We start from the raw sequence: 57,671 nt of genomic DNA on the forward strand, positions 1-57,671 counted from the left end.
CTCTGCGGCTTGAGGACGGCGACCCGGTCGGCCAGCGCCTCCACCACGGTGCGGGTGAAGCGCTCCAGGCCGGCGACGTCGTCCTGCAGGCCCCAGGCGGAGAGCAGGGAGGAGTGCGGGTCGATGCCGACGCAGAGCGGTCCGCGGGTGTCCATGGCGCGGCGCAGCCTGGCGCCGAAGGGCTCGGGGTTCATCGCGGGGTGGCTGCCTTCCGGGTCTCGGCGCCGACGGCGTCGGCGAGGGTGGCGTACGGGCTGGCCTGCAGCAACGCCGCGAGGTCACGGTGGACATTGCGGCACCAGAAGGGGCCCCGGTACACGAAGGCGCTGTAGCCCTGCACCAGGGTGGCGCCGGCCAGGATGCGCTGCCAGACGTCCTCGGCGGTCTCGACCCCGCCCACCCCGACGAGGGTGATGCGGTCGCCGGTGCGGGCGTACAGGCGGCGCAGCACCTCCAGGGAGCGGTCCTTGAGGGGGGCGCCGGACAGGCCGCCGGTCTCCTTGACCAGGGCGGCGTCCGAGCGCAGGCCGAGACCGTCGCGGGCGACGGTGGTGTTGGTGGCGATGATGCCGTCCAGCCCGAGTTCGAGGGCGAGGTCGGCGACGGCGTCCACGTCCTCGTCCGCGAGGTCGGGGGCGATCTTGACCAGCAGGGGGACGCGGCGGCCGGTGACGGTGCGGTCGGCCGCCTCGCGCACGGCGCCGAGCAGGGGGCGGAGGTGCTCGACGGCCTGCAGGTTCCGCAGTCCGGGGGTGTTCGGCGACGAGACGTTGACGACGAGGTAGTCGGCGTGCCGGGCGAGCCGCTCGGTGGAGGTCACGTAGTCCGCGACCGCCTCCTCCTCCGGGACGACCTTGGTCTTGCCGATGTTGACGCCGACCGTGGCCGGGAAGACCGCCTCGCGGGCGGCCAGGCGGGCGGCGACCGCGGCCGAGCCCTCGTTGTTGAAGCCCATGCGGTTGATCAGGGCGCGGTCGGCGACCAGGCGGAAGAGCCGCTGCCGGGGGTTGCCGGGCTGCGGCTGGGCGGTGACGGTGCCGATCTCGACGTGGTCGAAGCCGAGCATGGTGAGCCCGTCAATGCCGACGGCGTTCTTGTCGAAACCGGCGGCGAGCCCGAAGGGACCGTGCATCCGGCGGCCCAGCGCCTCGGTGCGCAGGGCCGGGTGCCGGGGCGCGAGCAGCGCGGCGGCGAGGGTGCGCAGGACCGGGATCCGGGCGGCGAGGCGGATCCATCCGAAGGCGAGGTGGTGCGCCCGCTCGGGGTCGAGGCGCTTGAAGAACAGGGTGAACAGCAGGGAGTACATGCGGGGCCTTCCACGGCGGACGACGGGGCGGGGGCTCGTGAAGAGGGGGACACCGGTCCGGTGTCCCCCTCCTCGGCCTACGCCTCGCGGGCGGCGGTCAGGTGTTCCGCGTGTTCCTGCAGGGAGCGGACCCCGACGTCGCCGCGGTTCAGCGCGTCGACGCCCTGGACGGCGGCGGCGAGCGCCTGCACCGTCGTCAGGCACGGCACGCCGCGGGCGACGGCCGCGGTGCGGATGTCGTAGCCGTCGAGGCGGCCGCCGGTACCGAAGGGGGTGTTGACGATCAGGTCGATGGCGCCCTCGTGGATGAGCTCGATGATGGTCGGCTCGCCGTTGGGGCCGGTGCCCTCGCTCTTCTTGCGCACCACGGTGGCCTCGATGCCGTTGCGCTTGAGCACCTCGGCGGTGCCGGAGGTGGCCAGCAGCTCGAAGCCGTGCTCGACCAGCGCGCGGGCCGGGAAGATCAGCGCGCGCTTGTCGCGGTTGGCGACGGAGACGAAGGCGCGTCCCTTGGTCGGCAGCGCGCCGTAGGCGGCGGCCTGCGACTTGGCGTACGCCGTGCCGAAGACCGAGTCGATGCCCATGACCTCGCCGGTGGAGCGCATCTCCGGGCCGAGGACGGTGTCGACGCCCCGGCCGTGCACGTCGCGGAAGCGGCTCCAGGGCAGCACGGCCTCCTTGACGGAGATCGGCGCGTCCAGGGGCAGGGTGCCGCCGTCGCCGTGCGCCGGGAGCAGTCCCTCGGCGCGCAGCTCGGCGATGGTGGCGCCGAGCGAGATGCGCGCGGCCGCCTTGGCCAGCGGGACCGCCGTCGCCTTGGAGGTGAAGGGGACGGTGCGGGAGGCGCGCGGGTTGGCCTCCAGCACGTAGAGGATGTCCCCGGCCAGGGCGAACTGGATGTTGATCAGGCCCTGGACGCCGACGCCCCTGGCGATCGCCTCGGTGGAGGCGCGCAGCCGCTTGACGTCGTGGCCGCCGAGGGTGATCGGGGGCAGGGCGCACGCGGAGTCGCCGGAGTGGATGCCGGCCTCCTCGATGTGCTCCATGACGCCGCCCAGGTAGAGCTCGTGGCCGTCGTAGAGCGCGTCGACGTCGATCTCGATGGCGTCGTCGAGGAAGCGGTCGACCAGCACCGGGCGGTCCGGGCCGATCTCGGTGGACTCGGCGATGTAGGAGGCGAGGCGGGTCTCGTCGTAGACGATCTCCATGCCGCGGCCGCCGAGCACGTACGAGGGGCGCACCAGGACCGGGTAGCCGATCTCGTCGGCGATGGCCTTGGCCTCCTCGAAGGTGGTGGCCGTGCCGTGCTTGGGGGCGGGCAGGCCCGCCCGGTCCAGGACGCGGCCGAAGGCGCCGCGGTCCTCGGCGAGGTGGATCGCCTCGGGCGAGGTGCCGACGACCGGCACGCCGTTGTCCTTCAGCGCCTGCGCGAGGCCCAGCGGGGTCTGGCCGCCGAGCTGGACGACGACGCCCGCGACCGGGCCGGCCTGCTGCTCGGCGTGGACGATCTCCAGGACGTCCTCCAGGGTGAGCGGCTCGAAGTAGAGCCGGTCGGAAGTGTCGTAGTCGGTGGAGACGGTCTCGGGGTTGCAGTTGACCATGACGGTCTCGTAGCCGGCGTCGCTCAGCGCGAAGGAGGCGTGCACGCACGAGTAGTCGAACTCGATGCCCTGGCCGATGCGGTTCGGGCCCGAGCCCAGGATGATGACCGCTGGCTTCTCGCGCGGGGCGACCTCGCTCTCCTCGTCGTAGGACGAGTAGAAGTACGGGGTGCGGGCGGCGAACTCGGCGGCGCAGGTGTCGACCGTCTTGTAGACCGGCCGTACGCCCAGCGCGTGCCGGACCTCGCGGACGACGTCCTCGCGCAGGCCGCGGATCGCGGCGAGCTGGGCGTCGGAGAAGCCGTAGCGCTTGGCCTCGGCGAGCAGCTCGGGGTCGAGCTTGTCGGCGGCCGCCAGCTCGTCGGCGGTCTCCTTGATCAGGAAGAGCTGGTCGACGAACCAGGGGTCGATCTTCGTGGCGTCGAAGACCTCCTGCGGGGTGGCGCCCGCCCGGATCGCCTGCATGACGGTGTTGATCCGGCCGTCGGTGGGGCGTACGGCGGCGAGCAGCAGCTCGCCCTTGTGGCCGGGGTCGCCGGTGAAGGCGAACTGGCTGCCCTTCTTCTCCAGGGAACGCAGCGCCTTCTGCAGCGCCTCGGGGAAGTTGCGGCCGATCGCCATGGCCTCGCCGACCGACTTCATGGTGGTGGTGAGGGTGGCGTCGGCGGCCGGGAACTTCTCGAAGGCGAAGCGCGGCACCTTCACGACGACGTAGTCGAGCGTCGGCTCGAAGGAGGCCGGGGTCTGCTCGGTGATGTCGTTGGGGATCTCGTCGAGGGTGTAGCCGACGGCGAGCTTGGCGGCGATCTTGGCGATCGGGAAGCCCGTCGCCTTGGAGGCGAGCGCCGAGGAGCGGGAGACGCGCGGGTTCATCTCGATGACGATGACCCGGCCGTCCTCGGGATCGACCGCGAACTGGATGTTGCAGCCACCGGTGTCCACGCCGACCTCGCGGATGACGGCGATGCCGATGTCGCGCAGGATCTGGTACTCGCGGTCGGTCAGCGTCATGGCGGGCGCGACGGTGATGGAGTCGCCGGTGTGCACGCCCATGGGGTCGAAGTTCTCGATGGAGCAGACGACCACGACGTTGTCGTGCTTGTCGCGCATCAGCTCCAGCTCGTACTCCTTCCAGCCGAGGATGGACTCCTCCAGGAGCACCTCGGTGGTCGGGGAGAGCGTGAGTCCCTGGCCGGCGATGCGGCGCAGTTCCTCCTCGTCGTGGGCGAAGCCGGAGCCGGCGCCGCCCATGGTGAACGACGGGCGGACGACGACCGGGTAGCCGCCGAGGGTGCCGACGCCGGCGATCACCTCGTCCATGGTGTGGCAGATGACCGAGCGGGCGGACTCGCCGTGGCCGATCTTGGCGTTGACGGCCGCGACGACGTCCTTGAACAGGTCGCGGTCCTCGCCCTTGTTGATGGCCTCGACGTTGGCGCCGATCAGCTCGACGCCGTACTTGTCGAGGACGCCCGCGGTGTGGAGCGAGATCGCGGTGTTGAGCGCGGTCTGGCCGCCGAGGGTGGGCAGGAGCGCGTCGGGGCGCTCCTTGGCGATGATCTTCTCGACGAACTCCGGGGTGATCGGCTCCACATAGGTGGCGTCGGCGATCTCCGGATCGGTCATGATCGTGGCCGGGTTGGAGTTGACCAGGATCACCCGCAGGCCCTCGGCGCGCAGGACGCGGCAGGCCTGGGTGCCGGAGTAGTCGAACTCGGCGGCCTGGCCGATGACGATCGGGCCGGAGCCGATGACCAGGACGGACTGGATATCGGTGCGCTTAGGCACGCTGGCCCTCCATGAGCTTCACGAAGCGGTCGAACAGGTACGCGGCGTCGTGCGGACCTGCGGCGGCCTCGGGGTGGTACTGGACGCTGAAGGCGGGGGTGTCGAGCAGCCGCAGGCCCTCGACCACGTTGTCGTTGAGGCAGACGTGGGAGACCTCGACCCGCCCGTACGGGGTGTCGGTGACCTGGTCGAGCGGCGCGTCCACGGCGAAGCCGTGGTTGTGGGCGGTGACCTCGACCTTGCCGGTGGAACGGTCCTGCACCGGCTGGTTGATGCCGCGGTGGCCGTACTTCAGCTTGTACGTGCCGAAGCCGACGGCGCGGCCGAGCAGCTGGTTGCCGAAGCAGATGCCGAACAGCGGGGTCTTCCGCTCCAGGACGCCCTGGATGACGGTCAGGTCCGCGGTGGCCGGGTCGCCGGGCCCGTTGGAGAGGAAGACGCCGTCGGGGCCGACCGCGTAGACCTCGTCGAGGGTGGTGCCGGCGGGCAGCACGTGCACCTCGATGCCGCGCTCGGCCATGCGCTGCGGGGTCATCCCCTTGATGCCGAGGTCGATCGCGGCGACGGTGAACTTCTTCTCGCCGATCGCCGGGACGACGTACGGCTCGTCGGTGGCGACCTCGGCGGACAGGTCGGCGCCCTTCATCTGAGGGCTGTCCTGCACCGCGGCCAGGAGCGCGGCCTCGTCGGCCAGCGCCTTGTCGCCGGAGAAGATGCCGACCCGCATGGCGCCGCGCTCGCGCAGGTGACGGGTGAGCGCCCGGGTGTCGATGCCGCTGATGCCGACGACGCCCTGGCGGGTCAGCTCCTCGTCCAGGGTGCGGCGCGAGCGCCAGTTGGACGGCACGCGCGCGGGGTCGCGGACGACGTAGCCGGCCACCCAGATGCGGGAGGACTCGGGGTCCTCGTCGTTGACGCCGGTGTTGCCGACGTGGGGGGCGGTCATGACGACCACCTGGCGGTGGTACGAGGGGTCGGTCAGGGTCTCCTGGTAGCCGGTCATGCCGGTGGAGAAGACGGCCTCGCCGAAGGTCTCCCCCACGGCCCCGTAGGCGCGGCCGCGGAAGGTGCGGCCGTCCTCCAGGACGAGTACGGCAGGGACCCTCGCGGGCCGCTGGGTGGAGGTCGTCATCGTGCGCCTTCCTGGTCGTGCGTAAGGGTGTTCAGGGCCTCGACCCACGCGGCGTGCTCGGCTGCGTGGTCCGAGCGGAAGCCGGAGTCGATCAGCCGGTCGCCGTGCGCCCAGGTGACCACCAGCAGGCCGCCCTCGGTCAGGACCTTGCCGGCGATCCCCTTGTCGAGGCGGGCGCCGCGCAGGACGGCGGCCGGGACGAAGAAGCTCGGCGCGCCCGTGCGCCGGACGTCCAGCCCCCGGTCGGTGAGGGTGAGCTCGGCCCGGCTGCGCACGCCCAGCCCGTGGGCGACGATCCGGTCCAGCCATTGACCGGCGGTGGTGCTGCCGTGGTAGCGGCCGCTCATCGTCAGCAGGGCGGGCCGGGGCTCGCCGGGCTCCTCGGGTGCGGTGGGGAGGCCGGGCAGGTCGCTCTGGAGGGTGCCGCGCCACTTCCAGCCCTGGCGCATCAGCCAGTAGACGAGGGCGATGAGGAGCAGCAGCCCGACGACCCAGCCGATGCGGGCCGACCAGTCGGTGACCTCGGCGGAGTGCTTCCCCTCCGCCGCGATGAGTACCAGAGGTGTCACGAGAGCTTCCCGTCCATGACCGTCGCCTTGCCCCGCAGGAACGTGGCGAACACCTGGCCCGGCAGCTCCAGACCCTCGTAGGGGGTGTTGCGGCTGCGGGAGGCGAAGCCCGCGGGATTCACCTCACCACGGTATGCCGGATCGACCAGCGTGAGGTTCGCGGGCTCACCAGCCGAGACGGGCCGTCCGTGGCCGGCGAGGCGGCCGATCGCCGCGGGGCGGAACGACATCCGGTCGGCGACGCCGGCCCAGTCGAGCAGCCCGGTGTCCACCATCGCGTGCTGGACGACCGACAGCGCCGTCTCCAGGCCGATCATGCCCATGGCCGCCGCGCCCCACTCGCAGTCCTTGTCCTCGTGCGGGTGCGGGGCGTGGTCGGTGGCGACGCAGTCGATGGTGCCGTCGGCGAGCGCCTCGCGCAGCGCCATGACGTCGGCCTCGGTGCGCAGCGGCGGGTTCACCTTGTAGACCGGGTTGTAGGTGCGCACCAGCTCGTCGGTGAGGAGCAGGTGGTGCGGGGTGACCTCGGCGGTGACGTCCCAGCCCTTGGACTTGGCCCAGCGGACGATCTCCACGGAGCCGGCCGTGGACAGGTGGCAGATGTGCACGCGGGAGCCGACGTGCGCCGCGAGCAGCACGTCGCGGGCGATGATCGACTCCTCGGCGACGGCCGGCCAGCCGGTCAGACCCAGCTCGCCGGAGACGACGCCCTCGTTCATCTGCGCGCCCTCGGTCAGCCGGGGCTCCTGGGCGTGCTGGGCGACGACCCCGTCGAAGGCCTTCACGTACTCCAGGGCGCGGCGCATGATCACGGCGTCGTCGACGCACTTGCCGTCGTCGGAGAAGACCCGCACACCGGCGGCGGAGTCGGCCATCGCGCCCAGCTCGGCGAGCTTCTTGCCCTCCAGGCCCACGGTGACGGCGCCGACCGGCTGGACGTCGCAGTAGCCGTGCTCGCGGCCGAGCCGCCAGACCTGCTCGACGACGCCGGCGGTGTCGGCGACGGGGAAGGTGTTGGCCATCGCGTGGACGGCGGTGTAGCCGCCGGCGGCGGCGGAGCGGGTGCCGGTGAGGACGGTCTCGGAGTCCTCGCGGCCGGGCTCGCGCAGGTGGGTGTGGAGGTCGACCAGGCCCGGCAGGAGGACCTTGCCCGCGGCCTCGACCACGGTGGCGCCCTCGGGAGCGGTCAGGCCCGTGCCGGTCTCGGCGATGGTCTCGCCGTCGATCAGGACGTCCTGCGGCTCGCCGCCGAGGATCCTCGCGCCGCGGATCAGCGTCTTCGGGGTCGCGCTCATGCTTGGTTGTTCTCCTCGGTGCGGGCGGGGGCGGGGGCGGAGACGGCGGGCTCGGCGCCGCCGAGCAGCAGGTACAGGACGGCCATGCGGATGCTGACGCCGTTCTTCACCTGCTCGACGGCGGTGCAGCGCGGCGAGTCGGCGACCTCGGCGGTGATCTCCATGCCGCGGTTCATCGGGCCGGGGTGCATCACGACGGCGTGCTCGGGCAGCGCGGCCATGCGCAGGCCGTCGAGGCCGTAGCGGCGGGAGTACTCGCGCTCGGTGGGGAAGAAGGCGGCGTTCATGCGCTCGCGCTGGACGCGCAGCATCATCACGGCGTCGGACTTGGCGAGCACCGCGTCCAGGTCGTAGGAGACCTCGCAGGGCCAGTCCTCGACGCCGATCGGCAGCAGGGTGGGCGGCGCCACCAGGGTGACCTCGGCGCCGAGCGTGGTGAGCAGCAGCACGTTGGAGCGGGCCACCCGGCTGTGCAGCACGTCGCCGACGATCGTGATGCGGCGGCCGGCCAGGTCGCGGCCGGGGGCGGAGAGGTGGCGGCGCATGGTGAAGGCGTCCAGCAGCGCCTGCGTGGGGTGCTCGTGGGTGCCGTCGCCGGCGTTGACGACGCTGCCGCCGATCCAGTCGGAGTACGCCAGCCGGTGCGGGGCGCCGGACATGTGGTGGCGGATGACGACGGCGTCGGCGCCCATGGCCTCCAGGGTGAGAGCGGTGTCCTTCAGTGACTCGCCCTTGGACACCGAGGAGCCCTTGGCGGAGAAGTTGATGACGTCGGCCGACAGCCGCTTGGCGGCGGCCTCGAAGGAGATGCGGGTGCGGGTCGAGTCCTCGAAGAAGAGGTTGACGACCGTGCGGCCGCGCAGGGTGGGCAGCTTCTTGATGGGCCGGTCGGCGACGCGGGCCATCTCCTCGGCGGTGTCGAGCACGAGGAGGGCGTCGTCGCGGGTGAGGTCGGCGGCCGAGATCAGGTGGCGCTTCATCGGTTTCACTCCGGAGGATGCGTGCGGGGGCGGACTGGGCGGCGGCACGCCACGTCTCCCGGGCAGGCCGGGGGCGGGGACGGGCGGGCAGGGCGCTGCCCCGGGAGCCGGGGCGGCGCGGGCGCTACTCGTCCGCCGGGGAGCCGTCGCGTACGCCGAGCAGGACGCAGTCGCGCCCGTCCTCCTCGGTCAGGTGGACCTTGACGGTCTCGCGCAGCGAGGTGGGGATGTTCTTGCCGACGTAGTCGGCCCTGATGGGCAGCTCGCGGTGGCCGCGGTCGACGAGGACGGCCAGCTGCACGGCGCGGGGGCGGCCGATGTCGCCGAGCGCGTCGAGGGCGGCGCGGATGGTGCGGCCGGAGAAGAGCACGTCGTCGACGAGGACGACCAGCCGGCCGTCCACCCCGTCGGCCGGGATGTCGGTGCGGGCGAGGGCGCGCGCCGGACGCAGCCGCAGGTCGTCGCGGTACATGGTGATGTCGAGCGAACCGACCGGGAGCTTGCCGCCGGTGATCTCGTCCAGCTTGTCGCCGAGCCTGCGGGCCAGGTGGACCCCGCGGGTCGGGATGCCGAGCAGCACCACGTCGTCGGCGCCCTTGGCGCGTTCGACGATCTCGTGGGCGATGCGGGTGAGGACCCGCGCGATGTCCGGGGCCTCGAGGACGGACCGGGCCGGATCGGAACCGATGGTGGTCATGGAGAAAGGACCTCCTTCCCCGCCTCACGGGACGGGCCTTAAAGGACGCCAAAACGTACGGCTCCACCGTATCAGGCACCCTGGCGCGCTCCGTGGCGGGGCCTGGCGGCCGCCTGGCGCGGCTCTCGGGGCGGGACGGCCGCCCGTACCACGATCGACCGCGGATCCCGGCTGAAAGGCCGGTGACCGGCCATTCCTCGCTCTTCCGGGGGACCGGTGTGGACCATTCGGCTTGACGGATTCCAATTACGCTGCGTAACCTCACAGTGAGTTACTGAGTTTCCGTCCGGGGAGCCATATGTCCAGCGATTACGCCAAGCAGCTCGGAGCAAAGCTCCGCGCCATCCGCACGCAGCAGGGACTCTCCCTCCACGGCGTCGAGGAGAAGTCCCAGGGCCGCTGGAAGGCCGTGGTGGTCGGTTCCTACGAGCGCGGCGACCGCGCCGTGACCGTGCAGCGCCTCGCCGAGCTCGCCGACTTCTACGGCGTTCCGGTCCAGGAGCTGCTGCCCGGTTCCGCGCCCGGCGGCGCCGCCGAGCCGCCGCCGAAGCTCGTCCTCGACCTCGAGCGGCTGAGCCAGGTGCCCTCCGACAAGGCCGGTCCGCTGCAGCGCTACGCCGCCACCATCCAGAGCCAGCGTGGCGACTACAACGGCAAGGTGCTGTCGATCCGCCAGGACGACCTGCGCACCCTCGCCGTCATCTACGACCAGTCGCCCTCGGTCCTGACCGAGCAGCTGATCAGCTGGGGCGTCCTCGACGCGGACGCACGGCGCGCGGTGCAGCACGAGGAGGGCTGACGCCCTCGGGAAGCAGAAACGTCCCGCCCCTTGGGCGCGGCCGCCAGGCCGCGTCCGAGGGGCGGTTGTGTTTCCGGCCCCGGAACGGGCTGCGCCACCCCCGGCGGGGCCGGGGAAACGCCACGGGCCCGGAACGCGGTGCGTTCCGGGCCCGGTGAGCGTGATGCGGCCTACTCCTCCCGGAGGGAGGGCTTCAGCTCCTTGAGGCGGGCCAGCAGACCGTTGACGAACGAGGGCGACTCGTCCGTGGAGAACTCCTTGGCCAGCTGCACGGCCTCGTCCAGGACGACGGCGTCGGGGACGTCGTCCTCCCAGATCAGCTCGTAGGCGCCGAGCCGCAGGATGTTCCGGTCGGTCACCGGCATGCGGTCGAGGGTCCAGCCCACGGCGTGCTTCGACAGCAGTTCGTCGATGCGCCGCGCCCGTTCGGCGTAGCCCTCGACGAGCTGCATCGTGTATTCGCTGACCGGCGGCTGCCGGTCGTCGGTCCGGGCGAGCCTGATCCAGTCCGCCATGGCGGTCTTGGGGCTGACACCCCGCTGCTCCGCCTCGAAGAGGATCTGGAAGGCGCGCTTGCGGGCCTTGTTACGAGCGGCCACGGTTAGCTGGTCACCCGGCCGAGGTACTCACCCGAGCGGGTGTCGACCTTGATCTTCTCACCGGTGGTGATGAAGAGCGGGACGCCGATCTCGTAGCCGGTCTCCAGCTTGGCGGGCTTGGTGCCACCGGTGGAGCGGTCGCCCTGGACGCCGGGCTCGGTGTACTGGATGACCAGCTCGACGGCGGCCGGGAGCTCGATGTAGAGCGGCGCGCCCTCGTACATGGCGACGACGGCCTCGAAGCCCTCCAGGAGGAAGTGGGCGGCGTCGCCGACGACCTCGGGGGTGATGTAGACCTGGTCGAACGTGTCCATGTCCATGAACACGAAGCTCTCGCCGTCCTTGTAGGAGAACTGCATCCCGCGCTTGTCGACGTTGGCCGTCTCGACCTTCACGCCGGCGTTGAAGGTCTTGTCGACGACCTTTCCGGAGAGCACGTTCTTGAGCTTCGTACGGACGAAGGCGGGGCCCTTGCCGGGCTTGACGTGCTGGAACTCGACGACGGACCAGAGCTGGCCGCCGTCGAGCTTGAGCACGAGGCCGTTCTTGAGGTCGTTCGTGGTGGCCACGGTTGCGGAATCTCCTGCACTGCTGCTTCGGGGACCCGGAGCCGCGGACCGCCCTCTTACAGGGCGAGCAGCTCCTTGGTCGTGATGGTGAGTAGCTCGGGCCCGCCGTCCGTCGGTGGACGCACGACGAGTGTGTCGTCGATGCGGACACCGCCGCGGCCCGGGATGTGGACTCCCGGTTCGACGGTGACCGGCACGCAAGCGTCCAGTTTACCCATGGCCGAGGGGGACAACCGAGGGTCCTCGCCGATCTCCAGTCCGACCCCGTGTCCGGTGGTCTCCCCCAGCGCCTCGCCGTGGCCGCCGGACTCCAGCACGTGGCGCGCCGCGTGGTCCACGTCGCGGCAGGCCGCGCCGGGTGCGAGGGCCTCCCGGCCGGCCCGCTGGGCGGTGAAGACCAGGTCGTACAGCTCGATCTGCCAGTCCGCCGGCGTGGTGCCGATGACGAAGGTGCGCCCCACCTCGCAGCGGTAGCCGCGGTAGCAGGCGCCCAGGCAGACGGTGAGGAAGTCGCCCTCCTCGACGCGCCGGTCGGTGGGCAGGTGGCGCGCGGCACCCGAATGGGGGCCGGTGCCCACGCAGGTGGGGAAGGCCGGGCCGTCGGCCCCGTGGTCGATGAGACGTCGCTCCAGCTCCAGGGCGAGGTGCCGTTCGGTGCGGCCCACCAGGATCGACTCCAGGAGTTCGCTGAGCGCCTGGTCGGCGATCTCGGCGGCGATCCGCAGCGCGGAGATCTCCTGCTCGTCCTTGACCAGCCGGAGCTGTTCCACGGCCGAGCCGAGGTCGGACAGCCGCACCCCGGGGGCCGCGCCGCCCACGGCGCGGTGCCGCGCCACGGTGAGGTGGTGCTCCTCCAGCGCCAGGGCCTCCGCCTTGCGGTCCGCGGCCAGCGCGGCGGCCGTGACCGCCGGATCGCCCTCGGGGCCGGACAGGACGACACCCCGCACGTCGTCGGGGAGCCGGCCCTCGGCCAGGTCTCCGGAGGGATGGCGGTGGTGGACCAGTACGTCCTCGGGACCCGGCCCCACCAGCAGCACCGTCCCCGGCGGGGCGCAGCCCGTCAGGTAGCGGACGTTGGCGGGACGGGAGACGAGCGCCGCCGCCGATCCGGCCGCCGCGCACCGGTCCCGGAGGCGTTCCCTGCGGGCAGCGTGCACCTCGGACATGTGGCGAGCGTACGTCGCGTGCCGCCGCTCGGCCTGTCGAGAGCTGCCGGGTGGCGGCTACCAGGCGGGCGCGCCCTGGAGGCTGCGGGTGACGACGCTGTCGAGCGCGGCGGCCGCGGCGGCCACGTCGAGGTGGGAGTTGTCGATGATGGGCAGCCCGGAGCCGTACCAGCCGGCCATGCGGCCGTGGATGCGGGCGACCTCCTCGTCCGTGAGCCGCCGGTTCCCGCTGCGCTGGGCGTTGCGGGCCAGCACGATGTCGAGGCCGGGGAGGAGGACGACGGGCAGCAGACCGGGGCCCACGTGGCGCTTCCAGCCGCCGAGGCCGACGACCGGGCGGTCGGGGAAGACCGCGTCGTCGATGATGCAGGAGATGCCGTTCGCCAGGAAGTTGCGGGCCGCGAAACCGCAGGTGCGGCGGGCGAGACGGTACTGCGCCTCGGAGTTGTCGTTCCAGCCGGACTGCGGGTCGGCGAAGCCGGAGCGGACCCATTCGCGGACGTCGTCCAGGCTGACGTGGGCGGTCGGCACACCCCGGTGGTCGGCCCAGTGCCGGGCGATGGTCGTCTTGCCGGCGCCCGCCGCGCCGATCAGCAGGACCGCGACGGGGCCGTGCGTGGTGCGCGGGAGCGGGGCGCCGCCGCTGCCGGCGGACTGCGGGGGCGGCTGGACGGGGTGCTGTACGGGGGCTCCCTGGGCCATCGGGAAGTGGCCGGTGGTGCCCGGGGGCTGCGGCGGCGGCCCTGGCTGCCCGGCCTGCTGCCCACCGTGCGGCGGTGGCAGCGGCGCACCCACGGCATGCTGCATCGAGGCCACTCCGTCCGTACAAGAGCTTTCAGGTTCGACCGAACGGTACCGTCAACGGCCGCAGTTGTGTGAACGGCCGGGCAGCCCCAGGGGTGCCCGGCCGTTCGGAATCGGTGAACGCGTACGAGGCCGGCTACTTGGAGATCTCCGCGTACGCGGCGAGCAGCACCCCGGGGTCGGGGGCCTCCAGCACGGTCGGCTTGGCGAGGCCGTCCAGGACGATGAAGCGCAGCCGGTCGGCGCGGGACTTCTTGTCCACCTTCATCGTCTCCAGCAGCCGGGGCCACTGGTCGCCGCGGTAGGTCAGCGGGAGTCCGACGGACTCCAGGACGGAGCGGTGGCGGTCGGCGGTGGCGTCGTCCAGCCGCCCCGCGAGGCGGCCGAGTTCGGCGGCGAAGACCATGCCGATGGAGACGGCCGCGCCGTGCCGCCAGTTGTAGCGCTCGTTCTTCTCGATGGCGTGGCCGAGGGTGTGGCCGTAGTTGAGGATCTCGCGCAGGCCCGACTCCTTGAGGTCGGCGGAGACCACCTCGGCCTTGACGCGGACGGCGCGCTCGATGAGCTCGGCGGTGTGCGGCCCGCCGGGGCCGCGGGCGGCGGCCGGGTCCTGCTCGATCAGGTCGAGGATGACGGGGTCGGCGATGAAGCCGGCCTTGATGATCTCGGCGAGACCGCTGACGTAGTCGTTGACCGCCAGCGACTCCAGCGCCGCGAGGTCGCAGAGCACCCCGGCGGGCGGGTGGAAGGCGCCGACGAGGTTCTTGCCCTCGGCGGTGTTGATGCCGGTCTTGCCGCCGACCGCGGCGTCCACCATGCCGAGCACGGTGGTCGGCACGGCGACCCAGCGGACCCCGCGCAGCCAGGTCGCGGCGACGAACCCGGCGAGGTCGGTGGTGGCACCGCCGCCGACTCCGACGATGACATCCGTACGGGTGAATCCCGACTGGCCGAGCGCCCGCCAGCAATAGGCCGCGACCTCGGTGGTCTTGGCCTCCTCGGCGTTGGGCACCTGGATGGCGACGGCCTCGTAGCCCTGTTCCGCCAGGTCCTCGCGGAGCGCCTGGCCGGTGGCCTCCAGCGCCTCGGGGTGGATGACGGCGACCCGTGCCGCCTTGTCGCCGATCAGGCCGGGCAGTTCGCCGAGCAGCTGCCGGCCGACCAGCACCTCGTACGGCTCGGTGCCCTCACTGCCCCCGACCCGGATGCGGATGGGGGCGTGTGCGGCGTGCTCCGTCATGCGTTCTTCAGCTCCAGTGCGTCCAGGACGGCGTCCGCGACGTCCTCGGGGGTCCGGCCCTCCGTGCCGACCACGGCGCGGGCGACCTCGGTGTACAGCGGGCGGCGGGCGTCCATCAGCTCGCGCCACTGCCGCCGCGGGTTGACGGCGAGCAGCGGGCGGGCGGTGTCGAGCCCGACGCGCTTGACGGCCTCGGCGACGTCCATGTCGAGGAAGACCACGGGCAGCCCGGCGAGCAGCCCGCGGGTGTCCGCGTCGAGGATCGCCCCGCCGCCGAGCGCGAGCACGCCCGGGTGCTCGGCGAGCGCGGAGCGGACGGCCGCCGCCTCCAGCGCGCGGAAGTGCTCCTCGCCGTCCTCGACGAAGATGTCCGCGATCGGCCGGCCCTCGGCCTCGACGATGTCGGCGTCGGTGTCCCGGCAGGTGGTGCCGAGCCGCTGGGCGAGCAGCTCGCCGACGGTGGTCTTGCCGACCCCCATGGGGCCTACCAGGACGACGACCGGGCCGCTCATCGGATCACCAGGTTGTCGAGGTAGCCGCGCACGTTGCGGCGGGTCTCGGTGACGCTGTCGCCGCCGAACTTCTCGGCGACCGCGTCGGCCAGCACCAGGGCCACCATCGCCTCGGCGACGATGCCCGCGGCCGGGACGGCGCAGACGTCGGAGCGCTGGTGGTGGGCCGCGGTGGCCTCGCCGGTGGTCACGTCCACGGTGGCCAGGGCGCGCGGCACGGTGGCGATGGGCTTCATCGCGGCCCGCACCCGCAGCAGCTCTCCGGTGCTCAGGCCGCCCTCGGTGCCGCCGGAGCGGCCGGTGGAGCGGCGGATGCCGTCCTCGGTGGAGACGATCTCGTCGTGCGCCTTGGAGCCGGGCACGCGGGCGAGCTCGAAGCCGTCGCCGACCTCGACGCCCTTGATGGCCTGGATGCTCATGAGGGCGGCGGCCAGCCGGGCGTCCAGCCGGCGGTCCCAGTGCACGTGGCTGCCGAGGCCGACGGGCACGCCGTAGGCGAGCACCTCGACGACCCCGCCGAGGGTGTCGCCGTCCTTGTGGGCCTGGTCGATCTCGGCGACCATCCGCTTGCTCGCGTCGGCGTCCAGGCAGCGCACGGGGTCGGCGTCGAGCCGCTCGACGTCGGCCGGGGTGGGGTACACGCCGTACGGGGCCTTGGCCGCGGCGAGCTCCACGACGTGGGAGACGATCTCGATGCCGGCCGTCTCCTTGAGGTAGGAGCGGGCCACGGCGCCGAGCGCGACCCGCGCGGCGGTCTCACGGGCGGACGCCCGCTCCAGGACCGGCCGGGCCTCGTCGAAGCCGTACTTCTGCATGCCGGCGAGGTCGGCGTGGCCGGGGCGCGGCCGGGTCAGCGGGGCGTTGCGGGCGAGCCCGGCGAGGATCTCGGGGTCCACCGGGTCGGCCGCCATGACCTGCTCCCACTTGGGCCACTCGGTGTTCCCGACCATGACCGCGACCGGGGAGCCGAGGGTGAGCCCGTGGCGCACCCCGCCGAGGAAGGTGACCTGGTCCTGCTCGAACTTCATCCGGGCACCGCGGCCGTAGCCGAGCCGCCGCCGGGCGAGGTGGTCCGCCACCATCTCGGTGGTGATCGGCACGCCGGAGGGCAGACCCTCCAGCGTCGCGACGAGTGCGGGGCCGTGCGACTCCCCCGCTGTCAGCCAGCGCAACCTGCTCAACGGTGCTCGCTCCTTCATCATCGCCCGGGCCGCGGCGAGGCGGACCGGACCATCCGTGCGTAAACCGATCCTTTCACGTCCGGCGGCGGAGCCGGGGCGCGGTCCGCTGGGCGGACAGCTCCGTGGACACCTCCGGCCCGGTCAGGAGCGGTGCAGCGCCGCCTCGCCGGCCGCCCGCATGGCCGCCAGCGGGGCCGGTCCGCGGCCGGTCATCAGCTCCACCTGCAGCACCGCCTGGTGCACCAGCAGGTCCAGCCCCCCGACGACGGACCCGCCGCGGCCCGCCCAGGCGGACGCCAGGGCGGTGGGCCAGGGGTCGTACAGCACGTCGAAGAGGGTGCCGGGCCGCTCCGGGACGGCGGCGGCCAGCCCGTCGGCGGTGCCGGCCGGCGTCGTGGAGATCACCAGGGGCGCCGAAAGCGCCTCGGCGGCGTCCTCCCAGGCGGCCGTCCGCACCGCCACGCCGAGCCGCTCGCCCCACTGCCGCATCTCGCCGGCGCGGGTGTCGCTGCGCACGTACGCGGTGACCTCGCCGTCGCAGATCTGCGCCAGCGCGGCCAGCGCGGAGGAGGCGGTCGCCCCGGCACCGAGGACGGCGGCGGAGCCGACGCGTCCGACGCCGCGCTCGCGCAGCGCCGCCACCATCCCGGGGATGTCGGTGTTGTCGCCCACGCGGCGTCCGTCCGCGGTGAGGACCAGCGTGTTGACGGCCTCGACGGCGGAGGCGGTGTCGCTGACCTCGTCCAGCAGCGGGATGACCGCCCGCTTGAGCGGCATGGTCAGCGACAGCCCGGCCCAGCGTCCGCCGCCCGGCAGGCCGGCCAGCCCGTCCAGGAAGCCGGGCAGCGCGGCCTCGTCGACCTCGTAGCGGTCGTACGTCCAGTCGGCCAGGCCCAGACCCGCGTAGGCGGCGCGGTGCAGCACCGGAGAGAGGGAGTGGGCGATCGGCGATCCGAGGACCGCGGCCCTAGGCACGCGCGTCCCCCCGCGGGCTGTTCGTCATGGGCTGGTCCCCTCGGCTCCGTGTCGTCCGGCGGTCTCGTGGGCCGGTGTCGGCCGGCGGTCGAGTCTACGGCCTCAAGATCGGCCGGGGGCCGGACAGCACGGGGCGCCGCACGGGTGGTTCTCCGTGCGGCGCCCCGGTGGCGGCGTCTCAGTGGTGGCGTCTCAGCCGTTGTGCTTCCTGTCGAACTCCCTGGCGAGCTTGTCGTGCTCGGCGAGCGTCTCCGTGAACTCGGTCTTGTGCCCGTCGAGGGAGATGAAGTAGTACCACTTGCCCGGTTCGGGGTCCATGGCCGCGGCCAGCGCCTTCGCGCCGGGGTTGCCGATCGGTCCCGGCGGGAGCCCCCGGTAGTAGTACGTGTTGTAGGGGTCGTCGTAGGTGCGGAGCTCCTTGAGCGAGAGGTTGATCTCGCTCTGGTTCTTCAGGTAGTTGTACGTCGAGTCGAACTCGAGCTTGCCGTTGGTCTCGGTGTTGGTCGGCTTGAGGCGGTTGTAGACGACCCGCGACATCTTCCTGAAGTCCTCGGAGGACTTGCCCTCGGCCTGCACCAGGCTGGCCAGGGTGACGACCTGCAGCGGCGACTCCAACCCCAGCTTCTCGGCCTTCGCCTCGACGTCGTACTTGGCGTACTGCTTCTTGGAGTTGGCGACCATGCTGCGCAGCAGGTCGACGGGCTTGGTGTCCTTGCCGACGCTGTACCGGGTCGGCCAGAGGAAGCCCTCCAGCGGATCCTTGATGTCGTCGCTGTCGTTCGCCCAGTCGGGCAGCCCGAGCTTGCCGGCCTGGTCCTTGGCGACCTTGGCGGTGGTGCCCTTGTCGAGCCCCAGCTTGGCGTCGACGATCGCGTAGATCTGCACGTCGCGCAGGCCCTCGGCGATGACCAGGACGTTCTGCGACTTCGGGTCGAGCATCATCGTGACGGCGCTGGACGCGGCCATCTCCTTGTGCAGGACGTAGACGCCCGCCTGGATGGAGTTGCCCTCCGGGTCCTTGCTGACGGCGGCCGTGAAGGCGTCGACGCTCTTGACCACGCCGGCCTTCTTGAGGATGTTGCCGATCTGGATGCCGGTCGCGCCCTGCGGGATCTCGACCTGGACCTCGCCGCTGCCCTTGCCCGCGAAGTCCGGCGGCGGGCCGAAGTTGCTCTGGTAGTAGCGGTAGCCGAACCAGCCGATGCCGGCGACGCCACCGCCGAGGACGACCAGCACGACCAGGCACGCCATGCCCGAGCGGCGCTTCTTGCCGCCCTTCCCGGCGCTGCCGCCCTTGCCCGAGCGGCCGCGCCGCTCGCTGCGGGCCGGCTGCGGCTCGTCGTCCTCGTCGTCGTCCGCGCCGGAGAAGAAGGAGTGGTCGTCGGCGGCACCCGCCTCGTCGTCCCAGAGCGGGGCGTCCTGCTCTGCGGGACGGGAGCGCTGGGGGCGCTGCTGCGGCTGCTGCAACTGCTGTGGCTGTTGTTGCTGCGGCGGCTGTTGTTGCGGCGGCTGCTGCTGGTACTGGGGCTGCTGCTCCGGGTAGCGCTGGTCGGGCCGCTGCGGGGGCGGGTAACCGCCCTGCCCGTAGTAGTCGGGCTGCTGCTGGCCGCCGTAGCCGTCGTGGCCGTAGCCCGCCGGGGCGCCCCAGGAGTCGTACTGCTGCTGTTGGGGGTCGTACGGGTACTGCTGCTGCTGACCGGTGTTGCCGTAGGGGTCCCAGCCGGCCTGCTGCTGGTACTGCGGGTTCTGCTGGTGCTGTTGGTGCTGGGCTTGCTGCTGATGCTGGGGTTGCTGCTGCTGGTACTGGGAATACTGCTGTTGCTGCTGGTGCTGTTGTTGCCCGGAATGCTGCTGCTGTGCCCACTGGTCGCCGAAGAGAGGGTCTTCGGGGTGCCATGCTTCGGAGCCAGGGCTCCGGCCATAGTCAGTCATCGATCCCCTACGGTTCGGTTCGCGAGGCGGCAGCAGGCCGGCGCTGATGGCGCGGGCGGGACGGTCCCGGTCCGTCGGCACCACGGATTCAGCAGTGGAGCCGCCGTGCTGCGCGGAACGTTACCGTACCGCGATCAGATAAACGGTTCGACGCTCTCGCCCGGCTCTTTACCAGACACCCGTTCGGTCTCGAGCGCGCTCTGCAGGATGACCACGGCCGCCGCCTGGTCGACGACGGAACGTCCCTTCTTCGCCTTGACGCCCGATGCGCGCAGGCCCTGCGTCGCCGTGACGGTCGTCATCCGCTCGTCCACCAGGCGCACCGGGACGGGGGAGATGATCTTCGCCACATCCTCGGCGAAGCCGCGGGCCTTGGCCGCGGCCTGCCCCTCCCGCCCGTTGAGCGAGCGGGGCAGGCCGACCAGCACCTCGATCGGCTCGTACTCCTCGACGATCTCCGCGATGCGGCGGCGCGCGGCCGGGACGTCCCGGCCGGGCACCGTCTCGACGGGTGTGGCGATCAGCCCGTCGGGGTCGCACGAGGCGACCCCGATGCGGGCGTCCCCGACGTCGATCGCGATCCTGCGACCCCTGCGCATCGCCGGCCTCAGACCGTCTCGGCGACCAGTCGCTGCACGGCGGCGACGGCCTCGCCGACCGCGTCCGCGTTCTGGCCTCCGCCCTGGGCGACGTCCGGCTTGCCGCCACCGCCGCCACCGAGGGTCTTGGCGGCGGCACGGACCAGCTCGCCGGCCTTCAGGCCGCGCTCACGCGCCGCCTCGTTGGTGGCGATGACGGTCAGCGGGCGGTCGCCCGCGACGGCGAACAGGGCCACGACGGCCGCGCGGCCGCCGCCGATCCGCTGGCGGACGTCCAGCACGAGCTTGCGCAGGTCGTCGGCGCCGGTTCCGTCCGGGACCTGGCCGGTGACCAGGGCCACGCCCTTGACGTCCTGGGCGGAGTCGGCGAGCCCGGCAGCGGCCTGCAGGACCTTCTCGGCGCGGAAGCGCTCGATCTCCTTCTCGGCCTCCTTGAGCTTGGCGAGCATGCCGGAGATCTTCTCCGGGAGCTCCTCCGGACGGCCCTTGACCAGCTGCTGGAGCTGGGCGACGACCGTGTGCTCGCGGGCGAGGAAGTTGTACGCGTCCACGCCGACCAGGGCCTCGACCCGGCGCACGCCGGAACCGATCGAGGACTCGCCGAGCAGCTTCACCAGACCCAGCTGGGCGGTGTTGTGGACGTGCGTGCCGCCGCAGAGCTCCTTGGAGTAGTCGCCGATCGTCACGACGCGCACCCGCTCGCCGTACTTCTCGCCGAACTCGGCGATGGCGCCCGCCTTCTTGGCCTCGTCGATGCTCATGATCTCGGCCGTGACGTCCAGCTCACGGGCGAGCACGGCGTTGATCTTCTGCTCGACGTCCGTCAGGACGCTGCCCGGCACGGCGGCCGGCGAGCCGAAGTCGAAGCGGAAGCGGCCCGGGGAGTTCTCGGAACCGGCCTGGGCGGCCGTGGGGCCGAGGGCGTCGCGCAGCGCCTGGTGGGTGAGGTGGGTGGCGCTGTGGGCGCGGGCGATGGCCCGGCGGCGGCCGAGGTCGATCCTGGCGAGGACGCCGGAGCCGACCGTCACCTCGCCGACCTGGACGCTGCCCTTGTGCACGGTCACGCCCGGCACGGGCTGCTGCACGTCGCGGACCTCGATGACGGCGCCGGAGTCGGTGCGGATGCGGCCGGTGTCGGCGAGCTGGCCGCCGCCCTCGGCGTAGAAGGGGGTGCGGTCGAGGATGACCTCGACCTCGTCGCCCTCGTTGGCGGCCGGCGACGGCACGCCGTCGACCAGCAGGCCGACGACGCTGGCCTCGCCCTCGTTGTCGGTGTAGCCGGTGAAGACGGTGCTGCCGGCCGCGTCGGCGATGGAGCGGTACGCCGACATGTCGACATGGCCGCTCTTCTTCACCAGGGCGTCCGCCTTGGCGCGGTCCCGCTGCTCCTTCATCAGGCGGCGGAAGCCGTCCTCGTCCACCGAGAGGCCCTGCTCCGCGGCCATTTCGAGGGTGAGGTCGATCGGGAAGCCCCAGGTGTCGTGGAGCAGGAAGGCCTTGTCGCCGGAGAGCACGCCGGAACCGGCGGACTTGGCCTCGGTGACGGCGGTGTCCAGCACATTGGTGCCGGCCTTCAGCGTCTTGAGGAAGCGGGACTCCTCGGCGAGGGCGACCGTCTCGATGCGCTTGCGGTCCTCGACGAGCTCCGGGTACTGCTGGCCCATCGTCTTGATGACGGTGTCCACGAGGTCGCCGACCACCGCGTCCGTGGCGCCGAGCAGCCGCATGTTGCGGATGGCGCGGCGCATGATGCGGCGCAGCACGTAGCCGCGGCCCTCGTTGCCGGGGGTGACGCCGTCGCCGATGAGCATGACGGAGGTGCGCATGTGGTCGGCGACGACGCGCAGCGAGACGTCGGACTCGTGGGCGGCACCGTAGGCGACGCCGGTGAGTTCGGTGGCCTTGTCGATGACGGCCCGCAGGGTGTCGGTCTCGTACATGTTCTGCACGTCCTGCAGGATCATGGCGAGACGCTCGAGACCGAGGCCGGTGTCGATGTTCTTGGCGGGCAGGTCGCCGAGGATCGGGAACTCCTCCTTGCCGCTGCCCTCCCCGCGCTCGTACTGCATGAAGACCAGGTTCCAGATCTCCACGTACCGCTCGTCGTTGACGGCCGGGCCGCCCTCGACGCCGAACTCGGGGCCGCGGTCGTAGTTGATCTCGGAGCAGGGGCCGCAGGGGCCGGGGACGCCCATGGACCAGAAGTTGTCCTTCATGCCCAGGCGCTGGATGCGCTCGGCGGGCACGCCCACGACGTCGCGCCAGATCTGCTCGGCCTCGTCGTCGTCCTTGTAGACCGTGATCCACAGCCGCTCGGGGTCGAGGCCGTAACCGCCGTCCGCCACGGAGCTGGTGAGCAGCTCCCAGGCGAACTTGATGGCGCCTTCCTTGAAGTAGTCGCCGAAGGAGAAGTTGCCGCACATCTGGAAGAAGGTGCCGTGGCGCGTGGTCTTGCCGACCTCTTCGATGTCGGGCGTGCGGACGCACTTCTGCACGCTGGTGGCGCGCGGGAAGGGCGGCTTGACCTCGCCCAGGAAGTAGGGCTTGAACGGGACCATGCCCGCGGGCACCAGAAGGAGCGTCGGGTCGTCGGCGATGAGCGACGCCGAGGGCACGACGGTGTGCCCGCGCTCCTCGAAGAAACGCAGCCAGCGGCGGCGGATTTCTGCCGACTCCATCAGTGTTCGTCCTTCCGGTGGTGGTACGAGATCGCCGGCCGCGGGGCCGGCATGTCGAGGTCGGGGGCCGTGCGGCCCAGTGCGTCGTTGAGCTGGCCCTCGCGCTCGGCCATGCCGGCGCGGACGTCCTGCGCGAAGGTGCGCAGCCGGTCCCCGGCCTCCAGGGCCTTGTCGGCCGCCTTCGCCGCGAGGCTCTCGGGAGTCAGGCTGCGGATCTTGCGATGGACCTTGTTGGTGGCCCACACCCCGGCGGCGGCACCGGCGGTGAACCAGAAGGCACGACGGAACATGCGGGTCAGCCCCTTGGTTTACGGCTGCGGGCGGATGGGAGCGTCCGGCCGACGACCACGGTGCGCTTCTTGCCGGCGCCCTTGGTCTGGAGGGTGACCGCACGCCGCACGCCGTAGCCGAAGGCCGCGACCTTCACGAGGGGGCCTCCGAAGGTGGAGGCGACGGTCGTGGACAGGGCGGAGGCGTTGGCGGTCACCTCGGCGACGTCGGAGGTGATGGTGTCCACGCGGGCCAGCTGGGCGTGCGCCTCGCGGACCGCCGCGGAAGCGTCGCCGAGCAGCGGGACGGCCTGGTCGGTCACCTCCGCCACCAGGCGGGTGGCCTGACGGAGCGCCTGGGCGAGCCGTACGAGTGCCACGGCGAGGAACGACACCAGGATCGCCCAGAAGACGGCCACGATGAGGCCGGCCACCTCTCCACCGGACACGTTGCCACTCCCTCGGATCCACCGCGCCAACCAGGTACCGATACAGATACCGACCTTATCGCGACGGGCAGCACGCTCCGTACCGCGTTGCGGGCCGGTGCCGCCCGCGACCGCCCCCTGGCCACGGGCCTGGATTGTACGTTCCGCTTATTTGACGATACCCTCCGTGACCCATGCGCCATGAGACGACGCCCGGCGAGCTGCCGTGCGAGCTGAACCACTTCGTCGGCCGGCGGCGCGAGCTCGACGACGTGGCCCGCCTGCTGGAACGGGCCCGGATGGTGACGGTGACCGGCGTGGGCGGGGTCGGCAAGACCCGGCTCGCGCTGCGCGCGGCGGCCGGTCTGCGCGCCGGGTTCGCCGACGGGGTCCGGCTGGCCGGGCTCGGGGCCGTACGGGACCCGGGGCTGGTGGACCTCGCCGTGGCACACGCGCTCGGCCTCACCGACCACACCACGCGCAGTCCGCGGGCCGTACTCGGCGCCTTCCTGGCCCGCCGCGAACTGCTGCTCGTCCTGGACTGCTGCGAGGGACAGGTCGAGGCGGCGGCCGAACTGGCCGACGCGCTGCTGCGCACGGCACCGGACCTGCGGGTGCTGGCCACCAGCCGGCAGCCGCTGGGGGTGCCCGGCGAGCACATCGTGGCGCTGGAACCGCTGGCCGACGCCGACGAGGCGGTGGAGCTGTTCGCCGACCGGGCGGCCGCGGCGCTGCCGGGCTTCACCGTGGACGCGGGGAACCGGGCCGAGGTCGAGGAACTGTGCCGCCGCCTGGACGGCATCCCGCTGGCACTGGAACTGGCGGCGGGCCGTGTGCGGGCGCTGTCGGTGCGGCAGATGACCGGACGGCTGGACGACCGCTTCCGGTTGCTCACTCGGCGCGGCGGCACCGGCGGTCCCGAGCGGCACCGCGCGCTGCGAACGACGATCGGGTGGAGCCACGAGTTGTGCACCCCGCACGAACGGCTGCTGTGGGCACGGCTGTCGGTGTTCGCCGGGGACTTCGACCTCGAAGCGGCGGAGTACGTGTGCGCGGGCGGCGAGGTGTCCGCCGAGGCCGTGGTGGACCTGCTGGCGGACCTCGTGGACAAGTCGGTGGTGCTGCGCCGCGAGGTCGCGGGCGTGGTGCGCTACCTGCTGCTGGACACCGTGCGCGAGTACGGGTTGGGCTGGCTGCGCGGGCTGGGCGAGGAGCGGCGGCTGCGGACCCGGCACCGCGACTGGTACCTGGGCTTCGCCACCTGGGGCGAGATGGAGTGGTTCGGCGCGCGGCAGGATGAGATCTCGGCCGGCACCGAGCGCGAACTGCCCAACCTGCGGGCCGCGCTGGAGTTCTCCCTCGAGGTCCCCGAGGAACTGCGGACCGGGCAGTACCTGGCGGCGAGCCTGTGGTTCTTCTGGGTCGGCTGCGGCCGGCTCGCCGAGGGCCGCTACTGGCTGGAGCGCGCGCTGGCGGCCGACCACGAGCCCACCGGGCAGCGGGCCAAGGCACTGTGGGTGTGCGGTTACGTCTCGATCCTCCAGGGCGACGGCACCGCGGCGCTCGGCATGCTCTACGAGTGCCGCGAGCAGGCGCTGGCCACCGGAGACGCGACGGCGGTGGCGTACGCGGTGCACCGCATGGGGTGCGGCGCGCTGCTCAGCGACGACCTGCCGCGGGCCAGGGCGCTGTTCGAGGAGGCGCTGGGCCACTACCGGACGCTGGGCGAGCTCAACAGCAACGTGATCATGGCCGAGGTCGAGCTGGCGATGGCCGTGGCCTTCGACGGCGACCTGGAGGGCGGGATCGAGCTGTGCGACCACATCCGCGAGGTCTGCGAGGACCACGGGGAGCGCTGGGCGCTGGCGTACGCGCTCTACACGCGGGCGGTCATCGCCTGGTGGCAGGAGGACCCCGTGCTCGCCGCCGAGCTCGCGGCCGAGTGCGTGCGGATCAACCACACCTTCCGCGACATGGTGGGCATCGTGCTCGGCATCGAACTGCTCGCCCTGCTGCGGGTCCCTGGGGACGCCCGGGAGGCGGCGGTGCTGCAGGGCGCGGCGGGCGGCATCTGGCGGCTGGTCGGGCTCCCGGTCTTCGGCTCACGCCACTTCGGCATCCCCCACCAGCGCTGCGAGGAACTGGCCCGCGCCGAGCTGGGCCGGGCCGGCTACGAGGCGGCGTACGCCGAGGGCGGTGCGCTGGACCTCGACGCCGCGGTCGCCAGGGCCCTGGCCGGACTGCCCCCGACGCGCCCCGGGCGACGGACGCCGCACGGCCCGGTCCCGCCCGCCGGCCCGCTGCACGCCGGCGCGCCGCTCGGCCGGTCCGCCCAGGACTGAGCGCCGCGGGCCGGGGAGCCCCCGGGTACGCGAAAGCCCCGGTGCCCCGCCGCGAGGGCGGGAGACCGGGGCTGACGTGCGTGCGCGTGCCGGGTGCGGCAGGCGTCAGCGAGCGTAGTACTCGACGACGAGCTGCTCGTCGCAGATCACGGGGACCTCACGACGGTTCGGCAGACGGTCCAGGCGGAAGGCCAGCGCCTGCAGGTTGACCTGCAGGTACTTCGGGGTCTCGCCCTCGCCGGCCCAGCCGCCCTCACGGGCGACCTGGAACGGGGTCTTGGCGCGGGAGCGCTCGCGGACCATCACGACGTCGTCGGGGGTGACGCGGAAGGACGGCTTGTCGACCTTGTGGCCGTTGACCTCGATGTGGCCGTGGACGACCATCTGGCGGGCCTGGTAGATGGTGCGGGCCAGGCCGGCGCGCAGGACGAGGGCGTCCAGGCGGCGCTCGAGCTCGACGATCAGGGCCTCGCCGGTCTTGCCGCTGACCTTGCGGGCGCGGTCGTAGGCGCGGGCCATCTGGCGCTCGGAGATGTCGTACTGCGCGCGCAGACGCTGCTTCTCCAGCAGTCGGACCTTGTAGTCACTGTTCTGCTTGCGGCCACGGCCGTGCTCGCCCGGCGGGTAGGGACGGGCCTCGAAGTACTTGACGGCCTTCGGCGTCAGGGCGATGCCGAGGGCGCGCGACTTCTTGACCTTGGGACGCGACTGGTTCACGTTTCCCAGACCTCCATGTAAGTTAGGTAAGCCTTACCTTAGCGAAGGAGATCGCATGTCTCGCCCAGGGAACACCACGCGCATCACGGACGTAACGGACGCCGCACAGGGCGCCGCCGACGCCATCGCGGGCGCCGACTTGACGGGGGTCCGATCAGCTCATGGTCAGCCGCGTCCCAGCGGGCATGAAATCGCCCGACTGCCGTCAGCAGCCGAGCGCACACGAACTCTCGTACAGAGTACCGCCTCCGCCATCCTGGTGATTCCCGGCCTGGTCCCCGACCTCCCCGAGCTCATGGTCCCCGAGGAACGGATCGTGGGCACCGACGGCGACCTCTTCCTGCTGTTCCCCGCGGAATCGCCCGCCGTGAGGGCCGCGACCCACGCCGAGGACGACGACCTCACCGCTGTGCTCGACATCACTGACGTCGCCCCGGTCGCGGTGCCCGGACGCATCCGCGGCCGCGCCTGGATCGCGGGCTGGATCACCGTCGCGGGCGACCTGCCGGCCCCGGCCGGGAAGGTGCGGCTGCGGCTGGAGGTCGGGGAGGCGTCGCTGGACGACCTGTGGGGCGCGGAGCAGGTGGAGCCGGACGAGTTCGCCGCCGCCCGCCCCGACCCGCTCGTCGACCACGAGGCCGAGCTGCTGCAGCACCTGGCGGCCGCCCACGCCGACCAGGTGGGCTGGCTGTGCGCGCTCGCCGGTGACGCCGGTGCCTGCCGCACGCCGGCCACCGCGGTGCCGCTCGCCCTGGACCGCTTCGGGCTGCGGGTGCGCTTCAGCGGCGCGGACGGCGTCTTCGACGCCCGCTTCGAGTTCCCCGAGCCCGTACGGGGCCACGCCGACCTGCACCGGGCGATGCACGCGCTCTTCGACGCCGCCGAGGAGGCGGCGGCCGGGCAGGGGCGCTGACCGGTCGCGCGGGAGCGCCGCGAGGCCGTACGCGGGCCGCGCGCTACTCCCCCGCCAGACGTTCCCTGACGCGCTCCAGCACGTCGGCGTAGCGGGCCTCGGCCCCGTAGCGGGTCGGCTCGTAGTAGCGCCGGCCGTGGATCTCGTCCGGTGCGTACTGCTGGGCGGCGATGGCACCCGGCAGGTCGTGCGGGTACTGGTAGCCCTTGCCGTGGCCGAGCTTGGCCGCGCCCTTGTAGTGGCTGTCGCGCAGGTGGGCGGGGACCGGGCCGGCCTTGCCCGCGCGCACGTCGGCGAGGGCGGCCCCGATGGCCGTCGTCGCCGCGTTGGACTTGGGGGCCAGGGCGAGCGCGATCGTGGCGTGGCTGAGGGTCAGCGCGGCCTCGGGGAAGCCGATCATCGCCACCGCCTGGGCCGCGGCGACCGCCGTGGGCAGCGCGGTCGGGTCGGCCAGGCCGATGTCCTCGCTGGCGGAGATCATCAGCCGGCGGGCGATGAACCGCGGGTCCTCCCCGGCCTCGATCATGCGGGCCAGGTAGTGCAGGGCGGCGTCGACGTCCGAGCCGCGGATGGACTTGATCAGCGCGCTGGCCACGTCGTAGTGCTGGTCGCCGTCGCGGTCGTACTTCACGGCGGCACGGTCGACGGTCTCCTCGAGGGTGCCCAGGGAGATCTCCGGCTCGCCCTTCGCCAGGGCCGCGCCCGCGCCCGCCTCCAGCGCCGTCAGCGCCCGGCGGGCGTCCCCGCCCGCGATCCGCAGCAGGTGCTCCTCGGTGTCCTCGGGCAGCGTGACCGCGCCCTTCAGGCCGCGCTCGTCGGTGAGCGCGCGGCGCAGCAGGCCGCGCAGGTCGTCGTCGGTCAGCGGCTCCAGGGTGAGCAGCAGGGACCGGGACAGCAGCGGGGAGATGATCGAGAAGTACGGGTTCTCGGTGGTGGCGGCGATCAGGGTGACCCAGCGGTTCTCGACGGCGGGCAGCAGCGAGTCCTGCTGGGCCTTGCTGAACCGGTGGATCTCGTCCAGGAAGAGCACGGTGTCGCGGCCGTACCCGCCGGACTCGCGCTTGGCGCTCTCGATGACCGCGCGGACCTCCTTGACGCCCGCGGTGATCGCCGACAGCTCGACGAAGCGCTTGTTGGTGGCGTGGCTGACGACGTAGGCGAGGGTCGTCTTGCCGATGCCGGGCGGGCCCCAGAGGATCACCGAGGACGGCCCGGCCGGCCCGCCGCCGCCCTCACCGACCAGGCGCCGCAACGGCGACCCGGGGCGGAGCAGATGGCCCTGCCCCACGACCTCGTCGAGGGTGCGCGGGCGCATCCGTACGGCCAGCGGGCTCCCTCCGGGCTCCCTCGACTGGCGTTCCTCTGCGGCGGCGGTGAACAGGTCGGGCTCCACGGCCAGAAAGCCTATGTCACCGCACCGACAGTCGGCGCCGCCGTCAGATCAGGGTGCTCCAGTACGTCCACCAGCGGGCCAGGATCGCCACCGCGATCACGCCGTACCAGAGCACCGGGACGACCCAGTGGAACTCCAGGACCAGGGCGCGGACCCGGGCCGGGGCCGGGATGACCTCGTGCTTGAGGTTGTGGACGAGGGTGTACCAGAACAGCGCGATGGTGACGACCCAGGCCAGCGAGCACCACAGGCACAGCGAGCCGATGCTGTACAGCGACTGGTACTGCAGCCACGTCACGAAGCCGACGCCGAAGAGCGTGCCGGCCTGCAGCCCGAGCCAGAACCAGCGGCGGTAGCGGGCCCCGGCGAACATCCCCACGGCGAGGGCGATGACGACGGGGTAGGCGACCATGCCGATCATCGGGTTGGGGAAGCCGAAGGCGTGCGCCTGCTCGCTCTTCATGATGTTGCCGCAGGAGATGATCGGGTTCAGGCTGCAGCCGGGGACGAAGTTCGGGTCCTCCAGCAGCTTGAACTTGTCGATCGTGATGACCCACGAGGCGAGCAGACCGAGCGCACCGCAGACGACGAGCAGCCAGCTGAAGGCCTTGCCCGCGCCGATGAGTCCGTCCGCGGACTCCTGGCTCCCGCTCTCGGTGCGAGCCGTGTCAACCGCCGTAGTCACCATGTCGCCGTTTCCGTGGGTCGGGGATGTGCCGCACTGCCCAACGCGTCGGACCCGCCGGAAGTGCCGGGTCCCATGGTGCCGTGTCACCCGCGCGAGCGACAACGGCCGGGTGGGAGGGCTGAATTCCACTGCGTTGTGTACGTCCCCGATCACTCTGTGTTATCGCCCCGCGGTCCGCAGTCCGGGAACCATCTCCAGCGAAAATGCGTACACATGAGACATATAGGATTCTCAGTGGACCCGTACTTCCGAGGATCCGCTCAGACGGGGAGAGGTGCCGCATGCGTCGACCCGAGTGGGTGCCCGCAGGGACGGACGTCGAGACCCCCAACGCCGCCCGGGTCTACGACTACTACCTGGGCGGGTCCCACAACTTCGAGGCCGACCGCGACATGGCGCGCCAGGCCATGGCGCTCTGGCCCGACCTGCCGGTGATCATGCGCGCCAACCGTGCCTTCCTGCGCCGCACGGTCCAGCACCTCGCCGCCCTGGGCATCACCCGCTTCCTGGACATCGGTTCCGGGATCCCGACCTTCGGCGCCGTGCACGATTTGGCGCGGGCCGTCCGGCCGCAGGCGCGCGTGGTGTACGTGGACCTGGACCCGATCGCGGTGGCGCACAGCCGGCTGCTGCTCCAGGACGACCCGCTGAGCGCCATGGTGATGGCCGACATGACCGACACCGGCGACCTGCTCTCCCGGCCCGAGGTCACCGGCCTCCTCGCGCCCGGGGAACCGGTGGCCGTGCTGCTGGTCGCGATGCTCCACTTCGTCACCGACGCCGAGGACCCCGGCAAGATCGTGGGCGCGCTGCGCGACGCCGTGCCGCCCGGCAGCCACCTGGTGCTCACCCACGCCTCCCGGGAGAGCCGCCCCGAGCAGGCGGACTCCCTGGCCGAGCTCTACGCCCGGCGCACCACGACACCCCTGGTCATGCGGACCAGGGAAGAGGTGACGGCGTTCTTCGACGGCTGGGAGCTGCTGCCGCCCGGGGTGGTCTGGCTGCCCGAGTGGCGGCCGGAGGACCCGGAGTCCGTGGGGCCCCATCCCGAACGGATGTCGGGCCTGGCCGGTGTGGGGCGGCGGTCGTGAGGGAGTCGCCGTCGGCCGTCGCGGGGCCCGCCCCGGACTTCGCGGAGGCCTGGGCCCGCCTGCTGCGCTCCGGGCCGGGGCTCGCGCTGCCCCCGCTGACGCTGCGCCGGGTGGCGGACACGACGGCGGGTCTGCTGGGGCGGGCGCTGGGCGAGCCCGCGTGCGACACCGCGCTCGCGGAACAGGCCGGCACGCTGCTGGTGGAGGCCCACTTCACCGACCCGGAGATCCTGGCGGCCGCCGTGGCGCTGCTGCAGGTCCAGCCGGCCGGACCCGGGCGGGTGCCGGCCGTGGCGGGCGCCTTCGCCTCCGGCTGGGCGGCCGCGCTGCGCGAGCGGACCCTGCGCGAGCAGGGGGCGATCCAGCGCGCCGCGTTCCGGGCCCGGGAGGACGCCGAGCGGGCCAGGAACGCCTCGGAGGCCCGCTTCCGCGCGCTGTTCGAGCACGCCGCGATCGGCATCGGCATCGCCGACGTGGACGGCACGATCGTGCAGTTCAACCAGGCGCTGCGGGAACTGCTCGGGGCCCGCCCGGAGGAGTTGCGGGGCCGCCGGGTCACGGAACTGGTGCACCCCGAGGACGCCCCGGGCGTGTGGGAGGCGTACGAGGACCTGGTCAGGGGGCGCCGCGAGCGGTTCCAGTGCGACAAGCCGTACTACCGGCGCGACGGCGAGGTGGTGTGGACGCACCTGACGGTCTCGCTGATCCGCGACGAGCACGGGGAGCCCCGCTACCAGGTGGCGATGGTCGAGGACATCACCGACCGCTACCGCCTGCAGGAACGACTGCGCCACCAGGCCACCCACGACCCGCTGACCGGGCTGCCCAACCGCACCGCCTTCTTCGAGCGGCTGGAGGGCCTCTTCGAACAGCCGCCGCCCGGTGCGCGCTTCGGCCTGTGCTACGTCGACCTCGACGGCTTCAAGGTCGTCAACGACAGCCTCGGTCACGAGACCGGTGACCGGCTGCTGACGGCCGTCGCGGAACGGCTGGACGCTGCGCTCGCCCCGCTGGGGCACCTGGTGGCCCGGCTCGGCGGGGACGAGTTCGTGGTGCTGCTGGAGGAGTGCCGCGGCGACCAGGAGGCGGTGGCCGTCGCCAAGCTCGTCCTGAGCACGTTCTCGCGGCCCTTCCTCGTGGGCGACCACCAGCTGACGATCGGCGCCAGCGTCGGGGTGCTGGCGCAGCGGGTCGCCGCCACGACCCCGGGGGCGGCGGTACGGGCGGCGGACCTGACGCTGTACCGCTCCAAGGAGGCGGGCCGGGGCCGCTGGACGCTCTTCGACCCCACGCACAACGCGCGCGCCGTCAGCCGCTACGCCATCTCGGTTCGGCTGCCGGTGGCCCTGGACCGCGGGGAGTTCTTCGTCGACTACCAGCCGCTGTGCTCGCTCGCCGACGGCTCCCTGGTGGCGGTGGAGGCCCTGGTGCGGTGGCGGCACCCGCAGTTCGGGGTGCTGGGTCCCGACGAGTTCGTGGGGACGGCGGAGGAGACCGGACTGATCATGCCACTGGGCCGGTGGATCCTGGAACGCGCGGTGGGGCAGGCGGCCGACTGGGTGCGGCGGTACGGGGAGGCCGCGCCGCAGATCAACGTCAACCTGGCGGTACGGCAGATCCGCAACCCGGGCCTGGTGCACGACGTCACGTCGATCCTGGACAGCACCGGCCTCGAACCCGGGCGGCTGGAGCTGGAGATCACCGAGAGCGCGGTGATCGGCCCCGAGGACGAGTCGCTGCGCGCCCTGCAGGCGATCGCCGACGCCGGGGTCTCGCTGGCCGTCGACGACTTCGGCACCGGCTGGTCGAACCTCGCCTACCTCAGGGACCTGCCGGTCTCCGGGCTGAAGATCGCCGGAGCGTTCGTCACGGACCCCCACCGCGCCGGGACGGACGACCCGGTCGGCTGGCGGATCGTCGGCGGACTGGTGTCGCTGGCGCACGCGCTCGGGCTCACGGTCACCGCCGAGGGCGTGGAGAGCGCCCAGCACGCCCGGCGGCTGCGCTCGCTGGGCTGCGACTGGGGGCAGGGCTGGTACTTCGGGCGGCCGGTGGGGCCCGAGCGGATCGCCCGGTGGATCGAGCGGGGCAACCCCGGCTGACCGGTGGTCAGGAGCGAGACCAGCGGGGGGTGCGGCCGGCCGGTGCGGGCACCGGCCGGCCGAACCGCCCGTACGGTTCAGGCGAGGCGCTCGCGCACGGCCGCGACGACGCCGTCGAGCGGCACGGCGTCCTGCTCGCCGCTCTCCAGGTCCTTCAGCTGCACGACGCCCTCGGCCAGGTCGCGTTCGCCCGCGACGATCGCGAGGCGGGCGCCCGAGCGGTTGGCCGACTTCATCGCGTTCTTCAGGCCCTTGCCGCCGAAGGCGAAGTCCGTGGCGATCCCCGCCCGGCGCAGCCCGGTGACCGCGCCGAACAGCACCCGGCGTGCCTCCTCGCCCATCGGCACCGCGAACACCTGGGTGGCGGCGGGCAGTTCCAGCTCGATGCCCTCGGCCTTGAGGGCCAGCACCGTACGGTCCACGCCCAGCGCCCAGCCCACCGACGGCAGCTCGGGGCCGCCGATCATCTCGGACAGGCCGTCGTAGCGGCCGCCGCCGCCGACCGCGGACTGCGAGCCGAGGCCGCCGTGGACGAACTCGAAGGTGGTGCGGGTGTAGTAGTCCAGGCCGCGCACCAGCTTGGGGTCGTCCTCGAACTCCACGCCCGCCGCCGTCAGCAGCTCGCGCACCTGCTCGTGGTAGGCCTTGCACGCCTCGCACAGGTGGTCGCGCATCATCGGGGCGCCGACGAGCTGCTTCTGCACGCTCTCGCGCTTGTCGTCCAGGACGCGCAGCGGGTTGATCTCGATCCGCCGGCGGGTGTCCTCGTCGAGGTCGAGACCGCGCAGGAAGTCCTGGAGGGCGGCGCGGTAGACCGGACGGCACTCGCGGTCGCCCAGCGAGTTCAGCAGCAGGCGGAAGTTCCGCAGCCCGAGCGAGCGGTAGGCGTCCACGGCCAGGATGATCAACTCGGCGTCCAGCACCGGGTCCTCGGCGCCGATCGCCTCGGCGCCGACCTGGGAGAAGTGCCGGTAGCGTCCGGCCTGCGGCCGCTCGTAGCGGTAGTAGGAGCCGGAGTACCAGAGCTTGACCGGCAGGTTGCCGGCCTTGTGCAGGTTGGCCTCCAGCGCGGCGCGCAGCACGGAGGCGGTGCCCTCGGGACGCAGCGCGAGCTGCGTGCCGCCCTTGGTGGTGAGGGTGTACATCTCCTTGGTCACGATGTCGGTGGACTCGCCGACACCGCGGGAGAAGAGCTCGACCTGCTCGAAGCCGGGGGTCTCGACGTAGCCGTAGCCGGCCCGCCGCAGCGGCGCCGCGAACGCCTCGCGGACCGCCAGGAAAACGGCGGAATCGGGCGGCAGGAGGTCATAGGTGCCCTTGGGGGCCTGGAAGGTGCTCACAGGAGGTCTCTCGTCACATTCCTCGTCGCGGCGGGGACGGGTGGTCGTCGCCCCCGAGGCCGCGGGCCACCTCCGCGAGGTACGGATTGGTGGCGCGCTCACGGCCGATGGTCGTCTGGGGTCCGTGGCCGGACAGCACCACGGTCGAGTCGTCGAGCGGCAGGCACACACGGGCCAGCGACGCGTACAGCTCGTCCATGGAACCGCCGGGCAGATCGGTGCGGCCCACGGAGCCGGCGAACAGCAGGTCGCCGGAGAAGAACACCGAGGGGATCTCGGCCGTCTCCGGGAGCCTGAACGTCACCGACCCCTCGGTATGGCCGGGCGCGTGCGCCACGGACAGCTCGAGACCGGCGAGTTCCAGCGTGCTGCCGTCGGTGAGCACCTTCAGGTCGTCGGGCTCGCCGATGGTGAGTTCACCGAGCAGCTGCGCGCCGATCGAGCGGCCGAGGGCCTTCTCCGGGTCGTTCAGCATGTAGCGGTCCCGGGGGTGGATCCAGGCCGGGACGCCATGGGCCCCGCAGACCGGGACGACCGAGGCCGTGTGGTCGAGATGGCCGTGGGTGAGGATGACGGCGACGGGCTTGAGTCGGTGTTTGGCGAGCGTGTCCTCGACGCCCTGGGCCGCTTCGTGGCCCGGGTCGATGATCACGCACTCCTCACCGGCGGCGGGGGCGACCACGTAGCAGTTGGTGCCCCAGGCCCCGGCGGGGAACCCGGCAATGAGCACGTTCGTCCTTCTGTCGGCTGTCGTTCTCGGCAGGTCGTACCGCACCGTGGCGGCCCCACGAGCCTACCGGCGCGAACGCGGCCATAGCGAACCAGTAACGTCGCTGGACGGGGGGCGCGCCGAACGCGAAGATCGGCGGCGTACTCACATTCGGACGCGACGAGCAGAAGGCATCGGGAGACGGCTCAGTGGTCACCAAGGATCAGCGGCGGCGCCAGCTCGCCCGTGACAAGTTCGAGCGGCAGCACGAGCGCCGTGTGCAGGCCCACCGCAAGACCGTGCGGCGCAACGCGGTGGTCGCCGCCGTGCTCGCCGTGGTCCTGGCGGCGGGCGCCACCGCGTGGGCGGCCGGCGCCTTCAGCTCGGACGCCAAGAAGGACGACGCGGCGGCCGCGGGGACGACCCCCAGCCCCGCGCAGACGAGCAAGGCGCCGGACCCGTGCGCCAAGCCCGCCGAGGGCGCCGTCGGCACGGAGCAGTGGAAGAAGGAGCCCGCCGTCACCGTCGACAGCGCGGCGAAGTACACCTTCACGCTGCAGACGACCTGCGGCGACATCGCGCTCGACCTTGACGCGAAGAACGCCCCGCACACGGTCAACTCCTTCGCGTTCCTGGCCGGCAAGGGCTTCTTCGACCACACCAAGTGCCACCGGCTCACCACCAGCGGCATCTACGTGCTGCAGTGCGGCGACCCGACGGGCCAGGGCACCGGCGGTCCCGGCTACACCATCCCGGACGAGAACCTGAAGGCCAAGGAGATCGCCGGGGGCAGCTACCCGGCGGGCACGGTGGCCATGGCCAACACCGGCCAGGCGCACACCGGCGGCAGCCAGTTCTTCCTGGTCTACAAGGACAGCCCGCTGCCGCCGAACTACACCCCGTTCGGGACCATCGGCGCGGCCGGCATGAAGGTACTGGGCAAGATCGCCGCCGCGGGCGAGTCGACCGGCGCCGGTGACGGCGCCCCGAACGCCACCGTGGTGATCGACAAGGCGACGGTCGCGAAGTCCTGACCGCCGTGTCCCGCACCCGCGGGTTAATTTCGCGGGTGCGGGATGCGGACAGCCGGGGCACCGGTCGCCTATGTTGGCGTTGTGTAGGGTGCCTGCTCCGACGGCTGCACCATGGATGTGAGCGGACCGTCGGACCGGTCCGGGCACGGCCCGGCCGAATGGAACTGTGGACGATGCCCGCGAGCCGTGCGACGGCCGGGCATCACGTGGAGGAGGCGCTGTGAGCAGCGACCCGTGGGGCCGCGTCGACGAGACGGGGACCGTGTACGTGCGTACGGCCGATGGCGAGCGTGAAGTCGGCTCGTGGCAGGCAGGCTCCCCTGAGGAGGCGCTGGCCTACTTCGAGCGGAAATACGAGGGCCTCGTCGTCGAGATCGGCCTCCTCGAACGCCGGGTGAAGACCACCGACCTGGCCCCCAAGGACGCGTTGACCGCCATCGAGCACCTGCGCGCCGCGGTGACCGAGGCGCACGCCGTGGGCGACCTGGCCGCGCTGGCCAAGCGGCTGGACGCGCTGACCGAGCAGGTCGACGCGCGCCGTGAGGAGCGCAAGGTCGCCAAGGCCAAGGCCTCCGAGGAGGCCAGGACGGCCAAGGACGACCTGGTCACCGAGGCCGAGCAGCTGGCGCAGAGCGAGCAGTGGCGGGCCGCCGGCGAGCGGCTGCGCGCCCTGGTCGACATCTGGAAGGGCCTGCCCCGGCTGGACCGCAAGACCGACGACGAGCTGTGGCACCGCTTCAGCCACGCCCGTTCGGTCTTCTCCAAGCGGCGCAAGGCGCACTTCGCGGCGCTCGACGCGCAGCGCGAGGACGCCCGCCGCCGCAAGGAGAAGCTGGTGGAGGAGGCGCAGGCGCTCTCCGGCTCCACCGACTGGGGCCCGACGGCGGCGCGCTACCGCGAGCTGATGACCGACTGGAAGGCCGCCGGCCGCGCCCAGCGCGAGGCGGAGGACGACCTGTGGAACCGCTTCCGCGGCGCCCAGGACGTCTTCTTCGCGGCCCGCTCCGAGGTCTTCGCCGAGCGCGACACCGAGCAGCGCGAGAACCTCACGCTGAAGGAGGAGCTGGCCATCGAGGCCGAGAAGCTGCTCCCGGTCACCGACCTGAAGGCGGCGCGCGCGGCCTTCCGCGGCATCAACGAGCGCTGGGAGGCGATCGGCCACGTGCCGCGCGACGCCCGACCGCGCATCGAGGGCCGCATGCACGCGGTGGAGCGCGCGATCCAGGAGGCCGAGGAGTCAGAGTGGCGCCGCACCAACCCGGAGGCGCGGGCGCGTGCCGCGGGCCTGACCGGGCAGCTGCAGGCGGCCGTCGACAAGCTGCGTGAGCAGATCGAGACGGCACGGGCGGCGGGCAACACCTCCAGGGCCGAGAAGCTGCAGCGGGAGCTGGACGGGCGCCAGGCGCTGCTCGACCAGGCCCTCAAGTCGCTGGGCGAGTTCGGCGGCTGAGTCCCACTCCGGCTTCACCCGGACAACGGAGAAGGGCCCGTACGCGAGGCGTACGGGCCCTTCTGCGTGTCCGCGTCAGCGCTGGCGCGCCGACGTCACGCGGTACACGTCGTAGACGCCCTCGACGCCGCGGACGGCCTTCAGGACGTGTCCGAGGTGCTTGGGGTCGCCCATCTCGAAGGTGAAGCGCGAGGTGGCCACCCGGTCGCGGGAGGTCTGGACGGCGGCGGACAGGATGTTGACGTGCTGGTCGGACAGGACGCGCGTGACGTCCGACAGCAGGCGGGAGCGGTCCAGCGCCTCGACCTGGATGGCGACCAGGAAGACCGAGGACTGGGTCGGCGCCCACTCGACGTCGATGATCCGCTCGGGCTGCTGCGAGAGCGACTCGACGTTCACGCAGTCGGCCCGGTGCACGGAGACTCCGTTGCCGCGGGTGACGAAGCCGATGATCGGGTCGCCCGGCACCGGGGTGCAGCAGCGGGACAGCTTGACCCAGACGTCCTTCTCGCCCTTGACGATCACACCCGGGTCGGCGGCCGAGCGCCGCTTGGTGCGGCTGCGCGACGGGGTCGTGATCTCGGCGATGTCCTCGGTCGCGCCCTCCTCGCCGCCCAGCGCCTCGACGAGCTTGTGCACGACGGACTGCGCGGTGATGTGCCCCTCGCCGATCGCCGCGTAGAGCGCGGAGATGTCGGGGTAGCGCATCTCGTGGGCGAGCGTGACCAGCGAGTCGCCGGTGAGCACGCGCTGGATCGGCAGGTTCTGCTTGCGCATCGCGCGGGCGATGGCTTCCTTGCCCTGCTCGACAGCCTCCTCGCGGCGCTCCTTGGAGAACCAGGCGCGGATCTTGTTGCGGGCGCGCGGGGACTTGACGAAGCCGAGCCAGTCGCGGGACGGGCCGGCGCCCGCCGCCTTGGAGGTGAAAACCTCCACCGTGTCGCCGTTGTCGAGGGTCGACTCCAGCGGCACCAGGCGGCCGTTGACCCGCGCCCCTATCGTGCGGTGGCCGACCTCGGTGTGGACGGCGTACGCGAAGTCGACGGGGGTCGCACCGGCGGGCAGCGCGATGACGTCGCCCTTGGGGGTGAAGACGAAGACCTCGTTGCGGGACAGGTCGAAGCGCAGCGACTCCAGGAACTCGCCCGGGTCCTCGGTCTCCTTCTGCCAGTCGAGCAACTGCCGCAGCCACGCCATGTCGTTGACGGCGTCGTCCTTCTTGGCGGACTTCGGGCTGTCGGTGCGCACCTTGGAGGCGCCGGCGACGGCCTCCTGCTTGTACTTCCAGTGCGCCGCGATGCCGTACTCGGCGCGGCGGTGCATGTCGAAGGTGCGGATCTGGATCTCGACCGGCTTGCCGCTGGGCCCGATGACCGTCGTGTGCAGCGACTGGTACATGTTGAACTTGGGCATGGCGATGTAGTCCTTGAACCGCCCCGGCACCGGGTTCCACCGCGCGTGGATGGTGCCCAGCGCCGCGTAGCAGTCGCGGACGGTGTCGACCAGGACCCGGATGCCCACCAGGTCGTAGATCTCGGCGAAGTCCCGGCCCCGCACGATCATCTTCTGGTACACGCTGTAGTAGTGCTTCGGGCGGCCGGTGACGGTCGCCTTGATGCGGGCGGCGCGCAGGTCCTGCTGCACCTGGTCGGTGACGACCGCCAGGTACTCGTCCCGCTTGGGGGCGCGCTCGGCGACGAGCCGGACGATCTCGTCGTACATCTTGGGGTAGAGGATCGCGAAGGCGAGGTCCTCGAGCTCCCACTTGATGGTGTTCATGCCCAGCCGGTGCGCCAGCGGGGCGTAGATCTCCAGCGTCTCGCGGGCCTTCTTCTCCTGCTTCTCCCGCTTGAGGTACCGCATGGTGCGCATGTTGTGCAGGCGGTCGGCGAGCTTGATGACCAGCACCCGCGGGTCCTTCGCCATGGCGACGACCATCTTGCGCACGGTCTCGGCCTGCGCGGCCTCGCCGAACTTGACCTTGTCCAGCTTGGTGACGCCGTCCACGAGCAGGGCGACGGAGTCGCCGAAGTCGCGGCGCAGCGCGTCGAGGCCGTACTCGGTGTCCTCGACGGTGTCGTGCAGCAGCCCGGCCATCAGCGTCGCCGGGTCCATGCCGAGCTCGGCCAGGATCGTGGTGACGGCGAGCGGGTGCGTGATGTACGGGTCGCCGCTCTTGCGCTTCTGGCCCCGGTGCCAGCGCTCGGCGACCTGGTAGGCGCGCTCGATCTGGCGCAGTTGCGACGGGTCGCCCTTGGGGTCGTTGCTGCGCACTATGCGCAGCAGGGGCTCCAGGACCGGGTTGTACGGGCTGGAGCGCTGGACGCCGAGCCGGGCCAGGCGGGCGCGGACCCGGTTGGACGAGGTGGCGGGCCGGTTCGGGGCCACGCTCCCGGGAGTGCGTACGGGCCGGGCGACGGGCGTCGCCGGGGCGGCGGGAGCGGGCTTGGCGGCCTTGCCCTCCGCCGATGCGGCCGGCGCGGCGGGCGCGGCGGGAGGAGCCGCGGAGACGGAAGCCGCCTGCTTCCCGTCCGCTGCGGTCATCGGCTGAGCCTGCCTGGCCTCTTCTTGCAAGGGCACTCCTTCTGGTCCCCTCCCGGCCGGAGACGGGCGAGGAGGGAGGTTCCGAGACACCATGGTAGCGATCTGACCGGGTGAACCGCGTCCCGTCCGCCCCGTGGATACCCCGCAACGCCCGGAGGCGGGCTCCTGACCGCTTCCGCGGCCGGGAGCCCGCCTCCGGCGAGCCAGGGGCTCAGACGGCGATCAGCGCCTCCAGGGGGGCGCCGGCGAGGGACGGGGCGAGGCGGGCGCGCCCGCCGAGGAAGCCCAGCTCCAGCAGGACCGCGAGGCCCGCGACCTCGGCCCCGGTCCGGCGGATCAGCTCCATGGACGCCTCGGCCGTGCCGCCGGTGGCGAGCACGTCGTCGATGACCAGGACCCGGTCGCCGGCCGAGAAGGCGTCCTGGTGGACCTCGATCTCGGCGGTGCCGTACTCCAGCTCGTACGCCTGTCCCAGCGTGGCGCCGGGCAGCTTGCCCGCCTTGCGGACGGGCACGAACCCGAGCCCGGCGCGGGCGGCCGCCGGGGCGGCCAGGATGAACCCGCGCGCCTCGAGGCCGACGACCTTGTCGGCGCCGTGCCGGGCGCAGAGCCCGGCCAGTGCGTCGATCAGCGCGTTGAACGCCGCGGGGTCGGCCAGCAGCGGGGTGATGTCCTTGAACACCACACCCGGCCTCGGATGGTCGGGCACGTCCCGGATGCGGCTGAGCAGCAGGCTGCGCAGCCCCTCCGGGGTGGCGTCCGTCGTGGTCATCGGCTGTGTTCCTCGGTGCTTCGTCGCTGTGTCTCGTCCGCCGTCCGCCCCGTCCTCAGCGGCGCTTGCCGGAGGGACGGTTGCGGCCGCGGTTGTTGCGGGCCGGCTGGGTGCGCTGACTGCCGACGACGGCGCCCGCGTGGGCGTCCTCCTCCGGCTCGCCGTCCGCGTCCTCGGGGGACGCGTCCTGCGCCTCGTCCGCGGCGTCGCCACCGCGGCGGGCGTCGGCGGCGCGCTTGGCGAGCACGCGCTTGCGCAGCGCCTTCATCTCCGGGTCGCGCTCCTTGAGGTCCGCGACCAGCGGGGTCGCGATGAAGATCGAGGAGTACGCACCGGCGGTGAGGCCGACGAAGAGCGACAGGGCGATGTCGTTGAGCATGCCCGCGCCGAGCAGGCCGCCACCGACGAAGAGCAGCCCGCCGACCGGCAGCAGCGCCACCACCGTGGTGTTGATCGAACGCACCAGGGTCTGGTTGAGGCTGCGGTTGGCCAGCTCGCTGTAGGTGTAGCGGTTCTGCTTGGTGATGTCCTTGGTGGACTCCTTCAGACCGTCGAAGACGACGACGGTGTCGTAGAGGGAGTAGCCGAGGACGGTCAGCAGACCGATCACCGTACCCGGGGTGACCTCGAAGCCCACGATCGCGTAGACGCCGATGGTGATCGTGAGGTCGTGGATGAGGGCGATCAGGGCGGCCACGGCCTTGCGCCACTCGAAGGCGATCGCCAGGTAGATCGTCACCAGGACCATGAAGATCACCAGGCCCTGGAAGGCCTTCTTGGAGATCTCGTCGCCCCAGCTCGGACCGATGATCTGCGGGTCGATGTCGTTCGCCTTGACGTTGAGATCCGTGGCGATCTCGCCCTGGATCTCCTTCGCCTCGTTGAGCGAGATGTCGCTGATCTGGATGCGGACGGCGCCGGAGCCGAGCTTCTGCACGATGGCCTGGTGGCCGCCGGTGTTGTCGGCGACCTTCTCCTGGACCTGGCTGACCGACATCTCGGTCTTCGGGGTGGTGAAGACCGCGCCGCCGGAGAACTCGATGCCGAGCTTGAGGCCGTTCACGGCGAGACCGACGATCGCCGCGATGGTGATGAGGACCGAGACCCCGTACCAGAGCTTGCGGTGACCCACGAAGTCGTAGGAAATCTCGCCTCGGTGCAGGCGGTGCCCGAGGTTGCCGAGCCGGGACATCAGGCCTCCTTGACGTCGGTACGGGCCGCGGGGCGGCGGGTGCGGCGCAGCGGGGGGTTGACGCCCAGGGCGCGCGGGTCGAGCCCGGACCAGGGGTGACCGCCGGCGTAGAACTTCTTGCGGGCCAGGATCGTCATCAGCGGCTTGGTGAAGAGGAACACCACGGCCACGTCGAGGAGCGTCGTCAGGCCGAGGGTGAACGCGAAGCCCTGCACCTTGCCGACCGAGACGACGAACAGCACGGCGGCGGACAGGAACGACACGAAGTCCGAGACGAGGATCGTGCGGCGGGCGCGCGGCCAGCCGCGGGCGACGGCCGGCTGCAGGGAGCGGCCTTCGCGCAGTTCGTCACGGATGCGTTCGAAGAACACGATGAACGAGTCGGCGGTGATACCGATGGCGACGATGGCGCCGCAGACCGCCGGCAGGTTCAGCGCGAAGCCGATGGCCGGGCCGAGCAGCGTCATGATCGCGTAGGTGAGGATCGCCGAGACGATGAGGCTCAGGATCGCCACGAAGCTCAGGCCGCGGTAGTACGCGACCAGGTAGAGCACGACCAGGGCGAGGCCGACGCCGCCGGCGATGAGGCCGCCGTGCAGCTGCTCGCCACCGACCGCCGCCGACACCTTGGTGACGTCCGACTTGTCGAAGGTCAGCGGCAGCGAGCCGTAGGACAGGACGTTCGCCAGCTCCTCCGAGCTCTCCTGGGTGAAGCTGCCGTAGATCTCGGCGCTGCCGCTCAGGGTCTGGTTCACCGAGGGGGCGGAGACGACCTCGTTGTCCAGCACGATCGCGAACTGGTTGTTCGGCGGCTGCTGCTGCGAGAGCTGCGAGGTGATCTTCGAGAAGGCCTTGGAGCCGGTGCCGTCGAAGTTCAGGGTGACGACCCAGCCGTTGCCGCCCTGGGTGTCGAACTGCGCGGCGGCCTTGCTGACGTTCTTGCCGTCGACCGCGGCGGGACCGAGGGCGTACTTGGCGCCGCCGTCCTGGCTGCACGCGACGATCTTGTCGGTCGGCTTGGCCTTGAGGTTGAGGTTGGCGCGCGTCTTCGCGTCGGAGCAGTCCAGCGCGGCGAGCTTCGCCTGGAGGTCCTCGGGGATGGAGGTGTCCAGCGTGCTGCCGGGCGCCGCGTTCGCCGGGGCCGACGGGGTCGGCGCGGGCGCGTTCGAGGCGGGGGCGTCCGAGGCCGGGGCGGACGGCGTCGAGGATGCCTTCAGCGCGTCGGTGACGGCGCGGCCTTGCGTCGAGGCGCTCGCTGACGGGGTGCCGGAGACCTTGGCGCCGGTCGACGCGGTCGCGGACGGCGAGGCCGGGGAAGAGGGCGAGCCGGAGGGGCTGCCGCTCGGCGAGGCCGGGGTCGGCGGGGTGTTGGCCACCTCGGCGAGCACGGGCCGGAAGTAGAGCTGGGCGGTGGTGCCGACCTGCTGCTCGGCCTGCGCGGCGTTGGTGCCCTTGGGGATGTTGACGATGATGTTCCGGTCGCCCTGGATCTGGCTTTCGGCTTCCGAGACACCGAGACCGTTGACGCGCCGGTCGATGATCGACTTGGCGGTCTCCATGTTGGTCTTGTTGATCGCGCCGGCCTGGTCGCTCTTCGCCGTCAGCGTGATGCTCGTACCGCCGGCGAGGTCGATGCCCAGCCGGGGGGTGGTGTGGCCGGAGAGGAACATCCCTCCGGTGAGCGCCACGATGGCCAGCAGGATCACTGCCAGCGCCCGCCCGGGGTACCCCTGGCTCCCCGAGGGCCTACGGCCCCTCTTCGGTGCTGCCACCTTCTCGATTCTCCCTGTCCAACCGCCCTGCGACCTGCGCGCAGCGGGGCGGCACGATGAGTAGTACGAACTTGCCGACCGTGCAAAAGTACCGGGCGGGCCGTTACTTCTTGTCGGTGCCGTCCGTCTTGGGGGCGTCCTCGGTCACGGGCTCGTCGGCGGACTTGCTCAGCTGGACGGGCTCGTCGGCCTTCTCGGCCTCGTCCGCGTCCTCGGCGTCGCGCGCCTCGAGCTCCGGCTCCGGGTCGATGCCGTGGACGATGCGGTCGAACTCGGCCTGGTCGAGGACCGCGGCGATGGCGTTCTTCGCGAAGTGCGCGTGGACACCGTCGGCCAGCTCCAGCAGGACCGTGTCCTCGTTGACCTCCTTGACGACGGCGTACATGCCGCCGATCGTCCGGATGCCCGAACCGGGAGCCATCTGGTCACGCATCTGCGTGGCCTGGCGCTGCCGGTTCTTCGCGGAGCGGGTCATCAGCAGCATGACACCGATGATCAGGACGAAAGGCAGGATTTGAACCAGATTCATGGTGTCTTGACGATCCTTCGCACGGCCGCAGGGGCCTGGTCTACGGGATTGTGGGTGTCGGTCCCGGAGGCACGACGTCGGCGGAGTCTAAGCGTTCGTTCGCCGGTGGAACAACGCCAAGCATTACACCGAGGTTCCTGCGGCGGCGAGTCTCCCCGCCGTCAAGGGCCGAACAGCCCGTCTTGCCCGGGTCCGGCGCCTTGTGGCGGCACGAGTCCGAGGTGTGCCCATGCGGCGGGTGTGGCGACCCGGCCACGGGGGGTGCGCGCCAGCAGTCCCTCGCGCACCAGGAACGGCTCGGCCACCTCCTCCACCGTCTCCCGCTCCTCCCCCACGGCCACCGCCAGTGTCGACAGCCCCACCGGGCCGCCGCCGAAGAGCTTCAGCAGGGCCTGCAGCACGGCGCGGTCCAGCCGGTCCAGGCCGCGGCCGTCGACCTCGTACACGTGCAGCGCCTGCGCGGCGACCTCGCGGGTGATCACGCCGTCGGCCTTCACCTGCGCGAAGTCCCGTACGCGGCGCAGGAGTCGGTTGGCGATGCGCGGGGTGCCGCGGGAGCGTCCGGCGATCTCGGCGGCGCCCTCGGCGTCGATGCCGACGTCGAGCAGGCGCGCGGAACGGTGGATGACCCGCTCCAGTTCGGCCGGGGCGTAGAACTCCATGTGGCCGGTGAAGCCGAAGCGGTCGCGCAGCGGCGGCGGCAGCAGACCGGCCCGGGTGGTGGCGCCGACCAGGGTGAACGGCGGGAGTTCCAGGGGGATCGCGGTGGCGCCCGGGCCCTTGCCGACGATGACGTCGACCCGGAAGTCCTCCATCGCCATGTACAGCATCTCCTCGGCGGGCCGGGACATCCGGTGGATCTCGTCGAGGAAGAGCACCTCGCCCTCGGCCAGGGAGGAGAGGATCGCGGCCAGGTCGCCGGCGTGCTGGATGGCGGGCCCGGAGGTGATGCGGATGGGGGCGCCCATCTCCGCCGCGATGATCATCGACAGGGTGGTCTTGCCGAGCCCGGGGGCGCCGGAGAGCAGGACGTGGTCCGCGGTGCCGCCGCGCTGCCGGGCCGCCTTCAGCACCAGGTCGAGCTGCTCGCGCACCCGCTCCTGGCCGACGAACTCCTCCAGCGCCTTGGGCCGCAGTGCCGCCTCGACGGCCTGGTCCTCACCGTCGGCGGCGGCGCCGACGAGACGGTCGGCGGTGGTCGGTACGGACTCGTCGTCCCAGTTCACTTCGGTGCGCCTTACGCTCGGCGGGCTAGGTCAGCGGGCTCGGTTCAGGGTCTGCAGGGCGGCCCGCAGGAGGGCCCCGACCTGCGGATCGGCGCTCGCCTCGGCCTGCGGGGTGACGGCGGACACGGCCTCCTCCGCCTCGCGCGGCTGGTAGCCGAGGCCGATCAGCGCGGCGTGCAGCTGCTCGCGCCACGAGGCGGGCCCGGCGGCGACCGCGGGGCGGGCGCCTCCCGCCGCGCCCACGGGGGCGCCGAGCCGGTCCTTGAGCTCGAGCAACAGCCGCTGGGCGCCCTTCTTGCCGATGCCCGGGACGGCGGTGAGGGCCTTCTCGTCACCCGTGGCGACGGCCACGCGCAGCGCGTCCGGGCTGTGCACGGCGAGCATGGCCTGGGCCAGCCGGGGACCGACGCCACTGGCGGTCTGCAGCAGTTCGAAGACCTGGCGCTCGTCGTCGTCGGTGAAGCCGTACAGGGTGAGGGAGTCCTCGCGGACGACGAGCGAGGTGGCGAGGCGGGCCGGCTCGCCCACGCGCAGTGCGGCGAGGGTGCCCGGGGAGCACTGGACGGCCATCCCGATGCCGCCGACCTCGATCACGGCCGTGTCGGGGGCGAGGGCGGCGACCGGCCCGCTGACGAAGGCGATCATGTGCTGGGCTCCTGGGTTCGTGCTCGGGCGACGGCCTGCTGGAGGCGGTTGGTCGCGGTGCCGCGCCAGATGTGGCAGATGGCGAGCGCCAGCGCGTCCGCGGCGTCGGCGGGCTTGGGCGGGGCGTCGAGCCGCAGCAGCCGGGTGACCATGGCGCCGACCTGGGCCTTGTCGGCCCGGCCGCTGCCGGTGACGGCGGCCTTGACCTCGCTGGGGGTGTGCAGGTGGACCGGCAGCCCACGGCGGGACGCGCACAGGATGGCGACGGCGCTGGCCTGGGCGGTGCCCATCACGGTGCGCACGTTGTGCTGGCTGAACACCCGTTCCACGGCGACCGCCTGGGGCGCGTACTCGTCCAGCCAGGCCTCTATGCCGCGCTCGACCAGCACCAGGCGGTGGCCGATGTCGGCGTCCGCCGGGGTGCGGACGACGCCGACCCCCGCCATGCGCAGCGGCTTGCCCGGCGCCCCGTCCACCACGCCGATGCCGCACCGGGTCAGCCCCGGGTCCACGCCCAGCACACGCACCGCGCCCCTCCCTCGGACAGCCGTTCAGCGGATTCCTGGAGGCTATCGGGTGCCACCGACAACGACGGCGGCCCGGTGGGGGTGTGTCCTCCCCACGGGCCGCCGTCCCGCCGTGCGTCCTTGACGGACGGATCAGGCGTCGACCTTCTCCATGACCTCGTCGGAGACGTCGAAGTTGGCGAAGACGTTCTGCACGTCGTCGCTGTCCTCGAGCGCGTCGATGAGCTTGAAGATCTTGCGGGCGCCCTCCTCGTCCAGCTCCACCTGCATGGTGGGGACGAAGTTGGCCTCCGCGGAGTCGTAGTCGATGCCCGCCTCCTGGAGCGCGGTGCGGACCGCGACCATGTCGGTGGCCTCGCTGAGCACCTCGAAGGACTCGCCGAGGTCGTTGACCTCCTCGGCGCCCGCCTCCAGAACCGCGCCGAGCACGTCGTCCTCGGAGAGCCCGGCCTTGGGGACGATCACGACGCCCTTGCGGTTGAACAGGTACGACACCGAACCCGGGTCGGCCATGGAGCCGCCGTTGCGGGTCATCGCGACGCGGACGTCGGAAGCGGCACGGTTGCGGTTGTCGGTGAGGCACTCGATGAGCACCGCGACACCGTTCGGGCCGTAGCCCTCGTACATGATCGTCTCGTAGTCGGCGCCGCCCGCCTCGAGACCGGCACCGCGCTTGACCGCGCTGTCGATGTTCTTGTTGGGCACCGAGCTCTTCTTCGCCTTCTGGATGGCGTCGAAGAGGGTCGGGTTACCGGAGATGTCGGCGCCGCCCGCGCGGGCGGCCACCTCGATGTTCTTGATCAGCTTCGCGAAGAGCTTGCCGCGCTTGGCGTCGATCACGGCCTTCTTGTGCTTCGTCGTAGCCCATTTAGAGTGGCCGGACATCAGCCTGTCTCCTTCACGTCACCGATTGCTTCACGAACACTGCGATCCTACCGGGATCGCCTCACCGCGCGGCGCGCACCATGTCGACGAAGTAGCGGTGGACCCGGTGGTCGCCGGTCAGTTCGGGGTGGAACGAGGTGGCCAGCAGGTTGCCCTGGCGGACGGCGACGATCGTGCCGTCCTCGAGGCGTGCCAGCGTGGCGACCCCGCTGCCGGTCGACTCGACCCAGGGTGCGCGGATGAAGACGCCCTCGACGGGGCCGCCTTCGACGCCCTCGACCTCGACCGCCGTCTCGAAGGACTCGTTCTGCCGGCCGAAGGCGTTGCGGCGCACGATCATGTCGATCCCGCCGAAGGTCTCCTGGTCGTCCCTGCCGTCGAGGATCTTGTCGGCGAGCATGATCATGCCGGCGCAGGTGCCGTAGACCGGCAGGCCCGCGCGGACGCGGTCGCGCAGCGGCTCCATCATGCCGAAGAGCGTGGCGAGCTTGGACATCGTGGTCGACTCGCCGCCCGGGACCACCAGGCCGTCCACCTCGGCCAGTTCCTCGGGGCGCCGCACGGGGCGGGCGAGGGCGTCGGCCTCGGCGAGCGCCACCAGGTGCTCGCGGACGTCGCCTTGCAGGGCGAGGACGCCGATGGTCGGGGTGCTGCTGGACACGGTGCGGGGACCTTCCGGGACGTCGGGTGGGGCAACGGGCGATGGGCAGGCCGTCGCGGGCCTGCCCATCGCGGGGGCGCGTGGCGCGGGTGGCGCGTGGCGCGGGGGCGCCTACCAGCCGCGGTTGGCGTAGCGCTCGGCCTCGGGGAGGGTGTCGCAGTTGATGCCGACCATGGCCTCGCCCAGGTTGCGGGAGGCGTCCGCGATGATCTTGGGGTCGTCGTAGAAGGTGGTGGCCTTCACGATGGCGGCGGCGCGCTTGGCCGGGTCGCCGGACTTGAAGATGCCGGAGCCGACGAAGACGCCCTCCGCGCCGAGCTGGCGCATCAGCGCGGCGTCGGCCGGGGTGGCGACACCGCCGGCGGAGAACAGCACGACCGGCAGCTTGCCGAGCTCGGCGACCTCCTTGACGAGCTCGTACGGGGCGCGCAGCTCCTTGGCGGCGGCGTACAGCTCGTGGTTGTCGTAGCCGCGCAGGCGGGCGATCTCGTTCTTGATCTGGCGCAGGTGACGGACGGCCTCGACCACGTTGCCGGTGCCGGCCTCCCCCTTGGAGCGGATCATGGCCGCGCCCTCGGCGATGCGGCGCAGGGCCTCGCCCAGGTTGGTGGCGCCGCAGACGAAGGGGGTGGTGAAGGCCCACTTGTCGGAGTGGTTGACCTCGTCGGCCGGGGTGAGGACCTCGGACTCGTCGATGTAGTCGACGCCGAGCGACTGCAGGACCTGGGCCTCGACGAAGTGGCCGATGCGGGACTTGGCCATGACCGGGATCGAGACGGCCCCGATGATGCCCTCGATCATGTCCGGGTCGGACATGCGGGCCACGCCGCCGTCCTTGCGGATGTCGGCCGGGACCCGCTCCAGCGCCATGACGGCGACGGCACCCGCGTCCTCGGCGATCTTGGCCTGCTCGGGGGTGACGACGTCCATGATCACGCCGCCCTTGAGCTGCTCGGCCATGCCGCGCTTCACGCGCGCGGTGCCGGTCTCGGGGGACTCGGGGGTGCTGGGAAGCGTGGTGGACACGGGGACCTCACTCGGAGACTCAACTGCGGGGTGGTGGCAGCCGGCGGCGTTCCCCGGACCCCTCACGGCCGGCCGGCGGAACACCGATGGTTGCTCTGTGTTTCATCGTGGACCGCACCAAGTGGACCGCAAAAGGGCCAATCGCTCCTCAGTGGCCTGCCACGCCCTCGACGGTGAGGACGAGCGGCGGCTCGTCGTCCATCTCGAAGGTCACCGGCCGCGGGGCGTGCCCGGCGAGCCGGAACCAGCGCACCTTGCGGTGCGAGCGCAGCGCCCTGGCCGCGCGGACGGCGTCGTTGTGGAAGCGCCGCGCCATCGGCACCCGGCGCACGGCCTGGGTCAGCTCGTGGGTGGCCGCGTCGCCGCCGGGGGCGGCCCGTACGGCGTCGACCGCGTCGGCCTCGGCGAAGACGGCGCGCAGCGCCTGGCTCAGTTCGCTCTCGGCCACCTCACGCTGCTCGTCCTGCGCCTGCCGGGCGGAGTGCGCGGCCTCGTAGAGCACGATGCTCGCCGCCGGGTCCAGCACCCCCGCGGTGGCCAGCTCCTGCGCCACGGAGGCCCGGCGCAGCAGTTGCGCGTCCAGCGCGGCCCGGGCGGCGTCGATGCGGGCGTGCAGGCGGTCCAGCCGCCCCGCGGTCCAGCTCAGGTAGAGGCCGACGGCGACCAGCGCCACGGCGACCCAGATGAAGGTGGTCACGGACCGCAAGGCTACCGGTGCGCCCGGTACGACCCCCGGGCGCCGCCGAACTGGCGCGTAGCGCCGGGTAGCGGACAGCATGGGCAGCCGCGCGGGCCGCCCGGCGGGCGGTGGCTTCCTCGCGGCCGTGGACCGGACGGGAGACCGGCCGCGTCCGACGCGTCGCCCGAGACGAGGGCCGCTCCTGTGGTGCGGCCGCGCAGAGCACGGTCAGCGGTTTCCGGGGCAGCACGCCGGTGGTCCGGTGCCGCGTGAGGGCGGCGGGCGCGCAGGTCGCTCGGCGGTTCGTGCCGCGGCGCCGCCGCCTATGTGACGGTCCTGGCGGCCAGGTGCCGCTCAGGCTTGGTAACGGAGCCTTGTGGGGTGCCCGGGTCCGCTCGCGAGCTCCGCCCGGACATCGGGCCACCGGAACGTCGCACGTGCACCTGGCGCGCCCACGGGCCACCACGCACCGGACCATCACGTCAGGCGCGCACCGGTGTGACCACGCACCGTGGGGCTACCGCCGGGCGACCGGTGTGCGCCCGCCACACCCCTCAGGCGCCCGACCGGGAAGCCGGACCAGCAGGTCCGCCTCCCGAGGACCGACCACGGCCACGAACGCCGAGCACCAGGGCAGCTGCCACGCGCTGGGCCACCGCGGCGTCAGGCGCGCACAGGTGTGACCGCGAACCGTCGACTCACCGCGAAGCGACCGGTGCGCCCGCCACACCCCTCAGGACCGCCGCCACACCCGCCGGGGGGCCGTCAGTCGCGAGCGAAGCCGAAGCGGGCGCGCAGGCCGACGCGTTCGTCGGCGGCGACGGAGGCGGCGCCGGCCGTGACCGTCTCGTACACCGCGAGGATGTCGGCGGCCACGACCGACCAGTCGAAGCGCCGCACGTGCCGGGAGCCCAGCTCGCGCAGTTGCGCGCGGCGCTCGGCGTCGCCCAGCAGGCGCACGGCGGAGGCCGCCAGCGCGTCCGGGTCCTCGTTGGGGAAGAGCTCGCCGGCCGCGCCCCCGTCCAGCACCTGGCGGAAGGCGTCCAGGTCGCTGGCGAGCACCGGCGCGCCGGCCGACATGGCCTCGACGAGGATGATCCCGAAGCTCTCGCCGCCGGTGTTGGGCGCCACGTACAGGTCGACGCTGCGCAGCAGACGCGCCTTGTCCTCGTCGCTGACCATGCCGAGGAACTCGACCCGGTCGCGCATCTGCACGGGCAGGTCCTCGACGGCCTCGGCCTCGTCGCCGCGCCCGGCGACCAGCAGCCGGGTGCGCGGCCGCTCGGCGAGGATCTTCGGCAGGGCCCGCATCAGCACGGGCAGGCCCTTGCGGGGCTCGTCGATCCGCCCGATGAAGCCGATGGTCCGCTCCCCCTCCGCACCGGGGTCGCCGCCGCCCTGCCACTCCGTCTTGGGCTCGGCGTCGGCGAAGAAGCCCACGTCGACGCCGTTTGGGATGACGACGGCGTCACCGCCCAGGTGCTCGACGAGGGTGCGCCGGGCGTACTCGCTGACCGCGATCCGGGCGCTGATCTTCTCCAGCGCCGCCTGCAGGATCGGGTACGCGGCGATCATCGCGCGGGAGCGGGGGTTGGAGGTGTGGAAGGTGGCCACGATCGGCCCCTGCGCCGCCCAGCAGGTCAGCAGCCCGAGGGAGGGCGAGGAGGGCTCGTGGACGTGGATGACGTCGAAGGCGCCCTCGTGGAGCCAGCGGCGCACCCGCGCCGCCGACAGGAAGCCGAAGTTGAGCCGCGCGACCGAGCCGTTGTACGGCACGGGGACGGCGCGTCCGGAGGAGACGACGTACGGCGGCAGCGGGGTGTCGTCGTCGGCGGGCGCCAGGACGGAGACCTCGTGGCCGAGCGCGATGAGGTGCTCGGCGAGGTCGCGGATGTGGAACTGGACGCCGCCGGGGACGTCCCACGAGTACGGGCTGACGATCCCGATCCTCAAGGCTTCTCCGTTCCGGAGCGGTCGGTGGGGTCGCCGGACACCGGGGAGGACGCAGTGCCCGGGCCCCCGGGTTGCCCGGCCGGGGCGTCCGCCCGCGGTTCGAGGTCGGCGAGCCACAGCCGCTGCAGCATGTGCCAGTCCTCGGGGTGCTCGGCGATGCCGGCGGCGAAGACGTCCGCCAGGCGCTGCGTCATGACGGCGGTCCGCTCCGCCCGCGTGCCGCCCCCGGGCACCTCGATCGGGGCGTGCACCTGGCCCTGGAGGTTGGGCGAGTCGTCGTACCACAGGGTGACCGGCAGCAGCAGCGCGCCGGTCTGCTGCGCGAGGAGGGCGGGTCCCGCGGGCATGCGGGTGGCCTCGCCGAAGAAGTCCACCTCGACGCCGGAGGACGACAGGTCGCGGTCGGCGACCAGGCACACCAGGCCGCCGCCGCGCAGCCGCCGGGCCAGCGCGCCGAAGGCGGCGCCGCCGGTGTGCGGCAGCACCTCCATGCCCAGGCCCTCGCGGTAGGCCACGAAGCGGTCGTACAGGGTCTCGGGCTTCAGCCGCTCGGCGACGGTGGCGAAGGGCACCCCGAGGCTGGTGGTCACCCAGGCGCCGGCGAGGTCCCAGTTGGCCATGTGCGGCAGGGCGAGGACGACACCGCGGCCGGAGGCCAGGCCCTCCTCGAGGTGGTGCAGGTCCTTGCAGTCGAACGAGGTGCGGATGCGTTCCTCGCTCCAGGCCGGCAGCCGGAAGGACTCCATCCAGTAGCGCAGGTAGGAGCGCATGCCGGCCTTCGACAGCTCGCGCAGCCGCGTCCCGTCGGCGTCGGGCACGACCCTGGCCAGGTTGGACTCCAGGCGCTGCACGCCCTTGCCGCGGCGGTTCCAGGCGAGGTCGGCGACGGAGCGGCCGAGCCGTGCCGCGGCGGGCTCCGGCAGCCGCTTGACCGCGCCCCAGCCCAGTCCGTACAGCGTGTCGGTCAGCCGGTCCTTCACGCCCTGCCGCTCCCTTCGTGCGCCGCCGCGTCGGCCTCGAAGGCCTCGCGGCGCACGGTGATCACCCGCTGCACCAGCGTCACCAGGCTGCCGACGGCCACGATCCACAGGGCGATCGGCAGCAGCCACTGGATGCCGGGCACCCCGAACTTGTGGAGCCCGGCGAAACCGCAGGCCACCAGTGAGATCACCAGTCGCTCGGCCCGCTCGACCAGGCCGTTGACGGCCACCGGCAGTCCGATGCTCTCACCGCGCGCCTTGGTGTACGAGACCACCTGGCCGCTGGCGAGGCAGAAGATCGTCACCGCGCACAGCACGAGGTCGTCGCCGCCCCCGGCGTACCACAGCGCCAGCCCGCCGAAGATCGCCGCGTCGGCGACCCGGTCCAGGGTGGAGTCGAGGAAGGCGCCCCAGCGGCTGGAGACGCCGGCCTGACGGGCCATGTTGCCGTCGACCAGGTCGGAGAAGACGAAGAGGGTGATGACGACCGTGCCCCAGAAGAACTCGCCCCTGGGGTAGAAGACCAGCGCTCCCGCGACCACGCCTCCCGTGCCGATCAGCGTGACCGTGTCGGGGCTGACGCCCCGGCGCAGCAGGAACGCGGCGAACGGTGTGAGGACACGCGTGAAGAAAGCACGCGCGTACTTGTTCAGCATGGCCTTCCCGGAGGGGTTCGGTGGGTGCCCCGGCGCGGCCCCGTCGGCCGCCCGGCTGGCCCATCGTAGCCAGGAGCGTTCCGGCGCAGCTCCGTGGCTCCCGTCCTACCGCGGCACGTACGACGTATGGACGCACCGTGACGGTCGTGGGAAGGTCGAATTACCGCGGGCGTCACATGCAGACCGCCCCTGGCGGGTGGTCTCCCGTGGCGCCAGTCCCCATGCCGTGACGGACCGGGAGGCGAGGCACATGGGCGACAGGAGAGATGCAGGTCCGGGAGCCGCCGGAAGGGCATTGGCGGCCGGCCGGCCCGAGGACGTGCGCAACGTGGTGCTGGTCGGCCACAGTGGCTCCGGGAAGACGACGCTGGTCGAGGCGCTCGCCCTGGCGACCGGGGCGGTGAACCGCGCCGGGCACGTGGCCGACGGCGGGACCGTCTCCGACCACGACGAGATCGAGCACCGTCAGCAACGCTCGGTACAGCTCTCGCTCGTACCGGTGGAGTGGGACGGGATCAAGGTCAACCTGCTGGACACCCCCGGGTACGCCGACTTCGTGGGGGAACTCAGGGCCGGTCTGCGGGCTGCGGACGCGGCCCTCTTCGTCGTCTCGGCCGCCGACGGCGTCGACGGCGCGACCCGGATGGTCTGGGAGGAGTGCGCGGCGGTCGGCATGCCGCGCGCGGTCGTCGTCACGCACCTGGAGGCGGCCCGGGCCGACTTCGACGAGATGACCGAGACCTGCCGTGAGGCCTTCGGGGGCGACTCCCCCGACACGGTGCTGCCGCTGTACCTCCCGCTGCACGGCGAGGAGAGCGCGGACGGCCACGCACCCGTGACCGGGCTCATCGGCCTGCTGTCGCAGCGGGTCTACGACTACTCCTCCGGCAAGCGCGAGGATCGCCCGCCGGACGAGGGGCAGCTGCCGGAGCTGGACGACGCGCGCGCCCGGCTCATCGAGGGGATCATCGCCGAGAGCGAGGACGAGACCCTCATGGACCGCTATCTGAGCGGCGAGGAACTCGACCTCAAGACGCTGGTCCAGGACCTGGAGCGCGCCGTGGCGCGCGGCTCCTTCCACCCCGTGCTGGCCGCCGCGCCGGCCGCCGAGGGCTGCCGGCAGGGCATCGGCACCGTGGAGCTGCTGGAACTGATCACCGGCGGCTTCCCCACTCCGCTGGAACGCGAGGTCCCGCAGGTCACGACCCCCCAGGGCACCTCGCACGCACAGCTCACCTGTGACCCGGACGGGCCGCTGGCCGCCGAGGTCGTGAAGACCTCCTCCGACCCGTACGTGGGGCGGATCAGCCTCGTGCGGGTCTTCTCCGGCACCCTGCGCCCCGACGAGACGGTCCACGTCTCGGGCCACGGGCTGGAGGACCGCGGCCACGAGGACCACGACGTCGACGAGCGCGTCGGCGCCCTGTCCTCGCCGTTCGGCAAGCAGCAGCGGACGGTGCCGCACTGCGTCGCGGGCGACCTGGCCTGCGTCGCCAAGCTGACCCGCGCGGAGACCGGCGACACCCTCTCCGCCAAGGACGACCCGCTGCTGATGGAGCCCTGGCTGATGCCGGACCCCCTGCTGCCGGTCGCGATCCAGGCGCACAGCAAGGCCGACGAGGACAAGCTGTCCGTCGGCCTGTCCCGGCTCGTCGCCGAGGACCCCACGATGCGGCTGGAGCAGAATCCCGACACCCGGCAGGTCGTGCTGTGGTGCCTGGGCGAGGCCCACATGGACGTGGCGCTGGAGCGGCTGCGCACGCGCTACGGCGTGCAGGTCGACGCGGTGCCGCACAAGGTGGCGCTGCGCGAGACCTTCGGCGAGAAGTCGACGGCGCGCGGACGGCACGTCAAACAGTCGGGCGGGCACGGCCAGTACGCCATCTGCGACATCGAGGTCGAGCCGCTGCCGGTGGGCTCCGGCATCGAGTTCGTCGACAAGGTCGTCGGCGGCGCGGTACCGCGGCAGTTCATCCCCTCGGTGGAGAAGGGCGTGCGCGCCCAGGCCGCCAGGGGCGTGGCCCTCGGCTTCCCGGTCGAGGACATCCGCATCACCCTGGTCGACGGCAAGGCGCACTCGGTGGACTCCTCCGACGCCGCCTTCCAGACGGCGGGCGCGCTCGCCCTGCGCGAGGCGGCCACGCAGTGCCGCATCCACCTGCTGGAACCGGTGAGCGAGATCGGGGTGATGGTGCCGGACGAGTACGTCGGCCCGGTCATGAGCGACCTGTCCGGGCGCCGCGGCCGGGTGCTGGGCACCGAACCGGTCGGCCTGGGACGCACATTGGTGCGGGCCGAGGTACCGGAGATCGAGATCGGGCGCTACGCGGTCGACCTGCGGTCGCTGTCGCACGGCACCGGACGGTACGGCCGCAGCTACGCCCGGCACGAGCCGATGCCGCCGCAGCTGGCGCAGAAACTGAGGGAGCAGCACGCGCAGGAGTCCGGCAAGTAACCCCCGCACGGGGGAGGTTGACGGCCCGGCGGACGATCTTCTTCCGCCGGGCCGATGACGCACGTCACACGCCCCGTATACGCTGGGTGGGCGGCGTCGCAGGTGTGCCGGTGCCGCGGCCGGGGAAAGGGCCGGGCGGGTTCACTTCCGCGCGGGCGGGGACCAGAAGGGGGCGGCAGTGACCGACGGTTTCGACTTCCTGAGCCCGGGCGCGCAGATACCGCTGAGCGGTGTCGACGGGCAGACGGGGGCCACCCAGGCGCTCGCGTCGGCCGCGTACCGCGACAGCCCCCTGGAGGCCCTCTCGGCGGCCGACGAGGGCATGTCGTCGGTCAAGGAGCCGAAGGTCAAGCTGCTGCGGGCGAACCTGGGCGAGGCCTTCGCCCGCGCCGTGCAGAACCGGATGCTCGGCGCCAAACGCAACGAGCTGGTGCAGTCCTTCGGCGCGGAGCCGCAGACCGTCGTCGAGCACTGCCTGGCCGCCAACCGGATCCGCCAGGAGCGCGACAACAAGCTGACGGCGGTCATGGCCGTGTTCGGCCTGCTCTTCCTGCCCGGCATGCTGATCTGGCTGGGCGCCTTCCAACTCCGCGCCGTCGTGCGGAAGTCCGAGGGCTCCCGGGCCGGGCTGCTCGGCTCGGTGGTGCTCGTCGTGGTCGGCTTCTTCGCCGTCCTGTTCGTCCTCAACCCGCCGCTGACCGGCTTCTGGTCGCAGTACCTGCGGGTGATGATGGTGGCGCCGGTGCTCGGCTGGTTCTGGGCGAAGCGGATCTGCGAGCAGACCGCCAAGGACCTGCGCGACCGCTGGGCGGGACTGGTCTCCGGCAGCGGCGTGGGCGCCAAGATCCCCGAGGCCGTGCCGCGCAACCCCAACCAGACCAAGGCCGAGACCCTGCGCCAGAACCTCGCCAAGCTCTCCGCCGAGCAGCGGAGCAACGTGGTGTTCTACGCCGGGCCCAAGGGCGTGCTCGGCATGGGGGCCCGCTGGGGCGCCTGGCGCATGGCCGAGGAACTCACCCCGCGCGAGGGCCTGAGCGAGATCCACCCGTTCCGCAGCTGGGACGTGATCAAGGCGATCCACGGCCGGCTTCGCGACCTGCAGCGCGGCCCGCTGCACACCGGCGGCTTCCCCAAGCCCATGGTGCAGCACTGGGTCGTCTCCCACGTCGGCGCGGGCGCCAAGAAGATCACCCGGCCCACCGGCTCGAACGTCGACGGCTACACCGTCCGGGACTTCGAGATCCAGCGGATCTGCAACGAGCAGCAGTTCGACAAGGGCGACCGGCACTACCTGGGCGTGCAGTTCGTGGTCTGGGACGGCCAGCTGGTGATCACCATGATGGTCACCGTGACCGTGCTGGCGAGCACCCTGCGCGTCGAGGTGACCGGGCACGTCCTCGGGCCCGTGCACGGCCTGTTCACCACGGCTCCGGAGGCCAAGGAGAAGGAGGTGGCGCACCCCTACAAGTTCTGGGAGACCAAGAAGGTGCAGCTGCCGCTCGTGGCGAGCGACGAGGTCGTCCGGCTCGCGGCCCGCGCCCCCCTGACGCGGTTCCCCACGATCCTCGACCACCTCGGCGGCAAGATCGCCCTGCCCGAGCCCTTCGGCTTGCGGCACAGCTGGGCGTCGGCGCCCTGGACGAACCGCTTCATGGCCGACGACGCGCTGCGCGCCGCCACCCCGGTGCTGCGCGCGGTGCACTCCGCGACCATCACCGTCATGAGGGAGAACGGGGTGGACGTCGAGAGGTTCGACAACCGCTCGTCCATCCTGAGCAACATGGTGCAGGACGCCTCGCCCAGCGAGGCCGACGTCTACTGACGCGCCCCGCCGCGGGCCGGCCCGGTCAGCCGGCCGGCCAGGCGTCGGCGAGCATCTTGCGGGTGTCGGCGAGGAGCTGCGGCAGCACCTTGGTGTGGCCGACCACCGGCATGAAGTTGGTGTCCCCGCCCCAGCGCGGCACCACGTGCTGGTGCAGGTGCGCGGCGATCCCGGCACCGGCCACGGTGCCCTGGTTCATGCCGATGTTGAAGCCGTGCGCGCCCGAGGCCGAGCGCAGCGCGACCATGGCGCACTTGGTGAACTCGGCGAGCTCGGTGGTCTCCGGCCCGTCGAGGTCGGTGTAGTCCGCGACGTGGCGGTAGGGCACCACCATCAGGTGGCCGCCGTTGTACGGGTAGAGGTTGAGGACCGCGTACACGACGTCGCCGCGCGCGATGACCAGCCCGTCCTCGTCGCTCATCTCCGGAATCACGCAGAAGGGGCAGCCG

Annotated in this window: 51 protein-coding genes (2 of these 51 only partly in view); 9 read left to right on the forward strand and 42 right to left on the reverse strand. The window is 72.2% G+C overall.

What is annotated here, in order from left to right:
- The 8 genes from pyrF to pyrR all read right to left on the reverse strand — a co-directional run.
- Positions 1 to 194, reverse strand: the start of a protein-coding gene (gene pyrF / locus ACFZAU_RS26890) for an orotidine-5'-phosphate decarboxylase (protein WP_500554291.1). The gene continues 640 nt to the left of window position 1, outside the view; the window shows 194 of its 834 coding nt (coding positions 1-194); its start codon is at positions 192 to 194; its stop codon lies beyond the left edge, outside the window.
- Positions 191 to 1,306, reverse strand: a complete 1,116-nt coding sequence (locus tag ACFZAU_RS26895; protein WP_500554292.1) for a quinone-dependent dihydroorotate dehydrogenase — start codon at positions 1,304 to 1,306, stop codon at positions 191 to 193. The genes pyrF and ACFZAU_RS26895 overlap by 4 nt, the downstream gene beginning before the upstream one ends.
- 77 nt (positions 1,307 to 1,383) lie before the next feature.
- The gene (gene carB, locus ACFZAU_RS26900) at positions 1,384 to 4,695 is read right to left on the reverse strand and encodes a carbamoyl-phosphate synthase large subunit (RefSeq protein WP_500554293.1); all 3,312 of its coding nucleotides are present in this window, start codon (positions 4,693 to 4,695) and stop codon (positions 1,384 to 1,386) included.
- On the reverse strand, positions 4,688 to 5,827 hold the full coding sequence (carA, locus tag ACFZAU_RS26905) for a glutamine-hydrolyzing carbamoyl-phosphate synthase small subunit (protein ID WP_500554294.1): 1,140 nt from the start codon (positions 5,825 to 5,827) through the stop codon (positions 4,688 to 4,690). Before carA ends, carB begins: the two co-directional genes overlap by 8 nt.
- Positions 5,824 to 6,396, reverse strand: a complete 573-nt coding sequence (locus ACFZAU_RS26910) for a PH-like domain-containing protein (RefSeq protein WP_500554295.1) — start codon at positions 6,394 to 6,396, stop codon at positions 5,824 to 5,826. The genes carA and ACFZAU_RS26910 overlap by 4 nt, the downstream gene beginning before the upstream one ends.
- Complete coding sequence (locus ACFZAU_RS26915; protein ID WP_500554296.1) at positions 6,393 to 7,691, reverse strand: dihydroorotase; 1,299 nt, start codon at positions 7,689 to 7,691, stop codon at positions 6,393 to 6,395. Before ACFZAU_RS26915 ends, ACFZAU_RS26910 begins: the two co-directional genes overlap by 4 nt.
- Positions 7,688 to 8,671 carry an aspartate carbamoyltransferase catalytic subunit gene (locus tag ACFZAU_RS26920; protein ID WP_500554297.1) on the reverse strand — a complete coding sequence of 328 codons (984 nt, stop codon included), beginning with the start codon at positions 8,669 to 8,671 and terminating at the stop codon, positions 7,688 to 7,690. The genes ACFZAU_RS26915 and ACFZAU_RS26920 overlap by 4 nt, the downstream gene beginning before the upstream one ends.
- Positions 8,672 to 8,795: 124 nt before the next feature.
- Positions 8,796 to 9,368, reverse strand: coding sequence for a bifunctional pyr operon transcriptional regulator/uracil phosphoribosyltransferase PyrR (pyrR, locus tag ACFZAU_RS26925; RefSeq protein WP_499603346.1), 573 nt, complete (start codon positions 9,366 to 9,368; stop codon positions 8,796 to 8,798).
- A 298-nt stretch (positions 9,369 to 9,666) separates the two neighbouring features.
- Between pyrR and bldD the strand changes: the two genes are divergently transcribed.
- Positions 9,667 to 10,167 (forward strand): transcriptional regulator BldD, encoded by a 501-nt coding sequence (bldD, locus tag ACFZAU_RS26930; RefSeq protein WP_018564185.1) that lies wholly within the window; start codon positions 9,667 to 9,669, stop codon positions 10,165 to 10,167.
- Between the two features lie 170 nt (positions 10,168 to 10,337).
- Here bldD and nusB read toward each other — a convergent pair whose 3' ends face one another.
- The 13 genes from nusB to ACFZAU_RS26995 all read right to left on the reverse strand — a co-directional run bounded on the left by nusB (position 10,338) and on the right by ACFZAU_RS26995 (position 23,140).
- Positions 10,338 to 10,766 carry a transcription antitermination factor NusB gene (gene nusB, locus ACFZAU_RS26935; RefSeq protein ID WP_499603347.1) on the reverse strand — a complete coding sequence of 143 codons (429 nt, stop codon included), beginning with the start codon at positions 10,764 to 10,766 and terminating at the stop codon, positions 10,338 to 10,340.
- 2 nt (positions 10,767 to 10,768) lie between these two features.
- Entirely contained in the window at positions 10,769 to 11,335 is a 567-nt protein-coding gene (gene efp / locus ACFZAU_RS26940) for an elongation factor P (protein ID WP_500554298.1), read from the reverse strand.
- Between the two features lie 56 nt (positions 11,336 to 11,391).
- Positions 11,392 to 12,501, reverse strand: a complete 1,110-nt coding sequence (locus tag ACFZAU_RS26945) for a M24 family metallopeptidase (RefSeq protein WP_499603349.1) — start codon at positions 12,499 to 12,501, stop codon at positions 11,392 to 11,394.
- 57 nt (positions 12,502 to 12,558) lie between these two features.
- Complete coding sequence (locus ACFZAU_RS26950; protein ID WP_500465586.1) at positions 12,559 to 13,308, reverse strand: AAA family ATPase; 750 nt, start codon at positions 13,306 to 13,308, stop codon at positions 12,559 to 12,561.
- Between the two features lie 133 nt (positions 13,309 to 13,441).
- Positions 13,442 to 14,545 (reverse strand): 3-dehydroquinate synthase, encoded by a 1,104-nt coding sequence (gene aroB, locus ACFZAU_RS26955; protein ID WP_499603351.1) that lies wholly within the window; start codon positions 14,543 to 14,545, stop codon positions 13,442 to 13,444.
- Positions 14,542 to 15,057, reverse strand: coding sequence for a shikimate kinase (locus tag ACFZAU_RS26960; protein WP_499603352.1), 516 nt, complete (start codon positions 15,055 to 15,057; stop codon positions 14,542 to 14,544). The genes aroB and ACFZAU_RS26960 overlap by 4 nt, the downstream gene beginning before the upstream one ends.
- Positions 15,054 to 16,238 carry a chorismate synthase gene (gene aroC / locus ACFZAU_RS26965; RefSeq protein WP_500554299.1) on the reverse strand — a complete coding sequence of 395 codons (1,185 nt, stop codon included), beginning with the start codon at positions 16,236 to 16,238 and terminating at the stop codon, positions 15,054 to 15,056. Before aroC ends, ACFZAU_RS26960 begins: the two co-directional genes overlap by 4 nt.
- Before the next feature lie 141 nt (positions 16,239 to 16,379).
- A complete protein-coding gene (locus ACFZAU_RS26970) occupies positions 16,380 to 17,213 on the reverse strand; it encodes a shikimate dehydrogenase (RefSeq protein ID WP_500554300.1) in 834 nt (277 codons plus the stop codon).
- 192 nt (positions 17,214 to 17,405) lie between these two features.
- Positions 17,406 to 19,145: an endolytic transglycosylase MltG gene (gene mltG / locus ACFZAU_RS26975; protein WP_500554301.1), complete on the reverse strand. Its 1,740-nt coding sequence runs from the start codon at positions 19,143 to 19,145 to the stop codon at positions 17,406 to 17,408.
- A 134-nt stretch (positions 19,146 to 19,279) separates the two neighbouring features.
- Positions 19,280 to 19,744, reverse strand: a complete 465-nt coding sequence (gene ruvX / locus ACFZAU_RS26980; protein WP_500554302.1) for a Holliday junction resolvase RuvX — start codon at positions 19,742 to 19,744, stop codon at positions 19,280 to 19,282.
- Between the two features lie 8 nt (positions 19,745 to 19,752).
- Positions 19,753 to 22,422 (reverse strand): alanine--tRNA ligase, encoded by a 2,670-nt coding sequence (gene alaS / locus ACFZAU_RS26985; RefSeq protein WP_500554303.1) that lies wholly within the window; start codon positions 22,420 to 22,422, stop codon positions 19,753 to 19,755.
- Positions 22,422 to 22,712: a DUF6167 family protein gene (locus ACFZAU_RS26990; protein ID WP_499603358.1), complete on the reverse strand. Its 291-nt coding sequence runs from the start codon at positions 22,710 to 22,712 to the stop codon at positions 22,422 to 22,424. The genes alaS and ACFZAU_RS26990 overlap by 1 nt, the downstream gene beginning before the upstream one ends.
- A 5-nt stretch (positions 22,713 to 22,717) precedes the next feature.
- The gene (locus ACFZAU_RS26995) at positions 22,718 to 23,140 is read right to left on the reverse strand and encodes a DUF948 domain-containing protein (protein WP_499603359.1); all 423 of its coding nucleotides are present in this window, start codon (positions 23,138 to 23,140) and stop codon (positions 22,718 to 22,720) included.
- A 173-nt stretch (positions 23,141 to 23,313) separates the two neighbouring features.
- Here ACFZAU_RS26995 and ACFZAU_RS27000 point away from each other — a divergent pair, with 173 nt between their 5' ends.
- Positions 23,314 to 25,461, forward strand: a complete 2,148-nt coding sequence (locus ACFZAU_RS27000) for an ATP-binding protein (protein WP_500554304.1) — start codon at positions 23,314 to 23,316, stop codon at positions 25,459 to 25,461.
- Between the two features lie 105 nt (positions 25,462 to 25,566).
- On the opposite strand, the gene rpsD is transcribed toward ACFZAU_RS27000, so the two are convergent.
- Positions 25,567 to 26,178, reverse strand: coding sequence for a 30S ribosomal protein S4 (gene rpsD / locus ACFZAU_RS27005; RefSeq protein ID WP_018564200.1), 612 nt, complete (start codon positions 26,176 to 26,178; stop codon positions 25,567 to 25,569).
- A 199-nt stretch (positions 26,179 to 26,377) separates the two neighbouring features.
- Between rpsD and ACFZAU_RS27010 the strand changes: the two genes are divergently transcribed.
- Entirely contained in the window at positions 26,378 to 27,091 is a 714-nt protein-coding gene (locus ACFZAU_RS27010) for a DUF2470 domain-containing protein (protein ID WP_500554334.1), read from the forward strand.
- Between the two features lie 43 nt (positions 27,092 to 27,134).
- Here ACFZAU_RS27010 and ACFZAU_RS27015 read toward each other — a convergent pair whose 3' ends face one another.
- Both ACFZAU_RS27015 and ACFZAU_RS27020 read right to left on the reverse strand, forming a co-directional pair.
- Complete coding sequence (locus tag ACFZAU_RS27015; protein WP_431960594.1) at positions 27,135 to 28,484, reverse strand: replication-associated recombination protein A; 1,350 nt, start codon at positions 28,482 to 28,484, stop codon at positions 27,135 to 27,137.
- Positions 28,485 to 28,527: 43 nt separating this feature from the next.
- Positions 28,528 to 29,172: a vitamin K epoxide reductase family protein gene (locus ACFZAU_RS27020; protein WP_500554305.1), complete on the reverse strand. Its 645-nt coding sequence runs from the start codon at positions 29,170 to 29,172 to the stop codon at positions 28,528 to 28,530.
- Positions 29,173 to 29,453: 281 nt separating this feature from the next.
- Between ACFZAU_RS27020 and ACFZAU_RS27025 the strand changes: the two genes are divergently transcribed.
- Together ACFZAU_RS27025 and ACFZAU_RS27030 are read left to right on the forward strand one after the other, a co-directional pair.
- Positions 29,454 to 30,263, forward strand: coding sequence for an SAM-dependent methyltransferase (locus ACFZAU_RS27025; protein WP_500554306.1), 810 nt, complete (start codon positions 29,454 to 29,456; stop codon positions 30,261 to 30,263).
- Positions 30,260 to 32,365, forward strand: coding sequence for a putative bifunctional diguanylate cyclase/phosphodiesterase (locus ACFZAU_RS27030; RefSeq protein ID WP_500554307.1), 2,106 nt, complete (start codon positions 30,260 to 30,262; stop codon positions 32,363 to 32,365). The genes ACFZAU_RS27025 and ACFZAU_RS27030 overlap by 4 nt, the downstream gene beginning before the upstream one ends.
- 77 nt (positions 32,366 to 32,442) lie before the next feature.
- On the opposite strand, the gene hisS is transcribed toward ACFZAU_RS27030, so the two are convergent.
- A complete protein-coding gene (gene hisS, locus ACFZAU_RS27035; protein ID WP_500554308.1) occupies positions 32,443 to 33,705 on the reverse strand; it encodes a histidine--tRNA ligase in 1,263 nt (420 codons plus the stop codon).
- A 13-nt stretch (positions 33,706 to 33,718) separates the two neighbouring features.
- Positions 33,719 to 34,435, reverse strand: coding sequence for an MBL fold metallo-hydrolase (locus ACFZAU_RS27040; RefSeq protein WP_499603365.1), 717 nt, complete (start codon positions 34,433 to 34,435; stop codon positions 33,719 to 33,721).
- A gap of 188 nt (positions 34,436 to 34,623) precedes the next feature.
- Here ACFZAU_RS27040 and ACFZAU_RS27045 point away from each other — a divergent pair, with 188 nt between their 5' ends.
- Entirely contained in the window at positions 34,624 to 35,448 is an 825-nt protein-coding gene (locus ACFZAU_RS27045; RefSeq protein ID WP_500554309.1) for a peptidylprolyl isomerase, read from the forward strand.
- Between the two features lie 220 nt (positions 35,449 to 35,668).
- Positions 35,669 to 36,898 carry a DUF349 domain-containing protein gene (locus ACFZAU_RS27050; protein ID WP_500465600.1) on the forward strand — a complete coding sequence of 410 codons (1,230 nt, stop codon included), beginning with the start codon at positions 35,669 to 35,671 and terminating at the stop codon, positions 36,896 to 36,898.
- A 75-nt stretch (positions 36,899 to 36,973) separates the two neighbouring features.
- Here ACFZAU_RS27050 and ACFZAU_RS27055 read toward each other — a convergent pair whose 3' ends face one another.
- The 15 genes from ACFZAU_RS27055 to pgsA form a co-directional block, all read right to left on the reverse strand.
- The gene (locus tag ACFZAU_RS27055; RefSeq protein WP_500554310.1) at positions 36,974 to 39,442 is read right to left on the reverse strand and encodes a RelA/SpoT family protein; all 2,469 of its coding nucleotides are present in this window, start codon (positions 39,440 to 39,442) and stop codon (positions 36,974 to 36,976) included.
- A gap of 211 nt (positions 39,443 to 39,653) precedes the next feature.
- Entirely contained in the window at positions 39,654 to 40,214 is a 561-nt protein-coding gene (locus ACFZAU_RS27060; RefSeq protein WP_499603368.1) for an adenine phosphoribosyltransferase, read from the reverse strand.
- Positions 40,215 to 40,269: 55 nt separating this feature from the next.
- A complete protein-coding gene (gene secF, locus ACFZAU_RS27065) occupies positions 40,270 to 41,406 on the reverse strand; it encodes a protein translocase subunit SecF (protein ID WP_500554311.1) in 1,137 nt (378 codons plus the stop codon).
- A complete protein-coding gene (secD, locus tag ACFZAU_RS27070; protein WP_499603370.1) occupies positions 41,406 to 43,178 on the reverse strand; it encodes a protein translocase subunit SecD in 1,773 nt (590 codons plus the stop codon). Before secD ends, secF begins: the two co-directional genes overlap by 1 nt.
- 103 nt (positions 43,179 to 43,281) lie before the next feature.
- Positions 43,282 to 43,707, reverse strand: a complete 426-nt coding sequence (gene yajC, locus ACFZAU_RS27075; protein WP_500554312.1) for a preprotein translocase subunit YajC — start codon at positions 43,705 to 43,707, stop codon at positions 43,282 to 43,284.
- A gap of 161 nt (positions 43,708 to 43,868) precedes the next feature.
- A complete protein-coding gene (gene ruvB / locus ACFZAU_RS27080) occupies positions 43,869 to 44,933 on the reverse strand; it encodes a Holliday junction branch migration DNA helicase RuvB (RefSeq protein ID WP_500554313.1) in 1,065 nt (354 codons plus the stop codon).
- Positions 44,934 to 44,963: 30 nt separating this feature from the next.
- Positions 44,964 to 45,578 carry a Holliday junction branch migration protein RuvA gene (ruvA, locus tag ACFZAU_RS27085; RefSeq protein ID WP_500554314.1) on the reverse strand — a complete coding sequence of 205 codons (615 nt, stop codon included), beginning with the start codon at positions 45,576 to 45,578 and terminating at the stop codon, positions 44,964 to 44,966.
- Entirely contained in the window at positions 45,575 to 46,105 is a 531-nt protein-coding gene (ruvC, locus tag ACFZAU_RS27090) for a crossover junction endodeoxyribonuclease RuvC (RefSeq protein WP_500554315.1), read from the reverse strand. The genes ruvA and ruvC overlap by 4 nt, the downstream gene beginning before the upstream one ends.
- A 132-nt stretch (positions 46,106 to 46,237) precedes the next feature.
- Positions 46,238 to 46,990, reverse strand: coding sequence for a YebC/PmpR family DNA-binding transcriptional regulator (locus ACFZAU_RS27095; RefSeq protein ID WP_500463484.1), 753 nt, complete (start codon positions 46,988 to 46,990; stop codon positions 46,238 to 46,240).
- Positions 46,991 to 47,051: 61 nt separating this feature from the next.
- Positions 47,052 to 47,651: a pyridoxal 5'-phosphate synthase glutaminase subunit PdxT gene (gene pdxT, locus ACFZAU_RS27100; protein WP_499603376.1), complete on the reverse strand. Its 600-nt coding sequence runs from the start codon at positions 47,649 to 47,651 to the stop codon at positions 47,052 to 47,054.
- Between the two features lie 111 nt (positions 47,652 to 47,762).
- The gene (gene pdxS, locus ACFZAU_RS27105; RefSeq protein ID WP_500463485.1) at positions 47,763 to 48,677 is read right to left on the reverse strand and encodes a pyridoxal 5'-phosphate synthase lyase subunit PdxS; all 915 of its coding nucleotides are present in this window, start codon (positions 48,675 to 48,677) and stop codon (positions 47,763 to 47,765) included.
- A 148-nt stretch (positions 48,678 to 48,825) separates the two neighbouring features.
- Positions 48,826 to 49,374 carry a LemA family protein gene (locus ACFZAU_RS27110; RefSeq protein ID WP_499603378.1) on the reverse strand — a complete coding sequence of 183 codons (549 nt, stop codon included), beginning with the start codon at positions 49,372 to 49,374 and terminating at the stop codon, positions 48,826 to 48,828.
- 747 nt (positions 49,375 to 50,121) lie between these two features.
- Complete coding sequence (locus ACFZAU_RS27115; protein WP_500554316.1) at positions 50,122 to 51,309, reverse strand: glycosyltransferase family 4 protein; 1,188 nt, start codon at positions 51,307 to 51,309, stop codon at positions 50,122 to 50,124.
- Complete coding sequence (locus ACFZAU_RS27120; RefSeq protein WP_500554317.1) at positions 51,306 to 52,289, reverse strand: phosphatidylinositol mannoside acyltransferase; 984 nt, start codon at positions 52,287 to 52,289, stop codon at positions 51,306 to 51,308. The genes ACFZAU_RS27115 and ACFZAU_RS27120 overlap by 4 nt, the downstream gene beginning before the upstream one ends.
- Positions 52,286 to 52,945, reverse strand: coding sequence for a phosphatidylinositol phosphate synthase (gene pgsA / locus ACFZAU_RS27125; protein WP_499510809.1), 660 nt, complete (start codon positions 52,943 to 52,945; stop codon positions 52,286 to 52,288). Before pgsA ends, ACFZAU_RS27120 begins: the two co-directional genes overlap by 4 nt.
- Positions 52,946 to 53,195: 250 nt before the next feature.
- Between pgsA and ACFZAU_RS27130 the strand changes: the two genes are divergently transcribed.
- On the forward strand, positions 53,196 to 55,400 hold the full coding sequence (locus tag ACFZAU_RS27130) for an elongation factor G-like protein EF-G2 (protein ID WP_500554318.1): 2,205 nt from the start codon (positions 53,196 to 53,198) through the stop codon (positions 55,398 to 55,400).
- A 178-nt stretch (positions 55,401 to 55,578) separates the two neighbouring features.
- A complete protein-coding gene (locus tag ACFZAU_RS27135) occupies positions 55,579 to 57,222 on the forward strand; it encodes an AbeC-like domain-containing protein (RefSeq protein ID WP_500463489.1) in 1,644 nt (547 codons plus the stop codon).
- A gap of 25 nt (positions 57,223 to 57,247) precedes the next feature.
- Here the strand turns inward: ACFZAU_RS27135 and ACFZAU_RS27140 are convergent, their stop codons facing one another.
- A protein-coding gene (locus tag ACFZAU_RS27140) for an HIT family protein (protein WP_500554319.1) crosses the window boundary here: on the reverse strand, positions 57,248 to 57,671 show its 3' portion. 137 nt of this gene lie beyond the right edge of the window; 424 of the gene's 561 nt are visible here — the last part of the coding sequence; its start codon lies beyond the right edge, outside the window — the gene reads right to left on this strand; the stop codon is at positions 57,248 to 57,250.

This window comes from Streptomyces sp. NPDC008238, assembly GCF_042956445.1.
In the GTDB taxonomy this organism is placed as follows: Bacteria; Actinomycetota; Actinomycetes; order Streptomycetales; family Streptomycetaceae; genus Actinacidiphila.

Coding starts and splice junctions, on each gene's coding strand:
- ACFZAU_RS26895 (WP_500554292.1), bottom strand. CDS start 1,306: ATGTACTCCCTGCTGTTCACCCTGTTCTTCAAGCGCCTCGACCCCGAG.
- carA (WP_500554294.1), bottom strand. CDS start 5,827: ATGACGACCTCCACCCAGCGGCCCGCGAGGGTCCCTGCCGTACTCGTC.
- ACFZAU_RS26915 (WP_500554296.1), bottom strand. CDS start 7,691: ATGAGCGCGACCCCGAAGACGCTGATCCGCGGCGCGAGGATCCTCGGC.
- ACFZAU_RS26920 (WP_500554297.1), bottom strand. CDS start 8,671: ATGAAGCGCCACCTGATCTCGGCCGCCGACCTCACCCGCGACGACGCC.
- pyrR (WP_499603346.1), bottom strand. CDS start 9,368: ATGACCACCATCGGTTCCGATCCGGCCCGGTCCGTCCTCGAGGCCCCG.
- bldD (WP_018564185.1), top strand. CDS start 9,667: ATGTCCAGCGATTACGCCAAGCAGCTCGGAGCAAAGCTCCGCGCCATC.
- ACFZAU_RS26945 (WP_499603349.1), bottom strand. CDS start 12,501: ATGTCCGAGGTGCACGCTGCCCGCAGGGAACGCCTCCGGGACCGGTGC.
- ACFZAU_RS26950 (WP_500465586.1), bottom strand. CDS start 13,308: ATGCAGCATGCCGTGGGTGCGCCGCTGCCACCGCCGCACGGTGGGCAG.
- aroB (WP_499603351.1), bottom strand. CDS start 14,545: ATGACGGAGCACGCCGCACACGCCCCCATCCGCATCCGGGTCGGGGGC.
- ACFZAU_RS26960 (WP_499603352.1), bottom strand. CDS start 15,057: ATGAGCGGCCCGGTCGTCGTCCTGGTAGGCCCCATGGGGGTCGGCAAG.
- mltG (WP_500554301.1), bottom strand. CDS start 19,145: ATGACTGACTATGGCCGGAGCCCTGGCTCCGAAGCATGGCACCCCGAA.
- ruvX (WP_500554302.1), bottom strand. CDS start 19,744: ATGCGCAGGGGTCGCAGGATCGCGATCGACGTCGGGGACGCCCGCATC.
- alaS (WP_500554303.1), bottom strand. CDS start 22,422: ATGGAGTCGGCAGAAATCCGCCGCCGCTGGCTGCGTTTCTTCGAGGAG.
- ACFZAU_RS26990 (WP_499603358.1), bottom strand. CDS start 22,712: ATGTTCCGTCGTGCCTTCTGGTTCACCGCCGGTGCCGCCGCCGGGGTG.
- ACFZAU_RS27000 (WP_500554304.1), top strand. CDS start 23,314: ATGCGCCATGAGACGACGCCCGGCGAGCTGCCGTGCGAGCTGAACCAC.
- ACFZAU_RS27020 (WP_500554305.1), bottom strand. CDS start 29,172: ATGGTGACTACGGCGGTTGACACGGCTCGCACCGAGAGCGGGAGCCAG.
- ACFZAU_RS27025 (WP_500554306.1), top strand. CDS start 29,454: ATGCGTCGACCCGAGTGGGTGCCCGCAGGGACGGACGTCGAGACCCCC.
- ACFZAU_RS27055 (WP_500554310.1), bottom strand. CDS start 39,442: ATGACCGCAGCGGACGGGAAGCAGGCGGCTTCCGTCTCCGCGGCTCCT.
- ACFZAU_RS27060 (WP_499603368.1), bottom strand. CDS start 40,214: ATGACCACGACGGACGCCACCCCGGAGGGGCTGCGCAGCCTGCTGCTC.
- secF (WP_500554311.1), bottom strand. CDS start 41,406: ATGTCCCGGCTCGGCAACCTCGGGCACCGCCTGCACCGAGGCGAGATT.
- yajC (WP_500554312.1), bottom strand. CDS start 43,707: ATGAATCTGGTTCAAATCCTGCCTTTCGTCCTGATCATCGGTGTCATG.
- ruvA (WP_500554314.1), bottom strand. CDS start 45,578: ATGATCGCCTTCGTCAGCGGGCCGGTCGCCGCCCTCGCCCCCGACACG.
- ACFZAU_RS27095 (WP_500463484.1), bottom strand. CDS start 46,990: ATGTCCGGCCACTCTAAATGGGCTACGACGAAGCACAAGAAGGCCGTG.
- pgsA (WP_499510809.1), bottom strand. CDS start 52,945: ATGCTGAACAAGTACGCGCGTGCTTTCTTCACGCGTGTCCTCACACCG.
- ACFZAU_RS27130 (WP_500554318.1), top strand. CDS start 53,196: ATGGGCGACAGGAGAGATGCAGGTCCGGGAGCCGCCGGAAGGGCATTG.